This window comes from Pseudoalteromonas maris, from assembly GCF_049257235.1.
Lineage (GTDB): Bacteria > Pseudomonadota > Gammaproteobacteria > Enterobacterales > Alteromonadaceae > Pseudoalteromonas.
Window position 1 is genome coordinate 230,516 of record NZ_JBMMUF010000005.1, and the last position, 57,547, is coordinate 288,062.

Here is a 57,547-nt window from a genome sequence, read left to right on the forward strand (position 1 = left end):
TGTGCTTGTAACTTAAAGGACAATTGTCCCAGCAGGGTTTGACAATGTTTCAGTATCATTTTTCCACCGACTTGGTTGAGCAACTTCTCCAGTTCGCTGGTAGCGATTACCAACAACAAAGAAAAGAAGTGCTTTTGCACCAAGATCAGCCACTACAAAAACTTGTGCTCGTACGCAGTGGAACAGTGTCTTTCAGTTACGATGTTGGTAATGGCCGCAGACTATTGCTTGGCCAACTCGATTGTAATAACACCCTAATAGGCGAAATTGAGGCACTGAACAACCAGCCTTGTATTTATACAGTGACCTGTTTCAGCGATGTAAGTTACAACCTCATTGAACTTAAACATTGGCGTCAGGTGCTGCTGGAGAACCCTCAATTGAGCTTGTACACAGCGCAAACAATTGCGGCCAAGTTCCAAGAAAATCAAAAGGTCAATTTGGATAAACTGCTACTACCGCTTAGTTACAACATCGCCAAAGACTGTTTAATGCGCGCCCAAAATACGAATCCTACTCTACTTCGCGCTTACCCGACTGTCAGTGCTGAGGCTGAGCGCTTTGCTACCACTGAGCGCGCCTATCGCAGAGTCGTCACAGAATTAGTCGATAAAGGGTTTATCGTGCGCTCCAAAGATGGTTTGCAAACCGTTAATGAAGATGCATTGAGCGAGTTTGTTGAAAGTTTCACATAAAAAAAGCAGCTTACGCTGCTTTTTTTGCTTTTAAGACCGGTTATACCAACAAGTCTTTAATGTTTGCTAAGTCTGATTTGCCTTCATGCAACTCTTGCGGTGTTAAACCCGACAGTTCATGCGGGAATACCAACCACTCATCCGAATTGTGAATATAATAGTCAGGTTCCATAGGCACCTTCTTATTGGCGGGCTTGTAATAAGGGCACGCCACACGGATATCTTTTGGCAGATTCAAACGCATTAGCTCACCTAGTTTTTCTTTGAGCGCATAAATACTGCGACCTGAATCAAAAACATCATCCACAATCAATAATGAATCGCCAGCATTGGCGTTTTCAACGATGTAATGCAAACCATGTACTTTGATTTCTTTTGATTGCTTACCGATGCCGTAATAAGACGATGTACGCACTGCAATATGGTCTGTATCAATGCCTTTGAAGTCATAATACTCTTGCACCGCGATACCTATCGGTGCTCCACCACGCCAAATACCGATAATAAAGTCTGGACGAAAACCATCGTCGTATACTTGCGCTGCTAAACGAAATGAGTCTTCAAGTAGCTGTTGCGCGGTAATAAAACGCTTATCTGACATAGGATTACCCCTAATATTAAACTTGGCTGATGGGCCTGTATGATCAATGCCGCCATCAACAGGGTCGAAAGGCGGCAGATCTTACCTTATTTATGAACTAAATACTCTACTGCTTTACACTTAGCTCTGAGTTTCTTGCTCAGGTTGCGGCAGAATTAGATTAAGCAAAATACCAAAAATAGCACAAAGACTGACGCCTTGAAGCGCAAACTCATTGCCACCGATTTGCATGCCACCGATACCCAACACCAAAATCAATGCGATGATTACAAGGTTTCTAGGCTCACTGACATCAAGGTGCGCTTTAAGCAAGGTTTTTAATCCCACAACAGCGATAGAACCAAACAACAATATCATGATACCACCCATAACAGGCACAGGGATTGTCTGCAGCACGGCGCCCATTTTACCCACAAATGCCAGTACAATTGCGATAATCGCTGTCCACATCATCACTTTTGGATTAAAGTTTTTGGTGAGCATCACGGCTCCCGTTACCTCTGAATAAGTAGTATTAGGAGGCCCGCCCACACTCGCTGCCAATGTGGTTGCCACACCATCACCCATCAAGGTGCGATGTAAGCCAGGTTTTTTCAAGAAGTCTTTACCTGTTACTTGGCTAATAGCCATCATGTCGCCGATATGTTCAATCGCAGGAGCAACCGCTACGGGGATCATAAATGCCACAGCCTGCCATTTGAACTCTGGACTGATAAATGATGGCGCAGCGACCCAAGATGCTTGCTGCACGGCACCAAACTCAACGACACCCAGCACAAGAGCCGTCACATAACCGACAAATACGCCTGCTAGAATAGGTACTAAGCGCCACACTCCTTTACCGAACACTGCCGTTAATAAAGTTGCACCTAAGGCCAGCATTGAGATCCACAGAGCTTTGTCATAAGCAACTAATTGCGCGCTACCATCACCACTTTTACCCATCGCCATGTTCACTGCAACAGGTGCTAACGCCAAACCTATTACCATGATCACAGGGCCTACAACTACAGGTGGCAGTACACGATGTAACATGTCTGTGCCTTTTAGGCGCACCAGAATGCTCAGAAGCATATATGCGCCACCTGCAGCCATTAACGCCCCCATTGTGGCATTAACACCATAGAGCTGGTTACAGGCGATAATAGGAGCGATAAAGGCAAACGAAGATGCTAAAAAGACGGGTACTTGGCCGCGAGTAATTAATTGGAATGCTAACGTCCCAGCGCCCGCCGTAAATAAAGCTACATTCGCATCTAAACCAGTCAGCAATGGCACAAGAACGAGTGCGCCAAACGCTACAAACAGCATTTGCGCACCGGTTAAAATGGTTTTAGGAGAAAAAGTAGCGCTCATTATACGGTACCAAATATTTTATCGCCCGCATCGCCTAGTCCTGGCACTATGTATCCTTTTTCATTGAGGTGGCTGTCTAAAGAGGCTGTGTAAATATCAATATCTGGATGTGCAGCAAGTGTTTTCTCAACACCTTCAGGAGCGGCTACCAGCACAATCACTTTAATTTTCTTACAGCCTGCTTTTTTAAGCATATCCAAGGTTGCGATCATTGAACCGCCAGTCGCTAGCATAGGGTCAATAACCAGACCTAAACGCTCGTCGATATTGCCTACTAATTTTTCAAAATAAGGCACTGGCTCAAGAGTTTCTTCATTACGCTCTAAGCCAACAACGCTCACTTTAGCTCCAGGAATAAGGTGCATAACACCATCAAGCATTCCTAAGCCTGCACGTAAAATAGGCACTACCGTAATTTTCTTCCCTTTGATACTTTTTACCGTCAGCTCATCTCCTTGCCAGCCAGTGATTGTAGTGTCTGCGAGTTCAAGGTTTTTAGTTGCTTCATAAGTAAGTAAAGTGCCTACCTCGGAAGCTAGTTCACGAAAACTTTTCGTGCTAATACCGTGCTCACGCATCAAACCTAGTTTGTGTTGTACTAAAGGGTGATCAATTACATGAATTGCCATAGAAAGACCTAGTTAAAAAATTTGCGCTATTTTAACTAGTATAGGGCGGGAACTGAATTACAAATAACAAAAAACCACGGTAAATAACCGTGGTTTTTCATCAAAATCGGTGATTAAAGGCCTGCGCGGTCTTTAATAACAGCAATCAAAGGTGAGCCGCCAAAGCCGTTGCTGTTAGCCCACTCTAAGTCAGCACCATCTTCAAGGGCGCTTTTTGGTAAGCTTTTAATGATGTATTCACCAGTATCAACAGCGTTACTCGCTAGTGCATGACGCACTAGGTTGTTACCGTCACATTGGATTCTATCAGCGATATCACGTAATTTAACGCGTGCATCTTTTACTGTCTTACGTAGACGGGTTTTGTTGTCTGCGGCAATATATTCACAGATACTTACTATAAGACGGTCATCAGCGCTCGCTGGAGCTGAGTAAAATAAGCCGCCAGCTAACACTGCGCCAACGGTTGCCATGGTTAATACTTTCATTTGTTGCACCCTTTAATACTTTTTCATTACAAAGTAGATAAATAGTTTACCAATAAGAGCACCAATTAGCAATTAGGTCACACTATTTTACGAAGCGTAACGAATTCGTAATCATGAGGATTTTTTTCATCCTTTTCATGACTCTCCCGACTTATACACTCCCATGGCCCCATGGATTCATAATCGGGAAACCGAGTATCGCCACCGACATCCAGGTCAATAAATGTTAAGTATAAAGTATTAGAAATTGGCAAGCACTGCTCGTAAATATTGCCGCCGCCAATGATCATCACTTCCTCTTCAGCACTCACCAAGTCAAGCGCTTGTTGCACAGAGGAAACGGTATGCGCACCTTCAAACGTATAGTCAATATTTCGGCTAATCACAATGTTTTTACGTCCAGGTAATGCTCTGCCAATAGACTCAAGGGTTTTACGTCCCATAATAACTGGCTTGCCTAATGTTACTTCTTTAAAGTGTTTTAAGTCGGCAGGAAGATGCCAAGGCATGTCGTTGTCTTTACCAATAACACGGTCATGCGCCATCGCGGCAATCATTGAAATTTTCACTACAGAGTTCCTTTTATTAGCTAATTTGAGGCGGGCGCAACCAGTACCTAAAAAAAGCCATTATTTATAAGATTATTAAGGCAAATTTAACACAGATATCTATATATGTGGGAATCGCTTAACGACATTTGTGTAATCGAGTTTGAGGCATTAAAAAAGGGCGCTAGCGCCCTTTTTGTCTACGATTTATCGCTCGTAGATGATTTCGACATCGTAATCGTCATCATCCCAATCGTCCCAGTCATCATCACTGTCAGTGTCTTTTGTGGCATTACGATGATACGTATCCCACTTAAATTCAACTTCTTCTTTTTCTTGATGCTGTTCAAACTTGTCTTTTGGCATCGACTCCAGCAGTTGCATGATGTCCTGACAAAGCTCTTGGGTATTGAGCTTACTTGCCGCACTGATCTTGTAGATATCCTGCTCGACACCCAACTCTTGTGCGATACGCGCGCAAATCTCTTCTACTTCATCTTGTGGAAGAAGATCAATTTTATTGAACACTAACCAACGCGGTTTATCAGCAAGCTTCGGACTGTATTGATGCAGTTCGTTAATAATCGCAAAAGCGTTATCAACCGGATCTGAACCATCAACTGGCAATACGTCAATAATGTGCAGCAATACACGACAGCGCTCTAAGTGCTTCAAGAAGCGAATACCTAGACCGGCACCATCAGAAGCGCCTTCAATCAATCCTGGAATGTCAGCAATAACAAATGACTGACCTGACGCTGGGCGCACTACACCTAGGTTTGGCACCAAGGTAGTAAATGGATAGTCAGCTACTTTAGGCTTTGCCGCAGATACGCTGCGAATAAAGGTCGACTTACCTGCATTTGGCAAACCCAGTAAGCCCACATCAGCAAGCAACATGAGCTCTAGTTTTAAATTACGGACTTCACCCGGTGTACCCAATGTCTTTTGACGTGGTGCGCGGTTAGTACTTGATTTAAAACGGGTGTTCCCTAAGCCGTGGAAACCACCTTTTGCAACAATAAGTTTCTGCCCATGCTTAGTTAAATCACCTAAGCTCTCTTGGGTGTCAACATCTGTTACGCGGGTACCCACAGGCACTTTGAGAACTAAGTCCGTACCTTTTTTACCTGTACAGTTGCGGCTTTGACCATTGGTTCCTCGCTCTGCGCGATGGAAACGTTCAAATTGATAGTCAATTAGGGTATTAAGGTTTTCGTCTGCCTCAAGGTAGACACTGCCGCCGTCACCGCCGTCGCCGCCATCCGGGCCGCCGTCGGGTACGTATTTTTCGCGTCGGAAAGAGACAACACCACTGCCACCGTCACCGGCTTCTGCGCGGATTTCGACTTCATCAACAAATTTCATGATTATTCACTTAGCGGATCTGCGATTGAATGTTTCTATTATATCAATTGCTTTGCATTAATGCTCAGGAACTATGTACTTCGTGTACATTATGCAATTGAAAACAAAAAACCCCGCATGTGCGGGGTTTTTCAGTAAGTCTGTTAACTGATTACTCAGCTACGATGCTCACGTATTTACGGTTTAAAGGACCTTTCTGTTCAAACTGAACTTTACCATTTGCAGTAGCAAATAGAGTGTGGTCTTTACCCATACCTACGTTTGAGCCAGCGTGGAACTTAGTACCACGTTGACGTACAATGATGTTACCCGCTAGAACAGATTCACCGCCAAAACGCTTAACACCTAGGCGTTTGCTTTCTGAATCACGACCGTTACGAGTACTACCAGCTGCCTTCTTATGTGCCATCTTTCTGTACCTCTAAATTAAGCGCTAATGCCAGTGATTTTAACTTCAGTGAACCACTGACGGTGGCCCATCTGCTTACGAGAATGCTTACGACGTCTGAATTTAACAATCTTCACTTTCTCGCCACGACCGTGAGAAACAACCTCAGCTGTAACTTTACCACCGTTTACGAACGGCGTACCGATCTCGATTTTCTCACCATTAGCAACTAAAAGTACTGTGTCAAATTCAACTGCTGCACCAGTTTCAACGTCTAGTTTCTCTAGACGAATCGTTTGACCTTCAGTCACACGGTGCTGTTTACCACCACTTTGGAAAACCGCGTACATAATTAACTCCGTCTGTGCGCCCTCAAATCGACGCAACTAAATATTCTTCAATAGGGCGCGAAGTCTACGCTAAAACACCCGTCTTGACAAGCGTATTTTTCAATTATTTATTTGAAAAACTGGCGCCGATGAGGACATAAAAAAATTTTCCTTATTTTATCTTTTTTTACTCGCTTGCCAAGCGCATTACGTACTTTTTAGGCAATTAATTTGGCCTTAACGCTTTTTTTTCATCCAAACCATTAAAAACACAGCTTTGTAAGGATTAGAGTCGAGCAAAACATAAAAATCATGTACAATTCTCGGCGCATTCCCCCGAACAATCGACGTGGCACGGAGTTACATGGATATAAAAGCTATCCAGACGCTTATCGCTGATGATATGAACAGCGTCAACAAGTTAATATACGCACAAATGCAATCAGACGTTGCACTAGTCAACCAGCTTGGCCTCTATATAGTCAATAGCGGTGGTAAACGCGTGCGTCCGATGTTAGCTCTGTTAGCAGCCAGGGCGCTTGGCTACCAAGGTGACAAACATATTACCTTGGCGACGATTGTTGAGTTTATTCACACCGCAACCTTACTACATGACGATGTTGTCGATGAATCAGCCCTGCGCAGAGGTGAACCCACTGCTAACGCCGAGTTTGGTAATGCGGCCAGTGTACTTGTTGGCGATTTCATCTATACCCGCTCATTCCAGTTGATGGTTGGCCTTGGGCAAATGCGCATTATGGATATCCTTGCGGATGCCACGAATGTTATTGCTGAAGGTGAAGTATTACAGTTAATGAACTGTAATGACCCGGATACCACTGAGCGAAGCTATATGCAGGTAATTTATTCGAAAACAGCTAAGCTGTTTGAGGCTGCTACGCAATTGGCAGCGGTGATCACTGAGCAAGACGATACAGTTGAAGAAGCCATGCGCTTGTATGGCATGCATTTAGGCACGGCTTTTCAGCTCGTGGATGATGTACTCGATTACAGCGCCGATGCGCAAACGCTAGGGAAAAACATCGGTGATGATCTCGCCGAAGGTAAACCCACTCTGCCGCTGATTTATGCTATGCAAAAAGCGCAGCCAGAACAAGCAATGCAAATTCGCACAGCCATTGAAAAAGGTAATGGTCTAGAGTATATCGATGACATTCTAGCTACGCTAAAAGATACACAAGCACTTGAGTTTACTATGGACAGAGCACAGCAAGAGGCGGACAAAGCCATTGCGGCACTGTCATTTTTAGCCCCAAGCGATGAAAAAGAAGCGTTAATCGCCCTTGCGAATATCGCAGTTAAACGCGACCACTAATAAAAACACGTTCAAGCGTTAAAAATAGAAAAGGCCAGCAGATGCTGGCCTTTTTTAATTCGTTGAAAAGCAGCTTACGCCATTGCGTTTTGCAGCTTTTTCATTGCGCTTTTCTCTAGCTGGCGTACACGCTCTGCTGATACATCGTATTTTTGTGCTAGCTCTTGTAAGGTCGCTTTTTCATCCGCCAACCAACGCGAGGTAACGATGTCCTGCGAGCGTTCATCCAAGGTTTTTAATGCCGAGAATAAACGAGCGTGAGACTGTTCTTGCCACTGCTCTTGCTCAACCGACTCAGCTAAATCTGAGCTGTTATCTGTAAGATACTGAACGGGTGAGTAAGTTTGACCCACGCTGCTATCATCTTCATCGTTAGTCAAGTCAAAGCCCATATCCTGGCCGCTCATGCGCGATTCCATCTCACGAACTTCTTTTTCACTCACACCTAGCTCATTAGCTACTGTGGTTACTTCCTCTTGGTTAAACCAACCAAGACGCTTTTTATTCTTGCGCAGATTGAAGAATAATTTGCGCTGCGCTTTAGTCGTCGCCACTTTAACAATACGCCAGTTTTTCAGAACGTATTCGTGGATTTCAGCTTTAATCCAATGCACAGCAAACGACACTAGACGTACACCGACACTTGGGTCGAAACGCTTTACCGCTTTCATCAAACCAATGTTACCTTCTTGGATTAAGTCAGCTTGCGGCAGACCATATCCACTGTAACTTTTAGCGATGTGTGCAACAAAACGTAAGTGCGACATGATTAACTGCTTAGCAGCATCTAAGTCACCTTCTTGTTGAAGCCTAGTAGCTAATTGGCGCTCTTCCTCGGCCTCGAGCATGGGAATGGTGCTAACCGCTTGCAAGTACCCTTCGATGCTCGCGCTTTGTTGGCCAACCGGCAATGCTAGTGCATTAAAATTTGTGCTCATTATTTACCTCGGATGATTTACTCTTCATCAAATTTAGCACTCTTTAAGTGAGAGTGCTAAAGCATTGTAACCTTTGACTGCACGCATATCAAGAAGTTCTACGCACTGCAAAATAAAGAAATAACTCACTGAAAATAAACAAATAAAAACCCAAATTCGTGTTATTGAAATATAAATTTAAAAATTATTTTGTATCCAATAAGGGTTCTTCACGTTTATTTTCGTCATACCAATGGGTATCAATATGTGGTCAGATATCGCACCGAATAGACGACATGAGCACGATATTAACCCGCTAGAACAATTAGCTATTTAAATTGATTGGTATCATTGTGGTTAAGTAAAATTAGCAGCCGACAAATAGCTTAGCAGCTCACCCTGCCCGCTGCGTAATTATTACACTTTGTCAGGTTCAATCTCTTTGATATAGCGGCGCACTGATAAATACGAACCACTAAACCCAAGGATCACAGCCAAAGCAATAAGAGTAAGAAACTCTTGCGCGTTTAAGCCCTGAAGGATGAAGTTTGATTGATATATGCCTGTAACTTTCTCGACCGCGGACTCAAGCCACCACATCATCAATAGGTTGCAGATAAGCGCGACTAATCCACCGATAACACCATACCAAATACCAGTCCATAAAAAGGGTGACTGAATAAAACCATTGGTTGCACCTACGAGTTTCATCACTTGGATTTCATTGCGCTTATCCATAATAGACAAACGAATCGTGTTGCCGATGATAAGAATCACTGAACTCAACAGTAAAAAAGCAATAGTGATAACGCTCTCTTTGAGCAAGTTAAGAATGGCATTGAGCCGTTCTAGCCACTCTATGTCGAGTTTGCCAAAATCTACTTCGCGTTCTTGTTGCAACTTATTGAGCAGCGCTTTGGCTGAACTAGGGCTGCGATGGCGCTCTGTTGGAGTAACGAGCACCACATCTGGTAGCGGGTTTTCATCCAAATAATCAAGGGCGTTAGCAAAACCAGAAACCTGTTTAAACTCTTCTAAGGCATCGCTTTTACTAATAAAGCGCACTTCTTCTACTTCAGAAAACAGCGCCAGCCTTTTAACCAAAGTCTGAGTCTGTTGCTCATTCATCCCCTGCTTCACAAATAGCGATATCTCTGCGGCATTCTCAAAGCCACTACTGACTTTTTGCACATTCTTTACCACCAGATAGAGCGTCGACGGCAAGGTTAGGCTCAGTCCTAGCACTAAGATGGTCATCAACGATGCGCCGGGAGTACGCCACATTTCCCCCAAACTTTGCACACCTTGGCGGATAAAATTGAAAATACCAAAATACATGCGGGTGAAAAATGAATGGCCTTTACGCTGATATTCTGTTTCACGGCCTTTAAATAGCAAACTCATAACTTTGCCTCCTCTGCGAGAGGATCGTTTAACAACCGGCCATTTTTAAGAGTGAGGCTGCGATATTTCATACGAGCGATCAGCCCCAAATCATGAGTCGCAATGAGTACAGAAGTGCCATGCTTATTAAAATCTTCAAACAGGCTCAATATTTCCATTGATAACTCAGGGTCAAGGTTACCAGTTGGCTCATCAGCTAATAGTAGCGGGGGTGAGTTAACTATCGCTCTGGCGATGCCGACACGTTGCTGCTCACCGCCAGAAAGGGTATGGGGGCTACAACGCGCTTTATCGGCTAAGCCCACTTTTTCTAAGGCAGCACTGACGCGTTTCTCAATTTTTTTACGGTGGGCACCTTCAATAATCAAGGGCAATGCCACGTTATCAAATACCGAGTAACGATCCAGCAAGCGATGATTTTGAAAGATTATGCCGATGTCTCTACGCACATAAGGGATTTGGTCTTGTTTAATCGCGCCTAAATCAACGCCATTAATTGCTACACTCCCTGCTGATGGGCGCTCCATCAAACTAATTAGTTTGAGTAACGTACTTTTACCTGCACCACTGTGACCAGTGAGAAAAGCGAGCTCTCCTTTTTCAATGTGGAAGCTCACCTTTTCTAACGCTCTATGGCCACCTGGATAGGTCTTACTCACCTCTTGGAATTTTATCATTATTATTGTTTTCCCAATGTGAAGTGCGCGTTATTGTTCACCGCTAAATAATGCGTCAATAAAGTCGTCACTGTTAAATGTTCGCAAATCGTCTATGCCTTCACCCACACCGATGTAGCGAATAGGTGTTTTGAACTGATCAGCGATTGCGAAGATCACACCACCTTTAGCCGTTCCATCAAGCTTTGTGAGGGTGATACCGGTAAGCCCCACTGCTTTATCAAACAACTTCACCTGACTAATGGCATTTTGACCTGTTCCTGCGTCAATGGTCAACATTACTTCATGTGGTGCATCTGCGTCTATCTTCTTCATAACTCGAGCAATTTTCTCTAACTCTTGCATCAGGTTATCTTTATTTTGCAAACGTCCTGCGGTATCAGCAATAAGCACATCTACGTTTCGTGCTTTTGCAGCCTGTAGAGCATCAAAAACCACTGATGCGCTATCTGCACCTGTATGCTGAGCAATCACTGGAATGTTGTTACGCTCACCCCAAACTTGTAACTGCTCCACCGCCGCGGCCCTAAACGTGTCACCGGCTGCCAACATGACTGACTTGCCTTGCTGCTGATATTGCTTGGCCAATTTACCTATGGTGGTCGTTTTACCTACCCCATTGACCCCGACCATGAGAATGACAAATGGGCCATCTTTTTTGTCAATCTCCAAAGGCTGCTCAGCACTTTTGAGCATGTCACCCATTTCTTGCTTCATAAGCTCAAAAAGGGCATCACCATCTTTTAGCTGCTTTCTATCTGCTGCGTCGGTGAGGTTATCAATTAACTTCACCGTTGTATCAACACCGACATCCGCAGTAAGCAATTGCGTTTCAAGCTCTTCAAAAAGATCATCGTCAATTTTTTTACCGACAAAAAGAGACGCGAATCCAGAGCCGATATTGGACTTAGTCTTCAGTAGCCCTTGCTTTAAGCGTGAGAAAAAACCTTTCTTTTGAGGAGGTTGTTCTTGTTGTATCGCCTCTTCTTTTACTTGCTCAGCTAGGCTTTCTTGCTCTGCACGCTCAGCTTCTAAACGCGCTTGCTCCGCTTGGCGCTCTTGCTCTACACGCTCAGCTTCTAAACGCACTTGCTCCGCTTGACGCTCTTGCTCTGCACGCTCAGCTTCTAAACGCGTCTCTTCCGCTTGGCGCTCTTGCTCTGCACGCTCAGCTTCTAAACGCGCCTCTTCCGCTTGGCGTTCTTGTTCTGCACGCTCGGCTTCTAAAGGCGCTTGCTCAGCTTGGCGCTCTTGCTCTGCACGCTCAGCTTCAAAACGCGCTTGTTCCGCTTGGCGCTCTTGCTCTGCACGCTCGGCTTCTAAACGCGCTTGCTCCGCTTGGCGCTCTTGCTCTGCACGCTCAGCTTCTAAACGCGCTTGCTCTGCTTGGTGCTCTTGCTCTGCACGCTCGGCTTCTAAACGCGCTTGCTCCGCTTGACGTTCTTGCTCTGCACGCTCTGCCTCTACACGCGCTTGCTCGGCTTGGCGCTCTTGCTCTGCACGCTCGGCTTCTAAACGCGCTTGCTCAGCTTGGCGTTCTTGTTCTGCACGATCAGCCTCTAAACGCGCTTGCTCTGCTTGGCGCTCTTGTTCTGCGCGCTCGGCTTCTAAACGCGCTTCTTGTGCTTGACGCACTTGCTCAGCCTGGAGCTCTTGCTCTTTAGCTGTTGTATGTTCTTGTGTTTGTGCTTGTTGTTCTTGAGGGGTTGCTTGCTCTTCTTTTTTCCCTAAACCGAACCAAGATAAAAACTTACTTTTTTTAGCCATAATTTGAAACCGTAAAACTCACACTCTATGCGCACAAAAGAATAAAAACGAACGAATAATTCCCCAAGCAATTAATGCAATTGGCATTACACCCATTCGATGGTTGCTGTTGCTGGGCACAAATATTATTTATAATTGCGCGTTATATTATCATTTTCCCAGCAGATGGAAAAAGCATAAGTGAGTAAATCCATGCGCGGCAGAAAAAAAACACCTCAAAAAAGCCATCACAGTAAGGCTCCTAGTGGGCAGATCCGAATCATAGGCGGACAACATCGAGGGAGAAAGCTCCCTGTGCATGACGTTACCGGCCTTCGCCCAACCACAGATCGCGTCAAAGAAACTGTTTTTAACTGGCTAATGATGGATGTACGAGATGCGAATGTACTGGACTGCTTTGCCGGTGCAGGAAGTTTAGGATTTGAAGCTCTCTCACGATTTGCGGCTAAAGCGACACTCATTGAGCTGGACAACACGGCGGCCAAACAATTAGAAGAGAATGCGCAGTTACTCAAACTCAGTAATGTTGACATCATCAATACAAATGCAATTACATTTGTTCAGCAAATGGCACAACAAAGCTTCGATTTGGTGTTTGTTGACCCCCCGTTCAATCAAAATCTCAGCACGCCTTGCTGTGAAGCTTTAGAAGAGAATAACTGGTTAAGTGAACAGGCGCTGGTTTACGTTGAAGTTGAAAGTGATAACCAAGACTTTAGCGCGCCTGCTAATTGGCAGCTCTTTAAGGAAAAGGTAGCGGGTCAAGTTTGGTGTCGACTGTATCGCCGCAACTAGGGCACCTTGCTCTTTGAGGAATGAATGTTCTGAAAATCAAAGGCTGAGAGCTTTTGTCATAGTGTGCAAAAGATACTCTCAGCGATTTTGATAACAATTACGCGATTTCTACGCCGATATTAGTTTGTCCATCAGCAATAGCCAATTTACGTAGCTCTTTGGCATTGTCTTTATCCACTCGTCCCATTTGCTCTACAAAATCAATCAACTCGCTGAGCACTTCAATTTCATATTCCATCAATGGGTGCTGATTAACATCTTTGGCGGTGTAATTTTGCTCTTGTACTTCAAATTGATATTCGATTACGCGTGCAACTGTCCCCTGAGCGATTTTGCACACACTCACATAATCCTGATCGTCTTTGCTTTGAATACCATGTAGCAAGGTGAGTAAAGCAGTTGCTGCGTCAATCGCTGGGTAAACACCAAACACATCAAAATCATTGACTTCTGGCACATTAGGCTCAATTTTCTCTACCAGCTTTTCAATGCTGATTTTGCTTTTTGGGAGGAGTATTTTTTCCCAGCATAATGCCAATGCATTTTGTAGTACTTCAGGCTCACCAAATTCAAGCGCTTCACTGAACAACGTGTAGTTTGGCAACATTCGCTCAAGTAAGGCTGCTGCTAAAGACGCCTTTTGCACTGTGTTTAATTCGCGAATACGTTGAAAATTATTAGGCTTGTTCATCATGCTCTTTCATACAAGACCAACACAAATCGAAGCTTTCTGGATTCCATTGCTTACAGGAATCACACTGCCACTTTTGTGTTGATGTTTTCGATTGGCGGTATTCTAGCAAGATTTCGCGGGCTGCGGGCAGTTTTATCTCATAAACCCATACGCTAACAGACGCTTCGGTAAACGGGATTTCACCGAGCGCGCCCTGTAGGGCTTCGCCTCTGAGGTGGCAGTGGATCCCTGCATGCTCAAGCATGCCTTTTACAATGTTGGCCTCGACGCTATGCTCAGCGTCAAAGGCCTTCACCCACTCAAAACTCATTTACGAACCGCTTTGCAGCTGCTTTTGGGCATAATCAAATTTGAGTTTGTATTCCATCATCTTCTCTTGAGCTTGTTCTAACTCGCTCTTAAGCTCAAGATGCTCTGAACGCAAAGAGTCGAACGCTTGGCGCGCTTGCTTCGAATCACTATCAAAGCGTGAACGTAAACTTTCATTACGCTGTTGTTCATCGCTGTGGCGAGCTCGCAGCTCTTCAACTTGCGCACTAAGACGCTCAATATCACTCGCTTCTTTAGCGCTACGCTGCTGTATTTGCTCTAACTCTGAACTAAGAGACGCTTTTTCGCTATCAAGCTGCTGGTTTTGATTCTCAAGTTCACTAAGACGCTGCGTCAACTCGTCATGTTGTTGCTGCCACGCTTCTTGCTCTTTTTTGAATAACCCTAGCTGTTGCTTGGCTTGTTCTTTTAGCGCTTGCTGGTGTTCATCAGCTTGCTGATCAAGCTGTTGTTTGAGCTCGTCAATTTTCGCTAAACGCTCATTGAGTGAGGTCACTTCCTGCTGCGACTGCTGATACTGCTGCGCGATATTCTGCTGTTCAGACTCAACACTAGATAATTGCGCGCTAAGCGTTTCGTTAGCTTGCTCTTGCTGAGCGCGCTGCGCTTGCTCCGCAGTTAATTGTTCACGTAACTCTTCACATAAGTTTTTAAGACGCTGAACCATCATTTGCTGGTTTTCACCTTCTTCAGAAGATTCATTTAACCGCTCAGATAGCTCAGATAACTGCTGGTTCTGTCGACTAACGAGTTGCTCGTAATGAGCAAGTTGCTCAGAGATAGCTTCATTTTCACCTTTGAGCTCTTCAAGTTGCTCGGCGGCTTGTGCGCTATATTGCTGCTGCTCTGTAATGTCCTTTAACTTTTCCTGCCATGCAGCATTACTTTGCCTTTGGCCTTCGAGTGCTTCTTTGAGTGCTTTGTTTTCTTTTTCAAGCGCTACTTTTTGCTCACGCAACTCACTCATGACATCATGCAGTTCATCACGCTCGCCTTGAGAATTAAAATGGTCGCTCTCAAGCTCTGTTAGTCGGTGCTTTAACGCTGCAAGCTCGTGTTGCTTTTGCTTTAGTTGCACATGCTCATCGGCATATTGGGCGTTTTCTTGTTGTGCTTCAAGAAGTTGCTTGTTTTGCTTTGCGTATCTTTCTTTTAACGCAGCTAACTCCGCTTGTAATTCTTGAGCTTGAGCACTAGGCGCATCGCTTTGATGACTAAGCTGGGCGGCAACCAAGGCCACGTTCAACTGTTGGCTCAGCTGTGACACTAACTGGTTCATTTGCGAATCGCGAGATGACTCAACCAAGGCTTTGGTTAACTGCTCTGGCTCAACGTTTAATAAACTTGCGCACTGGTGCGCGAACTCATGCGCCAATTTATCTGGTGCCTCATCATGGTGAGGTTTACCATTATTGATAGCCATTGTTCCCCCTATTGCATAGCCTTTTTTATTACTTTTATCAGCTAATTCTAAGCGACTACTTGCACCTACAGATGCTTGATTAATCTCGCCTTTTACCTTACTTTCAGGTCGACGAGCAAAATTGTTAATATTAAGCCTGCAAATTGTAAAAATGTCTAGCTTATAGTTAACATTCTCTAATTATATACCTAAATGATGGAAATAAGATGACATTAACCACTCCAGCTCTATTATTCCCTGCTATATCTCTACTACTTTTAGCGTATACCAACCGCTTTTTAGTATTGGCGCAATTAATTAGAGAGCTAAATGCACGTGAGGGCGATCAGGTGCGCCCCTTTGTCACCAAACAGATAGATAACCTAGGGAAACGCATACGTTTGATACGTACAATGCAAGGCTGGGGGGTCGCTTCATTTTTGTTTTGCACTCTGGCTATGTTCGCCTTATTTGTTGAAATTCCCCTTGTTGGAACAGGATTATTTGGTGCCAGTTTAGTCGCATTAATTATCTCTTTGCTAACGTCGTTATATGAAATACGTATCTCTTGTGATGCCATTGAAATTGAGCTTGAGTCCATAGGTCAAAAGAAGTAATTAAACTGACCTAAAAATTACTTATAATAGGTACAAGATAAAATATAATCGTCACCGTAAAATTGGAGAAAAAAGCCATAAACATAAATTAATCTTCTTTGGTGATTATTCACGAATCAAAAAGACGCAATGACATGGTTCGTCCATGTCTTTAACTTATCTATGCAATACCAATGGAATGTACGTTGAATCTATACTGTGTGATGTAGTATTATTGGGAACAGCAAAACTTCACCACGAAGCACATATAATTAAAAGGACTTAAAAGTGCGATTTGAACAGTTAAAGCAATTTTTAGCGTTGGGTTCGCTGCGCCACTTTCGTCAAACAGCGGAGCAGACAAACATCAGTACATCAGCTCTGACTCGTAGCATTCAAACACTTGAAGAAGAAGTCGGCCACCAGTTAGTAAGCCGCTCTACTCGTTCTGTAGTGCTTACTCGAGAAGGTGAACGTTTCTTGAAGTTTTGTCAGAATACTCTTGAGAGTTATCACGATACCCGCAAACATTTAGACAACCTCCAATTAAACGATAGTCAAAACGTGACTATCGGCTACACATTTGCAGCAGTTGAACAAGTGTCATTATGTGCACAATTTATGGCTCGTCATCCGGATGTAAAAGTGAACATGCGCTTGTACTCTAAAGATGTGCTGGACACCCTGCTACAAAACGCCGATATCGACCTATACATAAATAAAAACACCGCAACAGATGGCGCAATGAGAGCACACTTTACTCACGGTTTAGTGATATTTGTGCACAATAGCCACCCTCTTGCTGCGACCCAAAGTGTCAGCACTATAACCTTGCAACACTGCCCTTTACTTGGGTGCTTTTCTCAAACTCTTAGCTTGCAGGCGCGACTAGAAGAAGCGGTAAAGGAAATGCACAAATCGAACGACATTCGTCTGGGCAGTATTAACGAAATTATTAATTATGTACGCCAAGGCAATGCCATAGCCATTGCAACACCTGAGCACTTAGAAAGAATCGAGCTCCACGACGAGCTTGTGCAAATAACATTTGAGCAAGCACCTCAAGTCAGTAATGACCTCATAATTAAAACAGGTGAACACACAGCAGATAATGTGCATGTGAACAACCTAGTGTCATTATTCACGGGCACGACCTTGTCCGCTTAAAAATAATACCGATACAGTGAATTTTTGTTCACGGGTTTTACTATTAGGGCGTATACTTGGCCACCCTAAATTTCAGACCTACCTATGTGAACACAGAATTGCTATTTGAACGTATCTTGGAGGATGTTTATAACCAAGGATACGCGATTATTGAACAGGCGATGGAACCTGGGCTTACTCAGCAACTTTACACAACCGCACGCACGCAGCTAAGTAAATTTTCCCCTGCGGCAATAGGCCGAGATAGTGAATTACAACTCAACAATGACATTCGCAAAGACAAGACTTTGTGGTTCAGTGGCGAGTGTCAATCGGAGCGCGATTACTTGTGTGTGATGGAGAGCTTGCGACAACTAATAAATAGACAATTCTTTCTTGGCTTATTTGATTACGAATGCCACTTTGCCTATTACAAAGTAGGTGATTTCTACAAGAAGCACTACGATGCATTTAAAGGGCGCTCAAACCGAGTGATAACCACTGTTTATTACTTAAATACGCCCAGTGAAGGTGGGGAATTAATTATCTACAAACCAAGATCGAAAGAAGTGCTGCAGCGAGTGTCACCACGCGCTGGTACTTTAGTGGTCTTTGAAAGTGAACGCTTCATCCATGAGGTGTTACCTGCCAAAGAAGAGCGCTTTTCCATTGCCGGATGGTTCAGAAAGAATGCATCAATCGGCGGCATTATAGATCCACCCAAATGACGATGGGCGCCGAGCTAAATCGGCGCTCAATTTACAGCGCTACAGTAAACTAATCGCCAGTCCAAAAAAGATAACCATGCCCACGTAGTGATTGTTCAAAAATGCTTTAAAGCATGCTTCTTTGTCACGCGTACGACAGTGAAATACTTGTTTTATTAACAGCAAAGAAGCGGTGCCTAGCCCCAGCCAATATGGCCAAAACGCCGCAGTGCTCACACCAATGTACGCCAAAATAGCAACAAACAATACATACAAGATGCTCACTATTAGTAGATCGTATCGGCCAAACAAAATAGCTGTGGATTTAATTCCCACTTTCACATCGTCATCTCTATCGACCATTGCATAGAGGGTATCGTAGGCCACCGTCCACAGTATGTTTGCAATGAATATAAGCCACGCCTGCAATGGTAAAGTCTCAATAGTAGCCATATAAGCCATTGGAATGGCCCAACTAAAGGCTGCGCCTAACACCACTTGAGGAAAATGAGTGTAGCGCTTCATAAACGGATAACACGCAGCTAAAGCAAGCGCAGCAAACGAAAACAAGATGGTTTGCCAATTCAGCAATAGCACTAATGCAAAGGCGATAACAATAAGCAAGGCAAACAAACTCAGTGCCTCGCCCGCAACCACCTTACCCGCAGCCAAAGGGCGCCCTTTAGTACGCGCCACGGCGCCATCGACTTTTCGATCAGCAAAATCATTAATCACACAGCCAGCGCTGCGCATGACAAATACCCCAGCCGTAAAAATCGCGACAAGATCGATGGGCGGCCAATCAGCACCTGCCAGCCACAAAGCCCAGAGTGTTGGCCACAATAATAAGAATGTACCAATGGGCTTATCTGTACGCATTAATTGCTTGTAATAAGGCCAGTTACACCACTGCAAAGGGGCTAATTTCATAAGTAGGGGTACGCTCCGGGCAAGAAAACTTCACATACCATAATATGTTGCTCCGTTAAATTGAAGCGACTGCGTCTGCCCCACATGGGCTGAGTAGGCAAATTAAAGCTTTTACATAACCTTGTGAGATCGTCATTAGCCGTGAAATCTGCCACTTCTAATTGCTCTCGACACAACTGAGGGTCCTGAAATATCACCTCACCCAAAGGCCTATCACCTAAGTGACTTAAATCGACACTTGGGTGGGTCCCCCTTTGTTCGGGGATCCAGCTTTGGGCATACACCATAGGTTGGTTATCGCAAAATAAAATAACTTCACGAACCAGCACGTGCGCCGACTGCGGGTCAAATAATTCACTGCGGTATTGTTTGGCATCAAGCACTTGCTCGCTGATAACCTCTACAGCAAAATGCTGGCATTGAGATTTGAGCCTTTTAGTCAAAGAGTGTGGCTCTTTGAGCCAATCGGCTAATGATGCAGCCAAGGTGACGTTCTCTGCGTCTTGCCAATTAGCCTCAAGCGACAACGGATATGTGGACAAAAGAACTACTCAATTGATGATTAAACACGCCGCGATCATACCACTGCTAACGTTTAGGCTAAAGATGTGTTGTAAAAGTTGCAGTACCGGTATGTCGTGCCGTGCGCATCACTTTTCAACACGCACATATCAGCAATTCATTACATGATAAACCTAGACGATAATTCACTAAGCAAGCTAAGATAGAGATATCTCTGTTTATATAGATACTTACGTCCTTATGTCTTTTGCATTAAAAACAACAATCGCCGTACTTCTTTTTATCATTACTTTTGCCCCCACCCATGCCCGCGCCGAGGTTGGTTACTATGGTTTTGAGCCTGATATTGTTGCCAACTATATCAGTCAATCCAGTAAAAAATTAGGGTATGTACGTGTCACTGTCGATTTGATGCTAGAGGACGTCAACAACATTACAGTTGTTGAGCACCACATGCCATTACTAAGAGATGCCATTGTCGAGATCCTCTCCCAAGAGCCTGAAGAAAAGATCAAAAGCCTGACGGGCCGAGAAGAAATACGCCAAAAATGTAATGAGCGTCTGAAAAGCTTATTGCAGCAAGAGACGGGCAACAACATAGTACGCGACGTGCTCTTTACCAAGTACCTCTATCATTAATGATAGAATCACATTAAAAAAGCGACGATTAAGTCGCTTTTTTTGTCCCACCAAGGGCCATAACTACCGCAATTATCATCCCGCTTGCTAAACCTCCAAGGTGAGCCCAATTGGCCATAGGTATGAGCATGTCGGTAAAGCCAAACGCGAGCCACAGTAATAAAAAGCCAATCATGCTTTTACTCAGCATCATCGGTGTTTTAGCAAGGTATGGGTAAATCCAGCAAAAGCCTACAAGCGCATAGACGACACCAGACAAGCCGCCAAAGTTTGGCCCCACCATTAAAAACTGTGCCCAACTACTGACTACGGAGCCAATAATAAACACGCTCAACAAGGTTACTTTTGACGTTTGCTGTTCAATAGCAGGGCCCAATGTGAGCCACCACAGAACATTAAAAATCAGGTGAATGGCTGAAAAATGCACAATAGAAGGTGTTAACCAAGAGAGTGGCTGATGCGCTTTGAATTGTAATATAGGGAAAATATCACTGAACTGCCCCAGTAAAAACAGCGCATAAATAATGATACTAGCAATACTAATGCTTTTAACCAGTAAGCTTAACTTATTGAAACGTGATACTAAATTTAGCTTTTGCCCACCATATACTAAGCCCGAATCAGTTCGCCCAGTTTCCCACGCTGCATCAAGGTATCGAGGGTGTTCAGGCTGATTCTGAAACTCTTGCCATAATGGCTGCACTTGATGGAAGTGCTCTGGTGCAACACCAATAATCACATGGCCATTTTCACCCGCTTTTAATGCGCCACGAAAACCATGAGTACCAATGTAATCAACAAACCCCTGTGCCGCTCGCACATTGTTGGTGCTGCCAAGCTCAATCATTTCTCTACCATGTCCGGGAATTGTCTCGCCCATGCATCAAATCCTCCATCCATTGAGTACACATCATCAAAGCCCTGCTCAGCTAAGTAGCCAGCAGCTCCTTGCGAACTTATACCGTGATAGCACACCACGATAATGGGCTGATCATATTCTTTGTGCAGCATAAATTCACCGATATTACTGTTACTTAAATGCTCAGCAGTAGGAATGTGACCCGCGGCGAAAGAGTTTGGGTCGCGAATATCTGCAATCACAACGTTTTCATTGTTTAACAGCTCTTTGGTTTGCGCCACCGAAATATGTTTGTAAGCCATAATGCCCCGTGTTAACTACGATTAAATACAACAAAGGCGGCCAAAGCCGCCTTAATAAAGCTCAGCTTTTAAGATTATGCCCAGTCTAGGATCACTTTACCAGATTGACCGCTCAGCATCGTATCGAAGCCTTCTTGGAAGTCATCAATCTTAAATTCATGAGTAATAATGGGTGAAATATCTAAACCCGATTGAATCAAGCTCGCCATTTTATACCAGGTTTCAAACATTTCACGGCCATAAATCCCTTTGATAACCAGACCTTTAAAAATAACCTGATTCCAATCAACCGCCATGTCCGAAGGTGGAATACCGAGCATGGCAATTTTGCCACCGTGATTCATGTTATTGAGCATTGAATTGAACGCAACGGGTACACCTGACATTTCTAGGCCCACATCGAAGCCTTCTGTCATACCCAGCTCTTTCATTACATCTTCAAGCTTTTCATTGGCAACATTCACAGCACGCGTTGCGCCCATTTTTGATGCCAGTTCAAGTCGGTATTCATTAATATCAGTGATCACAACATTACGTGCACCAACATGCTTGGCCACAGCCGCCGCCATAATACCAATTGGGCCCGCACCTGTGATCAGCACATCTTCACCCACTAAATCGAAAGACAATGCTGTGTGTACCGCGTTGCCGAACGGGTCGAAGATTGACGCCAATTCATCTGGAATATTGTCTGGGATCTTAAAGGCATTAAATGCAGGGATCACTAGGTACTCGGCGAAACTCCCTTCACGGTTTACACCCACACCGATGGTGTTACGGCATAAGTGTACACGCCCTGCACGACAGTTACGGCAATGACCACAGGTAATATGACCTTCACCTGAAACACGGTCGCCAATCTCAAAACCACGCACTTCTTGGCCCATATCAACCACTTCACCCACGTATTCATGGCCAACAACCATCGGCACAGGAATTGTGTTTTGCGCCCACTCATCCCATTTGTAGATGTGCACATCGGTGCCGCATATAGCGGTTTTACGGATCTTTATAAGCAGATCGTTATGACCCACTTCAGGTTTTGGGGCATCGGTCATCCAGATGCCCGTTTCGGCTTTAAGTTTTGATAATGCTTTCATCAATGCGCTCCTTAAATAACGCCCAGCTCTTTACCAATACGAGTAAAGGCTGCAATTGCTTTATCAAGCTGCTCTTTAGTGTGGGCAGCAGAAATTTGTGTACGAATACGTGCTTGGCCTTTAGGTACCACAGGGAATGAGAAACCTGTCACATAGATACCTTCTGCAAGAAGCTTATCAGCCATTTGTCCTGCAAGTTTAGCATCACCAAGCATTACAGGGATGATTGCATGATCTTTACCTGCACAGGTGAAGCCTGCTGCCTCCATTTGTTCACGGAAATACGCCGCATTCGACCACAGTGTATCGCGCAACTCTTTGCCATCAGCTAGCATGTCTAGCACTTTAATAGAGGCTGTCACGATTGATGGTGCTAATGAGTTTGAGAACAAATAAGGACGAGAACGTTGACGTAACCACTCAACAATTTCTTTTTTACCTGATGTATAACCGCCTGATGCGCCACCTAGCGCTTTACCTAAAGTACCAGTGATAATGTCTACACGGTCCATTACGCCACAGTATTCAGCGGTACCACGGCCATTTTCACCAACAAAGCCCACTGCGTGTGAATCATCAACCATCACTAGCGCATCGTACTTGTCTGCCAAGTCGCATACGGCTTTAAGATTACAAATCACGCCGTCCATTGAGAACACGCCGTCAGTTGCGATCAATTTAGTTTTAGCACCCGCTTCATCCGCCGCGATCAATTGTTTTTCTAGATCAGCCATGTCGTTATTTGCATAACGGAAACGCTTTGCTTTACACAGACGCACGCCATCAATGATAGAAGCGTGGTTGAGAGAGTCTGAGATAATTGCATCATCTGCGCCTAGGATTGTTTCGAACAAACCCGCGTTGGCGTCAAAACATGACGAGTACAAAATGGTGTCTTCTGTTTTTAGGAAGTCACTAATTTTAGCTTCAAGAGTTTTATGGATGTCTTGCGTACCACAGATGAAGCGCACAGACGCCACACCAAAACCGTGATCAGCTAAACCTTGCTGCGCTGCTTTGATAAGCTCAGGATGATTCGCTAGGCCCAAGTAGTTATTAGCACAAAAGTTAATTACTTTATCACCACTGGACACTTCGATTTCAGCTTGTTGCTGTGAGGTAATAATGCGCTCGCTCTTATAAAGACCGTCCGCCTTTACTTGCTCGATTTGCGCCTGCAACTGGGTATAAAACGCAGAGGCTCTCATAAATTTCTCCGATACTTGAACAGGTATTTGGAGCAACACGCACGGCCATTGCTCCATGAATCTTAAAATTTAGCGCTATTGTAAAAGGTTCGCGCAACAATTGCATTGTTTGTGGGATGGGTTTGACCAGATAAAAATGCCGACACTGAGCATAGATATTTACGAATTGATAATTTGTGGTACTTCGGCTAGTGAATCGCAAACGAAATCAGCATCTTGTAAAGCATCTTCAGAAAAAGTCTGACCACTGCGCACCAACACTTTCGTGCCGATTTCACAGCGCTTCGCAGCAATCATATCGCCGTGCTTGTCTCCGACCATCACGCATTGGCTCGGGTCTAGGGAAAATGCCTCTATACCCTGTTGCAACATACCTGGCTCAGGTTTGCGACAATCACACTGAGTTAAATAGATACCTTGGCCCTTTTCGGGGTGGTGCGGACAATAATAAATTGCATCAATCGTCACGCCGTGCTCGGCAAACTGAGCCTTCATCCATTGACTTAGCTGCGCAAATTGCTCTTGCGTGTAATAACCACGAGCAATTCCCGATTGGTTGGTGACCACAATCAAACGATATCCCATCGCAGAAAATGCTGCGCAGGCTTCGAACACACCGTCGATAAACTCAAAATCTTCTGGCTTGTGGACATAAGCGTGATCGACATTGATCACCCCATCTCTATCAAGGAAAACCGCTTTATTACTCATAATCTATGTTCTCTTACTACTTTATCGAACATGGCTATAACGTCATCAACTTGAATGCGATCCATTAATTGCCCCTTAGCACGTACACCCCATGGCAACGCGTGTGCAGGTTTACCATGTTGTTCAAGTACCGCCTGATTGTACACTTCAACCACATAATCTTGATAAGGATAAGGGCCCGTACGCTTGGGGTTAGAATGGGCGTATAAACCAATAACCGGCGTACCTTGCGTCACAGCCATATGTGCAGGCCCCGTGTCAGGAGCAACCACCACGGTAGCTAAGCCAAGTACGCATGTAAGTTCTTTCAAGCTTGTTTTGCCAACAAGATTCATTACCTCGCCTTGGCAATGACTTAAAATGGCTGCACTAAGGTCCCGCTCCATGTCTGTTGGACCGCCCGTTATCGCCACCTTAAAACCTTTGGCAAGAGCATGATTTGCCACTGCCGCATAGCGCTCTGGCAACCAGTTACGCTCAGCTTTACTCGCTGCAGGACTAATAATTAACAAAGGCTCAGCGTCATCACCAACAAGTTCAGCCGCTTTTTGATGGTCACTGTCACTCAACGGAAGTTGCCAGTGCGGCGTGAAGTCACTAACACCCAATTGCTGTGCAAATTGCATAAAACCTTCGAGCACATGCGGCTGCGATTTAGGCTCAATGCGCTTGTTAATGAACAAGCTATGCAATTCTTTCGAACGAGCTTTATCAAAACCTAATTTAACCTTGGCGTTGATAGCCCGACTTGCCCACCCGGCACGAAATGCAACTTGCATATTTAGTAGCACATCAAACTGCTGCCCTTTGAGTGCTTCACGCAGGGCTTTAAACGCTTTTTTGCCCTGTTTTTTGTCAAATACAACAAACTCAACACCCGGTAAGCCGTTCAGTAACATGGCTTCCACTTTACCTATAATCCAGGTGATTTTAGCGTTGGGGTGAATCCGTTGGATCGCTTGCACGGCTGCAACCGCATGACACACATCACCAATAGCAGAGAGGCGAAGTACACAAATAGACTGGACTGAGCAAAGTTGCACGGGGGAGTTCCTAAAGCAAAAAACTGCAGCAAATGTTAAAGCAACGCCAGCGCATTGCAAGTTATGTGTTTAACGAGTTTATCGTCGTTATGAAAAACGTTACACTGAGCCTATTGTGCACCCATTGCTATTATTCATGCAGCTCACTCCCCTTAGTTCAACGCAAACGCTTTTCACCCGAGACGGTAACCCTCTGGCGGTTGATGCCAATTGGTTTAATCCAGAGTTTTGGCTTGACCAAAATAAAGTATTCGCACAAAAAACCGGACGTGCAACAGCCTATTTCTTTGCACATAAAGAGTTAAAAGCGGTGCTGCGTCACTACTGGCGCGGTGGTTTAGTGGGTAAGGTATTGCGGGATGAGTATCTTTATACATCAATGAGAAATACCCGTGTTTATCAAGAGTTTTCATTGATGTGCACTTTGTATCAACAAGGCCTACCTGTGGTTGAACCTATTGCTGCAATGGTACAAAAGTCGGGGCTTATTTACCGCGGGGACATCATCACTCGTGCTTTAGAGGGAGCTGTGAGCTTGTGCGAGCGACTCGTAGCAGAGCAACTGGACGAAACCACCATCACCGAGATTGGTGTGACGATTGCTCAGTTCCACAAATCGGGTGTCTATCATGCTGATTTAAATATCAATAACATTTTATTTGATAAGCAAAACAAGGTGCATGTTATCGATTTTGATCGTGGTGAAATTCGCCCGGCGAACACCCAATGGCAACAACAAAACATGGCGCGATTACAACGCAGTTTTGTCAAAGAGGCTACGCGACAACCTCACTTTCATTGGTCAACGCAAGACTGGCAAACACTAGAGAAAGCCTATCAGCGAGCAATGGCTGACTGATAGGCCAGAAGTGAAATTTAAGAGCGGATTTTACTGATCACATTCGATGTTGAGCAGCCGTTGAGAAATTCCAAGACTTCTACTTTGCCACCATGGCGCAGTACATGGTCAGCGCCTGCGATATCTTCCACCTTATAATCCCCCCCTTTAACAAGAATGTCAGGGCTAATTTGTTCAATCAGCTTCGCAGGCGTGTCATTCTCTTCTTCTTTACCAAATGGGATAACCCAATCTACTGACGCCAATGCACTGAGCACCATTGCACGCTCATCTAGCGGGTTAATTGGGCGCTCAGGGCCTTTTAAACGGGCAATTGAATCATCGGTGTTAAGACCTACAACCAGCCTGTCTCCCATCGCCTTTGCTTGTGCAAGGTAACGAACGTGACCGGCGTGTAAAATATCAAAACAGCCATTGGTAAACACGATTGTTTCACCATTATGCTTAGCAAATTCAATGTGTTGTAACACAGAATCAAATGGGGTTTGATAGTGCTCGCCGTTTTCGCGAAGGTATTGCCCAAGCTTGCGGCTTAGCTCTTCTGGGGATACGGTAGCAGCGCCAAGTTTGCTTACAGCGATGCCCGCAGCAATATTTGCAAGCTCCACAGCATCTGCTGGTGTCATGCCCGCACCAAGCATCACAGTGAGCGTAGCAATCACTGTATCACCAGCACCTGTAACATCACTTACCTCACGCACCTGAGCTGCAAAGTCATGCTTTTGTGTGGCACTGATCAATGACATGCCCTGCTCTGAGCGTGTAAGTAGCATATTGCCGATGCCCGCCTCTTTAATAAGCCCACGGGCACTTTCGGTAAGTGCTTGCTCTGAGCTTACATCCCCGCCCGCTAATTTGAATTCATTCAAGTTAGGAGTGATGTAATCAGCGCCACGATACAAACTTAAATGTGGTGACTTAGGGTCAACCAACACGGTTTTCCCAGCATCTTTGGCCACACGGATCATCGCTTCAATCAGAGTCAATGAACCTTTGTTGTAATCAGAGAAAAGAATAAAGTCGTATTCATCTACCACGCGCTCTAAGCGATTAAGTAGGAGTTGTGAGTGTTCTTTAGAAAATTGTTCTTCTTGATCTAGGCGTACCACTTGTTGGTGGCGACTGATCACGCGCATTTTTGCGATGGTAGGCAGCTCAACAACATTTACTAGTTGTGAGTCTATTTTCTCTTCGGCCAATATGCGCTCAAGCGTTTGCCCACTCTCATCTTCACCAATGAGGCCCAACAAGCCAACTTGCCCGTCTAAACGGGCAATATTTTTAGCCACGTTTGCAGCACCACCGGCTTTATCTTCCAGTTGATTTACTTTTACAACAGGCACCGGTGCTTCAGGTGAAATACGACCTGAGTCGCCATGCCAATAGCGGTCAAGCATAACATCGCCAACCACCAATACTTTGGCTTTGTTTAAATGTTTTAGTAAGCCTAAATCCATGAATTACTCCGCAACTAGGAAATCAAGCGCTTCACAGAGCCAATGACCGATAAACATATGCGCCTCTTGAATACGCGCAGTTTCATCATTAGCAATGATAATCGGCAGTTTAGCTATGTCTTTTACCGTACCACCCTCACGACCTGTCAATGCAACTGTGTAGGCACCAATCTCATTAGCAGCAGCCAATGCTAAATTGATGTTTGCACTGGTACCCGAAGTGGTTAGGCCAATGACTAAGTCTTGTGGCTTACACAGAGCCTGAACTTGGCGCTCAAATACAGTATCAAAGTGGTAGTCATTAGAGTGTGCGGTAAGAATCGACGTATCCGTAGTCAGCGCGATTGATGCCAATGGCCCTCGCTCTGCTTTATAGCGCACTACAAACTCCGCCGCTAAATGCTGAGCATCCGCCGCACTGCCACCATTACCAAACCAAATAACTTTGCCACCCGCTTGTAGCGTTTTGTGGCATTGATTTAGCAGCGCTGCTGCTTCATCTTGATAGTTGTCCATAGTTTCAAAAAGAGCGCGGTGGCGAGCTAGGCTCTCAAAGTAAGTAGCTGCTGCATTGTCAGTATTGACCATTGTTTTTCCTCATTCGCGAGTTTTAACGGCATTATTCCAAAGAGTTTTTATAATTGCACGTTTTTGTCCTGATGTTACCGCCATCACAGAACACGCTCCTTAAAAAACACCGTAACAAGCAAAAAGTGTTTGTTTAGTGTTCAATTCTAGCAATAACCAGAAGATGATAACGTTTTTATCACACTGTTGCGCTGCCAATAGACTTGGCTCTTTGCTATCATTGCTAAGTTCGTCAATCATCTAATTAGGCCTTGATAAGTGTCAATGCATGGAAGTAGCCCCTTAATCAGCGCAGCGAAGCTCAACAATGCAAAACGTGTGCTTTATATGAGCCACTTAGCGTTAGGTGACTATATTTATCAAGGAGTGTTTCTCAAGCAGCTTGCTAACACCTACCCTCATTTACGCATTGATATATGGTTTGATGATTGTCGTGACCATCACAAAACGTGGCATTCTGGACGTAATCAAATTCTTAGCCAATGGCTTGAAAGCGAGCCAAATGTGGGCACTGTGTATGCGAACCCTAGCTCACCTCAGCAACGCCAGGCTCAGTTAGAACAGGCCAAATCAGCCAATTATGACATCGTCTTTTTCATTGCCACGCAACGCAGTGAACGCTTCTGCCAGTTTGCTCGTGACATTGCCGGTGCAAATCTCGCTTGCGGAGCTCATGGTGTGCGCGGATTGAAGCGTATTTTCCATAAAGGCAAAATCAACGCTTTGAACGCGAGCCTTGCTATCACCCCGAGTAATCAATTTGATCACATTAGTGATTTTTACCAACATCATTTTAGCGCCTTGATTGAAATACCTGCGCCAAGCTCGCCTTTTCAGCACTTATCGGTGCCTCAGCATTATTTGGATGATGCAAAAGCGTCTGCAAACTCAGATAACTTGGTATTTATTAACCATTTATCGACAACCCAAAAACGCGATTGGCAATTTTCGCAAGTGTTGGAATGCATTCGTGCAATGCATGTAAAAGACCCGCAACTGCAATTTGTGATCAATGCCCCCTCAGAGCAGCTTGCTTTGCTTGAAGAGCAAATACAACGCGCTGATTTGCAGGACATCACCATAGTGACTTTCAGCGCTCAACAGCATTTTTATCAGTTGCCTGCCATGATGAGTCAGGCTCGGCTGGTGATCAGTGTCGAGACGGCAATCATGCATCTGGCGGCTAGTTTAGGTGTGCCTGCTGTGGCACTGATACGTGAAAAAGCCAGACAATGGCGTCCTCTTGGACCCGGAGAGGTGCTTGTTGGCGGTAAACGCGTGGACTCAATAAACGCTCAAGATGTAGCAGATAAGGCATTAGCTCTGCTAGCTAATGCCTAAGTAGCGCTGCCCGTTACCAATACAGTGATAGCGATGCATGACCATAACTTTCGTCAAAAACATCTTTACCATAGGTGATTTGCGTTTCCACTCGATAGCCGTCGATAACCTGACTATTAAGCAGTTGCAGCTCTTGCGAGCCGGTGTAAAGCGCTGACTCATTATCTTGCATGGTCAGTTTTACCTGCCACAGTGAGTCCATATCTTGTTGATAATCAACAACAAGGGCATGCACCTGGGCTGGCACACCATCACCAAACACCCGTCTATCAGCAGCATAATGACCGAAGACAAAACCGTCATTGGTGTTACCAAAGCGGTATAAACTATTGGTATACCATGCTGTTTTCCACTTGTTGTATTCATAACGCGCACTAATGCTCGAGGTGAGTTCCGGCAAATAGACCCCAAACGAGGTGACTTGATTACCTAAACTGGTATTTGTACCACCTTGCGTATCTTCACCACCGTATTCAAAATACAACTCGGTAGGCATACCCCAATCGAAGTAAAAACTTGACGTTACAGAAGCTAGCTGGTCGCCCAGCTCAGTATCTCGCTCTTGCTCTGAGTAACTATTATCACTGCCAGCTGGGTCGAAAAAGGCATCGACTACATCACTAAATCCGACTTCACGCGGGCCACCACCGAATTGCATGATGCGATTAAGACCCACCTTCCACCCCTCTAGCGGTTCGAAACTAATATGGGTGCCTGCCACGCGAGGGCTGCCATCGTACCACTGTCCTTGATACAGAATACCTTCTTTAACCGACTCAAGTTCAAGGTAGTACAGTTCAAAATCAAAGTTCCACCAGTTGTGAGCCGGCGCCACCATGCCCAGTGAAATTGAAGGTGATGTTTTAGCGTTGGTCGAGACCATTTGCCCAGCTGTTTTAAACGGCGAGAACCAATGCTCTTTGTAACCCAGGTTGAGCTGCAAGTCTTCACCAGCAATAGCAACAAAGGTGTTATAAGGTACGACATCGCCCGCCTCGGCACGATATTCCAAGCCCACCTGCATTAGCATGGCATTATTTGGACGCCAAATGCCCTCAAACATCACTTGCCCCCACTCATCTGTGGTTAAACCACGTTGGTTAGCAAGCGCAGTGGTTTTGTCATGCTCGTAGCGCAAGGTTGCGCCCACACGTGTTACGGCATCATTACTGCGATAACGCGCGATTTTGTTTGAAATAGAATGATATAGCGCGGGATCCTGTGTTTTGAGCTTACCAAGTGCTTTATTGATTTCAGAAAATCGGTATGGCTTGGCCATTGGCGTGCCCGTAGTTTTTACAAACATACGGTCAATTTGCTGCTCAAGATTAACGTCATAACCAATTGGCAGATAAGCCGTTGGTTTTGCTAAAGCGTGTGACGTTGCAGCACACAGTAAAACGCCTGCAACCAATGTGCTGGCGAGCTTATATCCTTTCATTTGCATTCCTAGCGCCTTGTTGTAATGGCATAAATAGTAACAAATTCATATTCATTCCTCAGCTTTTAAATTGTAATACTGGTGCAAAGCTTTGGCTTCAAGCATGACTCAGGTTACACTTAGACTTTGCTAACAACTCGTGGATTTGCTTTGATTTCACGCTTTTTTTATTCCCTCATTCTCACATTATTAATGCCACTTGTGTGGCTATATTTGTATGGCTTACGTGGACGCAAGAACCCCGGTTACCGCCGCTACTTTAAAGAACGATTTGGCTTTTCCCATGCAACAGGCGACATCATTTTGCACTGCGCCTCAGTAGGAGAGGTGCTTGCTACCGCGCCGTTAATTAAAGCCTTACTCATCGATACAAGCGAATACCGTCTTGTGGTGACAACAAACACGCCAACAGGCCGCGAGCAAATTGACACCTTATTTAATAAAGAAATTGCATCCGGGCGCGTAAACGTATGCTACATGCCGTTTGATTTACCGCTATCGCAAAGGCGCTTTGTTCGTCGCAGCCAAGCTAAAACCCTTGCCATTATTGAAACCGAGTTGTGGCCCAATTTATTACATCAAGCAAAGTGCGCCCGATTAAATACGCTAGTGATTAATGCTCGATTGTCAGCCAAATCCGCACAGGGCTATGCCCGAGTCGCGCCACTCACTCGTGCTATTTTGACCGATATCGATGTACTGGCTTGTCATCATCATGACGATGGCCAGCGTTTTATTGATCTTGGCCTTGCGCCGCACAAACTACAGGTAACTGGCTCAATTAAATTCGATATTCAGGTGACTGACGCACAACAAGCACAGGCAAAGTCAGTAAAAGAGAGCCTCAATCAAAGCCCTATCTGGATTGCAGGGTCAACTCACCCGGGTGAGCCAGAGTTATTAGTCGCAGCGCACCAGCAACTGCGTGAAACCTTGCCTGATGCTGTGCTTATTATCGCCCCCCGCCACCCAGAGCAGTTTGATAAAGTCGCGCAGTTACTCACCCAGATGAAGGTATCATTTAGCCGCAGAAGTGAGGGCGCACACCAAGGTGAGGCGGTATTGTTAGCCGACACCTTGGGTGAGCTGACCATGCTGTACGGCGCAGCAGATGTTGCCTTTATTGGTGGCAGCTTAGTTACCCGCGGTGGACACAACCCCCTCGAAGCGTGCGCCCATGGGGTGGCGGTATTGAGCGGTGAGCACACCTTCAATTTTGATCATGTTTACCCTGCACTTATCCAACATGGCGGTGCGCGCTATGTAAATAAACACTCACTCACAAACGAATTATTCACGTTATTACAAGATCAGGAGGCTCGTCAGAATATGGGCCAAAAAGGCTTGGAAGTGGTTAAGCAAAACCAAGGTGCGATTGCCCGTACACTGTCTTTATTCAAAGGAGCATCTTGATGACTCAATGTGAACAAGCAATGCGTGAATGGGTACGTTCAGTCATTGTGAAATACAATTTTTGTCCCTTTGCACGCAAAGAAATGGAAAATAACACCATCAAATACCACATCAGTTCTGCAAGCAAGACCGAAGATGCGGTAATGGACACGTTAGAGCAGTGCCAAGCACTTAATCAGCATCCGGAAATTGAAACCACCTTAGTGTGCTTCGATAAGGGCTTTACTGATTTTGATGACTTTCTCGGCTTAATTGATTTAGCCAACGCACTTTTAGTAGCGCAAGGCTTTGAAGGCACATACCAACTTGCCCATTTCCACCCTGATTATGTGTTCGCTGATAGCACCGATGACGATGCAGCAAATTATACCAACCGGGCGCCCTACCCAACTTTGCATATTATCCGTGAAGAGAGTATGGAACACGCGCTTGAGAGTTATGATGAACCAGAAAGTATTCCCGAAAACAACATGCGCCTAGCGAGGCGAAAAGGTGCTGATTTTTGGCATGAATTACTCAGCAAGTGTGCGGCTAAAATTGAACGATAATGCACTCTTGCTACTAAAGTGAAAACGATGAAGGTACTGGTCACAGGTTCAGCGGGCAGAGTTGGCCGCGCAATTTATATCAAGCTCATGCGCTCATTCACCGTGGTCGGCATCGACAAAACCCCTTGCTCCACGGCCGATTATGTTGGCGACATCCGCGATGAACGCCTCATAAAGCGCGCTCTCAAAGATGTTGATGTGGTCGTGCATACTGCCGCACTGCACGCCCCTCATGTAGAGTTATTTAGCAACAAGACTTTTCACAGCATCAATGTCGATAGCACAGAGCAGCTTGCCTTGCGATGTATTGAATTGGGTGTAAAACACTTCATTTTTACAAGTACCACAGCGCTATACGGCTATGCTTCAACTCCCCAAGGCATTGCCGGGTGGGTGGATGAAGAGGTGACCCCACAACCCAGAAGCATTTACCATCACACCAAGCGAGCCGCTGAGCACACGCTTGAGGCTTTGGCTTTACGCTACAACATGCCCGTCACCGTGCTGCAAATGTCGCGTTGTTTTCCTGAGTCTGCAGATTTAATGGCTGTTTACCGACTCAACCGTGGCATCGATGCACGCGATGCTGCCAGCGCACACCAAGCCGCGATTGAAAAGCGACTAAGTGGTTTCCAGCGTTTCATTATCTCAGCCAAGACACCTTTTTCGCGCCATGATGTAGCGCGCTTATATCATGAAGCCGACGTATTACTGGCCGAAAAGTGCCCTGCCCTTGCAGATGCTTTCGCGCAAAGAGGTTGGCAACTCCCCTCGCAACTCGACCGTGTATACGACTCCAGCAAAGCTCAAAAGCTGCTCGAATGGACCCCATGCTATGGTTTTGAGAGTGTGTTAGCAATGTTGGACGATGAATCATCAGAAGTCTTGCCAGTGCTCTCATCTTCCAGTTTAAAGTGACTAGCGCTTTAGGGTAAATCCTGACCTTGGATGTTTGTTTCGTGTAGGCAAGGCCTCAGCCTTGCACTTTGGCGCGGTGCGTCGTCATGCTAAACCCCGACCTACAAAATAACCTTGTGCATCCAGCAACAGCGTGTAGGTAAGGCTTCAGCCTTGCACTTTGACGCGGGGCATCGTCAGGCTAAAGCCCGACCTACAAAATAACTGTGCGCAAGAGGTCACAACAATCACGCCACCAACAGCGTGTAGGCAAGGCTTCAGCCTTGCACTTTGACGCGGGGCATCGTCAGGCTAAAGCCCGACCTACAAAATAACCGTGCGCAAGAGGTCACAACAATCACGCCACCAACAGCGTGTAGGCAAGGCTTCAGCCTTGCGCTTTGGCGCGGTGCGTCGTCAGACTAAAGCCCAACCTACAAAATAACCGTGCGCATCCACCAACAGCGTGTAGGCAAGGCTTCAGCCTTGCGCTTTGGCGCGATGCGTCGTCAGACTAAAGCCCAACCTACAAAATAACCGTGCGCATCCACCAACAGCATGGTGGCAAGGCCTCAGCCTTGCGCTTTGGCGCGGTGCGGTGCGGTGCGGTGCGTCGTCAGGCTAAAGCCCAACCTACAAAAAAGGCCAATGTTTTCACATTGATCTTTTAGCATCTATCAACGCCCGGATACGTGCATTATCGGCGCACCGACAGTCCAACTTATGCCGATTTTAATAACGCTTTTTTGTCGTTGTAGCCGCTGATAAGCGCATCAACTGTGTCTTGGCAGTACTCACGAATGCCCGATACCAGCATGTGCTTTTCACCACGGCCAATCACTTCGCCATTTTCAAGCAAATCAAAGCGCAAGATGATTTTCCCGCGTTTACCTTCGAAGGTAAATTCATGCTCTGCTTCACGCAACTCAGGGGCTTGCACGTCAATTTTATCTAAATGGATACTCATTGATTCATAGATGATCATCGGGCGTGCAGGGTTAATCATAACTCCTTGTTTGCTCATCAATGGAATAACCACGTGCGGAAATGCTTTACCTGAGAACTCCACGTAGTTTCTTATTAACGCGTTAGTCAGGGTTTTACACTTACTGTTTAAACCGTCGCGCTCAACGCTAAGGTAACACTTGTCACCGTCTTTAATGTCGAATTGGGCTGCGCCCTCGGGCATGCCTAGCTTTACGCCTTCATCTACCATGCTGGCGAAAGTGAAGCGCATCTCTTGGTTAATGCCGTACTTATCAAGTACTACAGAAAAGAGAAGATCACCTGGCACGCAGAATTTCTTCGCGTCCACATCGTGCAATGGATTGAAATCATCCGCCACGGCTTTGGCAAAACGACTGCCCTGCTCGCGGGTGATGCATACGTGGCTGCCAAAATCTTGATAATACTGCTCTAACATACTTGCTCTACTTGAGTACAAAAAAACCGCGGCAGTGTAACAAATATTAAGCACAGAGAGGTCTAATCTGTTGGCTTTAGCGACAATTTGGCACAAAAAAAGCCGTCTTGAGTACAAGACGGCTCATATTCAACACTATTGTATTAGTTAAAGTCGCGGTAGGCTTTCTCTAACTTCTTCGCTTGCTTCTTAGAAACACCAATGTGCTCAAGAGCAACACGCAAACGTGCACGAGACATATCAGAGCCTAAGATTTCCATCGCATCAATAACCGATGTTGATGATTTTTTACCTGTGATGGCCACAAAAATTGGCTCAAGGAAGTCTTTGATCTTCAACTCGTGGAAGGTCGCTACTTTTTTCGCGATTGCAAAGATTTCTGACTTTTCCCACGTGCGCAATACTTCAAGTTCCCAAATAAAGAATTGCAGAGCTTGGCGCACAACATCTTCGTCAGCTTTACCGTCGGTAAGTAGTGCTGGGTCATAGTGCGGCATACCCGCAACAAAGTGACCAGCAAGGTCAACCAAATCAGAAAGAGTATCGATACGTGTTTTTGCTTCAGGCAAGATGCGCTGTAGCATTGCACCATTGTACTTCCACTCTACAAAACGCTGGATCAGCTGCTCATCAGAGAAATCTTCACGTAACCACGTACCGTTTAACCACTTCAGCTTTTCAATGTCGAACACCGGACCACCCAAAGAAACGCGCTTCATGTCGAAGTGTGCAATCATCTCCTCAAGGGTAAACTTCTCTCGCTCATCAGGCATTGACCAGCCCATACGACCAAGGTAGTTCAACACCGCTTCTGGCAAGAAACCCATTTCTTTGTAGTAATTGATAGACGTTGGGTTCTTACGCTTTGATAGCTTTGATTTATCTGGGTTACGAAGCAGTGGTAAGTGGCCAAGCACCGGCGCTTGCCAGCCAAAGTCTTCGTATAGCTTTAACAGCTTAGGGGCGGAGTTAATCCACTCTTCACCACGGAAAATGTGGCTAATTTGCATGTGATGATCATCAACCACGTTCGCTAAGAAGTATGTTGGGAAGCCATCTTGCTTAAGCAATACTTGCATATCCACGTTTTCCCACGGGATCTCAATCTCACCGCGTAGGTAGTCATTAAACTTGAACGTGCCCTGTGCTGGGATCTTCATGCGAATGACATAAGGCTTACCCGCTTCTAGGTTTGCTTTTACTTCTTCTTCGCTCAGGTTTAAACCACGACCATCATATTTAGGACGCAGACCCTCTGCCATTTGCTGTTCACGCATTTCATCTAGTTCTTCGGCTGTTGCGAAGCAATAAAAGGCTTTACCCTCTTCCACTAGTTGGTGTGCATATTTTTTATATAGGTCAGAGCGCTCAGACTGACGGTATGGGCCAAATTCGCCACCTACATCAGGACCATGGTCCCACTGCAGACCTAGCCACTTCAAACTATCCATGATTGCTTGTTCTGACTCTGGCGTGCTGCGCACCTGATCCGTATCTTCGATACGTAATACAAATTCACCGCCCTGCTGCTTAGCAAAGCAATAGTTAAATAGGGCAATGTAGGCTGTGCCTAGGTGCGGATCACCCGTTGGTGACGGGGCAACACGGGTACGAACAATCTTGTTCTCAGTCATGCTAGCTTCTCTTTCATATAGCAACTAAAAATTTGCTGCAAATGCTAGCACAAAGACGGGGAGTTTCGTAGAGGAAAACACCGCAATACGGCGACTAACTGCGGATAATCAGCAGCCCTCGGCATTGCGGTAAAAAATTGACTGTTACGCTGCTAACTTATCAAGATAAGCGACGATATCAGATGATTCATACAGCCATTGCACTTGGCCTTGTTGTTCAATACGCAAACAAGGTACTTTGACTTTGCCACCTTGCTCAGCTAATTCTTGGCGGTAATTGTCATCGTTTTTAGCATCACGGGTTTCAATGTTTAAACCGTTGCGCTTAATGGAGCGACGTACTTTTACACAAAATGGACACGCGTGAAATTGATACAGCGCCATATTCGCGGTTTGCGAATCTAATTGCTGCTGCGCTTGAGGATCACGCTTTTTACTGCGTGGTGAGAAAATGAAATTAAAAAACAAGATGATACGGCCTAAAAACCAACGTACAAACTTCATAAACACTCTAATCGCTAACTATTTTGGGGCGCAGAGTGTACCACGACGGTTAAAATAGCGACAAGTGCATGCTATAAACACTGCAAACGCTCAGGGCATGCACCGTATCACTAGCGCAAATTAATCAAGAAAGCTTACAAAGTCATCACGATGAATGAGCATAGCGCCATTGTCATAACCCAACACTCGCTCTTTAGGTTCATTCGGGTGTGCCAAAACCAAGGCTAATTCTTCACTGTGATAGCGCGCCACGCCTTTGCCGATACTGTTACCCTCGGTATCAAACACTTGCACTAACTCTCCGCGTCGAAATTCGCCATCAAAAGCAGTGATCCCCACCAGCAGCAAACTTGCGCCATTTTTACGAATTGCATTTGCAGCGCCCGCATCAATATGAATATGCGCCTTGCTCACAGGACCCGCCAAAAGCCAGCGCTTATGAGTATTTTTAGGTGCTTTAAGGCTGACAAAACGCGTACCCAGTTGCTGCTCTAGGCAATTGATTATCACGTTATCACCATGACCGGCACTTATCACCACATCAACACCTGCATGACGGGCAATACTGGCTGCTTCAATTTTTGTGGCCATACCGCCGGTGCCCACAGCCGTGCCACTGCCACCAGCAAGCGCCTTGACCGTGTCATCAATATCACGAATTTCAGGGATCAACTGCGCATCTGGGTTAGAGCGCGGATCGGCACTGAACAACCCAGGTTGGTCAGTCAATAACAGCAATTTATCAGCATCTGCAAGCACCGCAACGCGTGCAGAAAGGTTATCGTTATCACCAACCTTAATTTGCGCGGTGGCGACCGCATCATTTTCATTAATGATGGGCACAGCACCTTCTTTGAGCAACGCAAGTAAGGTATCTCGCGCGTTGAGATAACGTTCACGGTCATCCAAGTCGGCGCGAGTCAGCAGCATTTGCCCAACAGGCACACCGTATAAGGCAAACAAACTTTGCCATGTGTGCAATAATTGGCTTTGACCGATGGCCGCCAGCATCTGTTTTTGTGACAAAGTTTCATTATTGGGAGTGCGTCCAAGTAGCTCTCGTCCTGCCGCCACTGCACCGCTGGAAACCAGCACAATACGGTGTCCTGCCTTTTGCAATTGCACGCATTGGCGAACCAACTCAACCATGTGCGCTCTATCTAGGCCTTGGCCATTATTGGTCAGCACACTGGTGCCTAATTTAATGACGATAGTTTGCGTTTGCACTCGTCGCCTTCCTCACGTCCCAAAAACCCCATTATTACCTTAATGTAGAGCGATTAAACAAGTTAATTTAATTCAAGTGTGCTAGCATCCGCTCACATTGTTATCAGCTAATTTTATACCTATGCCTGCAAGTTTGTGCTTAATCATTGCAACCTTCCTGTGGGGAAGTTCATTTATTTCTTTGAAATACGCCATCGGTGCGTATGACCCAGCAATTGTTATTTTCTTGCGTATGCTCACCACGCTCGCAGTGTGCTTGTGTTTGTGGCGCTTCGTAAAGCGCTTCACCTACCAAAGTGGCGACTGGAAGTACTTGTTTGGTATGAGTTTAGCTGAGCCTTGCTTGTACTTTTTATTCGAAGGTCATGCCATGGAGTACACATCGGCATCACAAGCCGGAGTGATCGTGTCATGCTTGCCGTTAATCGTTGCCGTGCTGGCTTTTTTCATGCTTAAAGAGCACATTAGCCGCGCTATCATCGTTGGTTTTACCCTCTGTATTGGCGGAAGTATTTTATTAACTATGGTATCGCCAAGCTCTGAGCAGGCACCAAACCCGCTGCTTGGCAACACGCTTGAATTTATGGCCATGGTTTGCGCGGCGTTTTATACCGTCAGCGTTAAACATTTGAGTGCTCGCTACTCACCGCTGACCCTCATCGCCTTGCAAGGTTTGGCAGGGTCGATATTCTTTGCCCCATTTTTATTCTTTGTTGACGTGCCACAAGAGCATGACCCGATTGCGTTTGCCCATATTCTGTACTTAGGCACCTTTGTGACGCTCGGCGCGTACGGCATGTATAACTACGCTATTAGTAAAGTATCGGTGCTCACAGCCGCCGCCTACTCAAACCTGATCCCTATTTTCACTTTGCTGCTCAGTGCCATCGTCTTGAGTGAAGTATTAACACTATGGCAATGGCTCAGTATTGGCGTGGTCTTTATTGGCGTCATGGTAAGCCAGCGCCATCAGGCTGTGGTAGTCGATTTAGAAGAAGACGACGATAGCTTGGATGCCGATACTAATAAGCGCAGCTCAGTGCCTGACACGGGCGAGTTAAAGGGATAACAGGTCACGAGATGCAATCCATCACGCGAGGCTAACTCGGTCTCGCTTTGATGCACCACCTGTTTACTATCAACACGATAACGCTGAGTTTTACCATTACTTAATGTTAACTCGATTTCATCCCCCACACCTACATGGCGCAAAAACGCAAAGTGGGTATCATTATGAGCCGCAATAACACTCCCTCCATGCTCTGTGAGTGGCGCCGACGCCAAGTCATGTGCTGGTGCAAAGGCTAAATTACGGCCACTACTACCTGATAGCACATAGCGTTCAATAGCCAGTGAGGGCACTGAAAGTTTGGCTACCACATGTGTATCGGCGTAGTACCAAGGCGCAACATGCGCACCTTGATTTTGCACGCTTTGCTGCCACGCTCGCTCAATGAGTTGTTGCGCCAACCATGCCTTACCTTGCATATAGGCGCCATGAGCAAAGAAGCTTGCGCCTAACAGCAATAAACCTATAAAAACAGTTTGATATAAATACATCTGCGCGAACTTAGTCATAGCATCCTCTCCCATATCGTCTGTGCCAAAGCACAGATAACAGCAACAACAGTGCGCCTAACATCATTTGCCATACAGATTGGCCATCTGTTTGCGCAAAGCGCATCACGCTTTGACCTTTAGCAATGCTGTTACTTACTTGCTCATCATGTTGCGCTACGTCAGAAGTCGGCTGTTCTTCAACGGCTATAAAGGCTGTAAATGGACTCAATAGTTGATGCTCTAGAGCCAAATCCAATACCTTTTGCCTGACCTGTTCATGAGGCTGATACAGCAACAAAGAGGCTATTTGCTGCCTTGCCCACAGCCTAGCCACCGCTTCCCCTTGTGGGTAGTTTTTACTGTGCTCATGCATCGGCATATTTAAACGCAATGGACCATATTGAGTGGTGGCATCGACATATATATCTTGGTGTTGCGGCTCAAGCTTGATAGCCACCATCAAGGGTTCATCAAAGTACAAATCGGGCAATGGTTGCGGCCAATATGACAGCGACTGTGCAGCTGAACCACTGAGCACTACGTCACGCATCGCAGGGTTTTGCAAGCGCGTGAATAACCCCTTCATTTGCGTATTTACCTCAGAGCTGTCGCTGATGAAGGTGAATGAGCCACGACCAACATGCGCTGCACGACGCATAAAATAGCCATTAGGAGCACTGCCTATACCCACAGTAAATAGTCGACTACCGCCCAGCTTGCGCTTTACTAAGTCAAATAATGCTTGCTCATTACCCACACTGCCATCGGTTAGAAACACCACTTGGCGTACATAGTCATCGTGGTACTTACCATCAAGGGCTAACTCCAGCGCACCTGCGATTTCGGTGCCGCCATCGGCATCAAGTTGATACACAAAACGCAACGCTTCGGCGCGATTAAACTCGTTCGCTATCACCGCTTGCGAGCGAAACAAGCGTGCGGTGCTATCAAAATCAATGATATTAAAGCTGTCTTCACTGTCGAGGTTGTCTAGCGCGTAAAACAGAGCTTGTTTGGCCGCATCCATCGAGCTTCCATGCATTGAACCTGAGCTATCAATCACAAAGATGATCTCTCTGTTTATGCGCTGATTAGCGGCAAATTGCTCACTCGGCGGCATCAGCATTAACAACCCATAGTCCCCCGTTTTTGCACTTTGGCGAAAGAATGCCGCCTGTGCTTTGTTACTCGGCGCGACCGTGGCCTTGAGCACAAAATCATGGTCCATATTGTCATCGGTTAAATGCACTCGATAGCGCCCAAAACTTGGATTACTAATAGTTGCAGGAAATTGCGGGGTTTGAATCTGAGCCAACTCTAAACCAAAGTCGATGTCGATATCCAAGGTCAAACGAGGCGCTCGATGCGGCTCAATGCGGTTTTGCTGCTCGCTGACTCTAGGCGTAAATTTAGGTGCTAACCAGCCAAACTGAGCACGCTCTGGCGACTCCGAAAACACCGACGACATAGACTCAACATCAAATTGCTGTGGATGATAGCGCGGTGTAAAGGTCATGGGTAAACGCACACTCATCTGCGCGCCACGAAAGGCTATCATTTCTTGATACTCGAGGGTGATAGAGACCTGCTCCCCCGGCCCCAAATTAGCCAACTGCGAGCTGAACATATTAGCCCGTTGCTGTTTGACTAGCGCGGCACGTTTTCCAGAGCGTTTTGCAGCCTGATATTGGCGCTCTGCCTGTTGTTTTTCCGCTATTTTGCCGACAATTTTACGCTCCCCGACCGTCATCACCATGGCATGAACGGCACTCTCACTTGGCAAAGGAAACACATAACGGGCATTAACCGCAAAAGGGTGGCGATTAACAAACACTTGAGTGACTTGCACATGATTTATTAGCCCAGTGATGTTCATCTTTGCCTCGGTGCTGAGCAACACCCCAGGGGCAACCTGCGCGCCTTGCACATCTTCAAAGTTCAGTTGGGCTTTGGGCCCCTCATTTGCTTCGCTGGCAACAGACATAAAGAGAGAAAAAAGGCCCACAGCGAACGCTGTGAGCACTTTGCTAGGACGACTCAACATAAAAAGCTCCTCGTCGCGATGGACTAATTAGTTTTTAGCCATTTGACTTTGCACCTGCGGGCGCGCAGTCAAGGTGACTCGACGGTCGAAAAAGTTAGTTTCGTATTCATTGCCATTAGCGACAATGCGGTGTTCACCGTGCCCCTGAGCATAAAGCTGATTGTCTGCAACACCTTGATTTACCAAATAACTTGCTACAGCGTCAGCGCGACGTTGTGACAAACTCAAGTTGGCTTGCTCGTCGCCTTGTACATCGGCATAGCCATTGAGATTCAAACTTAAATCAGGCTTGCGCTTGAGGATCATTGCCACATGATCAAGCTGCTCAGCAAAATGGGGTTCGATAGTCGCGGAGCCTGAACGAAATTGCACAGTCATCGCTAACAAGTTATCGATGCGCGCTTGCTCTAGGCGGTTTTGCTCATCTTCTAAGGCATTGATTTGTGCCATCAGGTGGCGATTTTGCGCCAGTGAATCTTGCAGTTGCTCATCAGTGCCCTGATATTGGCTCAGCATCACCGCTTGCTTATCAATGGTATTGTCTGCGGCTTCTTTTTCGCCGATGAGCGCGCCAACAAAAGCTCCAGCAATGGCCCCTACTGGGCCGCCAACCAGTGCACCAAAGGCCGCGCCGCCGCCCATTCCCCAGGCTGTTTCAGTGGCCATTTCCTTTTGCTCTTTTGCCATTACTGGTGTGCTTAGAATCACAGTTGCAAGTGCTGTTGCTAAAAGTTGCTTTTTCATTGTCTTCACCCTTCATTACTCAGTTGGTTTGGTTGATGGCGAGAGCATGTGGTTGGTATCTCGCCTTGCTTGGAAGTAATTAAAACAAGGCACAGTGGCAACAAGTGGGAGCAAATGAGGATCAATGAAGGGCAATTATGGCGACAATATGGCAACTCTTAGCGCCAGCTTAACAGCTATAAAATCAGGTGGTTATAGATGAATAACAGGTGAACTTAGTAAGTGAAACGACGTAATTGTGTATCGTGTAAAGCAGGCCATAAAGTCCTGACTTGCGCTTTAAATGGTGCAAGACTTCCCGAGGTCATTAACGCAATATTACCTTGCCCGTGTGGTTTTAGCGCGCACTCTCCTAAACGACGCTGCACCTGACGCGCGACCGCGTGCTCTGTGGTAATGATACGAACATGCTTCGGTACGACATTAGCCAATGCCTTTGCCACAAACGCATAGTGCGTACACCCTAAAACGAGGGTATCTACGCCTTGATTGAGCAATGGCTGAGTATATTGCCGTAACATAGACTCAATGTGCTCACCCTCGAGCTTAAGCGCTTCAATGCTTGGCGCTAGTTCAGGGCACGGTTGATACACAATTTCCCCGTGACCTTGCAATTGGCGTTCACACAAGCGCTGAAAACTCGATGATGCAATTGTTGAGGGAGTTGCAAGAACACCAATAATGCCCGTTTGACTATTCGCTAAAGCCGGTTTGACACCTGGCTCCACACCGATAATGGGAATATCAGTGCGTGCTCTGAGGGTTGATATTGCCGCCATCGTCGCAGTATTGCAGGCGACTACAATGGCTTTGCTGCCTTGCTTGCAAAAATGACTCACAATGGTGTCACAGCGCTTGAGTACTTGCTCAGTGCTTTTACTGCCATAGGGCATAAACCCTGTATCAGCAATGTACATAATATCTTCACTTGGAAGCAGTTGATGTACTGCTTGAGCAACAGATATACCGCCTATTCCTGAGTCAAAAATACCAATGGGAAGATGAAGCAAAACAACGTACACACTAAAAACGACTAGGCGCAAATCTTAAGGGGTTTACTGGCAAATGCCAATATGGTGGTGATATTTGCCGGGCTAAAATACACAAGGCGCCGAGCAAACTGCATGCTCAGCGCCTTATCTAATGATTGTTTATTGAGCGAGTTAGAGGTTAATAACGTGTCTCGCTCCTAGTCCTGGACCATAAACTATTGCGTTCAGCAATAGTCTCGCCGTGCCTTTGGTCGCGCCGCGGAAGTTTGGCATATTAGCAAACATGATAATTTGCCCATTACCTTTTGACTCCCGTGTTAGATAAGCAGTATTACTCATACGCTGCGCTGCTTCAGGCCAAAGTAAGCCACTCATACGCACATACAAGTCTTGCCCTTTTGGTACTGTTGCCCACCCAATCATACGCTGCTGTGCTTTATCGTTATCAGCCATCACGCCATAGCGCACAACTGCATCCACGCCTTGTTTGGCCATAAATAATGGCACATCGCCTGCCAAAATCGGTAGTTGCGCATCCACACCATAACTCAGCCAATGTTGCTGATCTGTGCGTCCTGCCAAAATAGCACCTGAGGGCATAAACGTTGCCGTCCAATCATGCCATTGCTCCAACTGCTCTTTACTCATGGGTTTAATGCTTTCTTCTTTATCCCATGGGAAGTCTAAGCTTGCAGACACAGTATGTGCATTTACGAGGTTGTTATTGGCAATCACATCTTGGGTTGCTTGCCATTCACGCATGAGCGCCAGATCGTAATCTTTCGCCTTTTCAAAGCTTTGCTTTAACAACGATACATTCGAAAATTCCTCTTGCGCGGCCAACTGTGCAGCTGAATTACCATTGACGATTAGGGTGCCACCATTTTCCACCCATTTGTTGAGTGCACCGACATTCGCTTTGGACAGCTCTCCATACCAACGACTGGGCACAATGATCACGTTGTATGGGCGTAAATCACTAAACGACAGCAACTCTTGATTTAGATGACTATGACGTATGCCCAATTCAGTATCGAGCAAGTGCCACATTGAGCCTATATCCCCCGGCGCAATGCCATTTTGACTGATAAACGCCACCTTAGGCGTAACCAAGAGTTTAAAGTTTTCACCACCAATATCAGGAAGATCACCCTGCCCAAGTCCGGCAGTTACACCAAGAGCCGTTACTTTGACCTCTTTGGCGGTGGTGTCGAGCACATTAAGAAGCTCGGCATCACTCATTACGTTGTCGTATTTGTTAACCACAACAGAGCCACGATTAAAGTTTCTCTCATCAAACACGCCCGCCTTATCAAGCACACGAACTTTAACCCCAAACTCAAGTAAACGAGCCGCAAACGCGAGTGCAGCATCATTAGCGCCATCAACCATGTATGCGATAGCACCTTGTTTATCCGCCACCCCAAACTCTGCTGGGCGCTCATATTCGCTCATATTATCGGCAATGTGCTCGGCCACCTCCAATGCTGGCAAGCCAAACATCATAGACACGTTCCATGCGGTAGTGTCGTACATGATAGAGCTGCCATCACGCAAGGTTTTTTGTCTTTCCTCGAGTAGTACAGAATCTTTAAGTTCGGCATCAAACTCCATCATTGTAGCCAGCAACGGCGCATCATATTGGCGATTTGGAATAACGATTGAGCCAGCGGGAATAGTTGCTCCTTGCTCCTGCCCTAAATGGTTCTTGGCCTTGCGCACCTTTTGGCTCTTCGTTGTGACGCCATAGTCGATACCCTGTAAATCCAAAACATCAAGCAGTCGATTGAGTCGCGAGGTGTTGTCTGTTGGCAAAATGACAAAACTACGCTGCCCATATCGCCCTTTCGGGTCGATGTGCGCTAGACGGTTTTGTACAAAATCCTTGTACATCGCTTTGCTATATTTTTGCAGCGTGTGCAAGTTGGCAAGGGAGCTCACATATTGGTGGTCAACCGACTCTTTGTAAGTCCGAATATTGCCATTTCTAAGACGAACACCATCTTCAGCAGTACGTGCTTGTTCATACAGAATATGCAAAGAGCCTTTGTATTCCGCATAGTTTGAGTAACCAGGGTAGAGGTTCTCAAACCACTCACCGGTGTAATATGGCCAATTCTTTTTATCGAATTCACCTGCATGCTCCTGTGCAAACACCTCACTCCATTGTCGAGTGCTTGCTGGAATATTCACATTCAAAGGCTCACGAGGTGGCCCCATCAAAAAGGTGTCTAATGCCCCCATTTCATGCGCATCAATCATCAATTGCGGAAACCATTGATTAATCGCTTTAATTCGCCCTTTAGACTCGGGGTTTACGGCAAAGTAAAAGTCCCTATTGAGGTCAAAATAATAGTGATTAGTTCTGCCAAATGGCCATGCACCACTGTGCAATAACGATTGCGTGTCGAAATTGGGTGCTGTACCACGGTTTTCTTGAAGTCGCTTGGTGAAACGCGCGCGCCCATCCGGATTCATGATTGGGTCAACCAAAATCACCAGATCATTGAGCATACTTTCTATTTTCGGGTCTTTAGAAGCGAGCAGTTGATAAATGAGCGCTAATGACGCATCTGAACCTGAGGATTCATTACCATGGATACTGTAGGCCATCCACGCTGTTCCCGGTGTTTGTTCAATCAAGGTGTCAATCTCACCTTTTGATAAAGAGTCCGGTTCGCTTAATTTTTGGATATTTGCTTTGATGTTTTCAAGGTTAGCAAGATTGTCCTTGGAGCTAATGATGAGGTAGTGCAAAGGTCGCCCCTCATAACTGCGCGCATATTCGATAATCTGTGCTTTATCGCTTTGCTCAGCCCATAAATTTACAAGCTCAGATATTTGCTCAGGAGTGGCTGTTCGCTGCCCAACATCAAAACCGAGCACAGCGTTTGCAGGCGTAATACTGGCATCATATTCCCCCTGATGCAGAGGTTGATACTGTGCACTGGGCAGTGCAGTCGGCTTCATCAGCACAGTCGCGTGTACACTTGATACAAGCATGGCGCTGCCCAGTGCAGCGGTAGAAAGCACCCTGTTTAGCTTCATAAAATTTCCTTTGTTATTATAAATTTATGCACATCTAATATAGCAGCTGAATTAGCTGCTGCGCATATTTCAGGCTAAAGTACAGGATAATAACATGGAAAATATACGCACCTTAAAAGCAAGCGAGTACAGCACTGACTTCTATATATCTGGCTATTAGCGTATTGTGAGTAATAAAGAAGGCCTAATGAAGCCTGATAATAACTATTGAGGGAACACATGCATCCAAATCGCCATACCATCGCCCTTGGAGGCTTAATAGCCACCGTCTTATTTTTTGTAATACTGATCATATTAGCGCTGTGGGCGTACCCACAATACAAAGTGTATAAGCTTGAAATGAACGGTATTGCAGCACTTAAAGAAGCCGAATGGAGCAAGCAAATTCTCATTGAAGAAGCGAAAGCTAGAGAACAAGCTGCCCTAATGCAGGCAAAAGCACGTGTCACGTTAGCGCAAGCCGAAGGTGAGGCAAAAATTGTTCAGGCTAAAGCTGAAGGCCAAGCAGATATTGAGCGAGCCAAAGCCGCAGCAGAGGCGAATAAAATCATTGGTGAGTCACTGAAAAACAACGAGCAATACTTGCGTTACATTTGGATAAAAGGCTTGCAAGAAGGTTCTGGTGAGCGCATTTATATCCCAACAGAAGCAGGCTTACCAATACTTGAAGCGGGCAAAGCGGGCAGTTAAATCATAAAGCGTTTTTACTGGCGGTAATATACCGCCTTTTCCCACTGTAGAAACACCTGATTAATATACAAAAAAACCACCAAAAAACATCTATTTTGCTCCTTTACTTACGCTTTGTTGAGCTATAGTTGAATGTACTAACTTCACGCTATCGAAGATACATCAACAGCGCTTTGTGCGCCTAAGAGGTTCACCCATGCTCTTGAACTTGGACAACTATTCTATTCGTATAAAAATAGCGGCTCCCTTATCGTTAGTAACTCTACTACTTCTCTTAATTAGTATGCTGAGCTTTCGCAACGCAAGCTCATTGATAAACGAGTTATCTTTAGTATCAGACAATTATGTGCACTCTATTTCAAAGAGTATTAACGCCGACCGCGACCTTTACCAAGCCCTTGCCGCCACACAAAATCTTATGTTACTCAAAGGCGATGGAAAGCAAAGTCAGTATCAGCAAGATTATGAGGAAAATGCGCAGCAGGCCTACGACCGCATGCAAAGTGTGATGGATATATTTGCAGATGATCCCCGCATTCAAGCTGCAACAAAGAACTTTAAACGCGATTTTAACGCATGGAAAAATGCGAGCTCGGCACTGTTCACATTGGTTGATAACCAAGGCGTTGATGCTGCCATCGCACACAACAATACCAAAGTGATGCCGGCTTTCGATACGCTGCGTGACTACTATGACAATGTCGGCGAAACCCTCTTAACCATGACCGATGAAAACTCCCAAAACGCACAAGCCCATAATAGCTCTCAAAACTCCGTTTTAATCTTCATAACACTCATGACGCTTGCGGTGTGCATAGCAAGTATTGTGTTAGCGCCGAGGCTTATTACCAACCGAATTAAGAAAGTCAGTGACCGTATCAATGATATTTGCGATGGCGATGGCGACTTAACCCACCGCTTAGATACGTCAGGTAAAGATGAGATAACCGCGCTATCAACCTCGTTTAACAAACTCATTGATAATATTCACGCACTCGTGAGCGATATTAGCAAAGAGTCTCAGGCGCTCAATCAGGCTGTTACCACTTTAGGCGGTATATCTCACACCAGCGAGCAAACATCAGATGAGCAAAATCAAAAACTTGATTTGGTTGCTACCGCCATTACACAAATGTCGCATGCTGTTCATGAAATTGCCTCTAACACGCAAACCGCATTATCAGAAACACAACAAGTTCAAACCCATTGTATCAATACCAGTCATGTAGTTGATGAATCCTTGGCAAAAGTGAGTCACTTGTCACAGTCCATGCAAAGTGCCAGTGAAGTGATTAAAACGCTCGCAAATGAGTCCAAAAATATTGCTCAAGTACTTGATGTAATTCGTGAAATAGCAGAGCAAACAAACTTGCTCGCGCTTAATGCGGCAATTGAGGCTGCCCGTGCTGGTGAACAAGGACGAGGCTTTGCGGTTGTTGCCGATGAAGTACGAACCCTTGCTAGTCGTACCCAAAACTCTACACAAGACATTCAGAAAATGGTACAAGATCTGGAACGCGGTGTTATCCAAGCAGTTGAGGCCATTGAAGGCGGTAATGCTGCTGTATTGGGTGTAGAAGAGCTATCAGATAAAACAAAAAGCGTGTTAGAAGAGATGCGAGGCGCGGTTGAAGTCGCTAATGACATGATTTATCAAATTGCCACAGCGACCGAAGAGCAAAGCTCAGTGGTCGATGATGTGACAGCTAACGTAAATGAGTTAAAATCGCTGACCCATACAGCGCTCGAGCAAGTGTCACAAACACGTGATGAAGCCAATGGTATTGAAACCATTTCGTCTGATCTTGTTCGTTGCGTGAATAGTTTTAAATTATGATAGTGCCTGTGTTTTTGATTTACCTAGAGCGACGGTATGACGATGACTGAACCAGCCTTGCCTGATAACGAAGAAGAGCGCATTGCTGCAGTACAACTTCTCAAATTATTGGACACTCCCGCAGAGGAGCGCTTTGACCGTATTACGCGTATTGCCAAACACATGTTTGGCGTTCAGATTTCGGTTATCAGTTTAGTAGACACTAACCGCCAGTGGTTCAAATCCAAGCAAGGATTAGATGTTGAAGAAACCCCTCGCTCTATGTCGTTTTGTGGTCATGCCATCAACCAAGATGACCCATTGGTGATCCCAGATGCCCTCATGGACGCTCGATTTCTTGATAACCCGCTGGTAACGGGTGAACCCTTTATACGATTTTATGCGGGCTGCCCTTTACATGCTCCAGGAGGGTTCCGGGTGGGCACACTGTGTTTAATTGATACGCGCCCGAGGCTGCTCACAGAAAAAGACATTGATATGCTAAAAGAGCTTGCGTTAATGGTGGAACATGAGCTCGAAGCAACAACCAAAATTACATTGGATGCGCTTACAAGCATTAGTAATCGCCGAGGCTTCGAAATGCTCGCACAGCACAGTTTAGCCTATTGCCAAAGGGAGCAGCGCAATGCCTGTTTGCTGTATTTGGATTTAGACAACTTTAAGGTCATTAATGATACCTGTGGCCATCATGTTGGCGACCAAGTACTCAAAGACTTTGCCGTGTTACTTAGCCAGTCATTTCGTGCCTCTGATGTGTTTGCGCGCTTAGGTGGCGATGAGTTCGTTGTACTATTCACCAGTATTGACGAGACCAAGATTGAAGAGCTTGTGGCCCGCTTAGAGCAGGGTGTGAAGAATTACAATGCCAAACACCAAGGTGAATTTGTATTGGAATACAGTATTGGCTATGCCCAATTTACAGGTGAGCAAAGCCTTGAAGAACTCATTCACACTGCAGATACACGCATGTATTCAGATAAAGAGAAAAAAATAAGCTAGCGTCAGAGATGACTGAAAAACGCTAGCCGATTTGCCTAATTATTGGACAGTGACTCAACATTACCTTGCGGTTGCTGATCTGGCTTTGTGCAGTGCTGCGTAATATCAGCGCTGCAATAATGAAACGGCAGATAATAATGCTCTTGGCTCGGAGCAGTCCCATCTTTGAGGTAGGCATACATTAGCTCAGCACTTTTACGCCCCATCTCAAATGGGTCTTGGCCAATGTTGATACTCGATAATCCCTGTGCCAGCGCTTCAAGCTGCACAGCTTCAGTATCAGCTGAGACTACCACTAGCTGTTGGTCAGCAATACGTTGCTTGAATGGCGTCATGGCTTGAATATATCCAAGATTAAACTGCGCAAAGCCCGCCACAGCCAAAAATATCGGCGCTTGCTCATCATTCGCCATCGTCAATAACTGCTCGAGTGCCTTGTCGCGCTGACCCAGTGTATATAAAGGGCATCGAGGATGCTCTACCCAACCTTTTCTGCCATCAAGTTTATCCTCGGCATTGCCAGATAGCGCATAACGTACGCCCTTTATACGCTCGTTCAAATTCGGGGTAGTCGGGTGTCCAGACTGAATGCAAATACTCTGAGTTTCCTCACCCTTATATGCTTTCGCTGCTTCTGCCAACGCTACGCCAAAATCGAAATTGTTCGTGCCCACATACGCTAAGCGGAAATGTGCATGCTGGGGCAGTAAATCCGAATCAAACGTAATCACTGGCACCCCTTGTCTTTGTGCCGTTAGCAACACTCGCGAAGCCAGAAAATCCGAGTCTGTAGTAGAAACCAATAAGCCATCAATGCCTTTGTCGAGTAACTCTTCGATGATGAGGGCTTGTGTGCGCACGTCTTGATAGTCATCTGAGCCATCATAAATACAGGTTACGTCTGGATATTTACTGGCAAAGACCTGACAACCCTCAAATGACTTTTGATAGAAAGTATCATTTTTAGTCTTGCCAACGATCGCCAGAGTCATTTGGGCAACACTTTGCGAGCTAAACATGACACTCGCAACAATGCCCAACAGTAAAACTAAGCGCGATAAAACGAACATGTGATTATGTGTATCCTGATAGCAAGTGAAATACTCACGGGTTGTAGTTTAGTATCCCATTTATGGTAAAAAAATGTAAACAAATTATCTAAAACCACGCCTAAAATAACACTTAAAGCGTACTCCTGCGGCTAAAAACCCGCTATCTTTTAAAGACTCAACAGAAAAACCAATAAAAAAGGATGGGTAACTTTAAACTGTCGGACTACTGCGATAAAAAATAAAAACTATAAAATTTAATAGGTTATGAACCCACAATACATCCAACCACAACCAAAAGTCGCAATATGTCATATCAATGTCGCATAAGGACAAGATTTACCCTGCATTTTGTAACTATTGTGTAAAGTCACAGTTAAAACGTGGTCTCTAGAACACTAGCTGCAACCGTTCAACACACATGGTATGAGAATATGAAAGCACAGGCGATTAGCACACAAAAATTATTATTAGCGAGTCTTGTTTATGCTGCTTTACATCAAGGTCAAGCGTCGGCAGAAGAAACACAAAGAGCTCCAGAGGAACGCACTTTGGAAACCATTACGGTTACCTCTTTGAAACGAACTCAATCTCTCAATGAAGTCCCCATCTCCGTTTCTGCGGTAAACGCAGAGAAACTTGAAAACTCAGGCATTGAACGCCTTGAAGATTTATCTGGATACATTCCGAACTTTAAAATTGCCCGCGACTCTATTGCCGACCGTATTAACATTCGCGGTATGCAATCGGGCAACCTAGCAGGTTTTGAGCAATCGGTAGGTACTTTCGTAAATGGTGTGTATCGCGGACGTGGTGTGCAATCTCGATTCTCATTCCTTGACGTTGAACGCGTGGAGGTAATGCGTGGTCCACAAAGTATCTTATTTGGTAAAAACACCGTGGCTGGAGCGCTCAATATTACCACCGCTCGACCAGATGAAGAATTTAATGGGCGCGTTTCAGCAAGTTATAACCCAACGCATGACCAAACCGAACTAAGCGGCATGATTACCGGTGCCCTCAGCGATGATGTTCGCGCACGTGCCTTTGTGTTATCGCGTGAAATGGAAGAAGGCTGGTTACACAATAACTTCTATGATCAAGGCGGTCCGCTCAGCGACGAATTAATGGGTCGTTTCACCCTAGAGTGGGATGCTGGTGACAACACGCTTGTGACAGTGATGCTCGAATCAAGCGAGTTCGAATTTGACGCCTTCCCACACGGTACACGACAAGCGGGCCCTATTGCCGCTTTTGGTGCGATAGAAAGCTACACCGAAGCGAATATCGGTAATACTCATCCTGTACTCAATTTTGGTTCTTCGCAACGAATGGATGGCGACTCTGACGAGTTCTCAATTACCAGTGAAACCCAGTTCGACCAAGGTACGCTTACGGTAACTGGCGGTTACTCAGCGTATCAATTTGAGCGTAGCTTAGACGCTGATTACTCAGCGCTGGATGGTATCCGTTTTAACGACAGTGAAGATTTCAGCCAAACCAGCTTAGAAGTGCGCTTCGCCTCAAACACCGGCGGTGATTTCGAATACATGACTGGCCTATATTGGCAAACTCAAGACCTGAAGGTAGATGGTTTATCATTATTCAACATTCCTACCCTTCAGCAAGTATTGCTTGGCGGTTGTACTGCTGGCGTGAATGCCTTTGGTGGCGATATCAACTCGGTGTATGTACCAGGTGATGTAGTGAGCACAGGTGTGGGTGTCATTGGCCTCGGCGGTCCAGCATCTTTACTCAACGCCTGCGGCACAGCAGCCGCATTTGCAGGGATCCCTGATGGCGTTGGTCGTTACGCGCAGCTCAACCAAGACGCAGACACCTATGGCATTTTCGCCCAAGGTACATGGAACATGACAGAAGACTTCCGTGCCACAGTCGGTTTACGCTATACCAAAGAAGATAAATCAGCTGACAAGGTAAGCTATGCTACTGATTTCACACCGAATAACAAAACGCAAAGTACCACTCCTTGGGTTATTGCCGTTGCTGAACAGGTGGGTGAATTTAAAACACACAGTTTTACCTCGTCAGATCCGGGCATGAGCCGCAGTGAAAACTCATTAGACTGGTCAGTAAATTTACAGTACGACGTGAACGACGACACGATGAGCTATGCTAATGCGAGCACAGGCTTTAAGTCAGGCGGTTTTAACTCGTTCTACATGCGCAGTCCACAAGGTGCTGACTCAAACGACGTAGCGTTCGAAGAAGAAGACGTGATCGCCTTTGAAATTGGTGCCAAAACCACGCTGTTTGATGGTGTGGCCGATGTGAATATTGCCGCCTTCCACTCAACGTTTGATGACATTCAAGTAGCCGTATTCAGTGGTAACACCACGTTTGAAGTTAAAAACGCCGCAAAAGCGACATCATATGGTTTAGAAGTGGATGGTCGTTGGGCTGCAACTGAGTCATTGACTGTGACCGGTGCGCTAGGTCTTCTTAACTTCGAATACGATGACTTTGCGAACCAAGCGTGTACTAGCAACCAGTTCTTGTCTACTCGTGAAGCCTTGTATGCTGGCACCAATGATATCGGCCAAAAAATTGGCATTGCTATGGGCTACAACAACGCGGCCTGTGCGGCTTCGGGTGTGAACGACCTAAGTGGTAAAACTGCCTCAAATGCACCTGATATGACTGCCTCGTTAGTGTTCAATCACATTGCTGATTTTGATAATTACGAGCTAGTGAGTAATCTTGATTTGAACTACCGCAGCTCGGTATATCGCGTAGATGACTTAGACCCAATCGGTAAAGAGCCATCAGAAACATTCGTCAATGCCAGCATTCGTCTGAACTCGCTTGAAAATGGTTGGTCGTTAACATTGATCGGCAAAAACCTGACAGATGTGGAGCACTTTGACTACATCAACGATGTGCCATTATTCGCAGGTGCGCATAACTTCATGCCACTAGCTGGTCGCAACTTCACCTTACGTTTCGACTACGCCTTCGGCGAATAATCCAATCCCACGCGAATAAGGTATGCAGTACACCATGTGCTGCATACCTATTTTTGTTTTTAAGAGTGAGATTTTATGCACCCTATATTTCGCCAACCCCTGCTTCATTTTTTATGCATAGGCGCGTGTATTCTTGGCGCTTATGTTGCGTTGTCAGACTCACTATCTGGCGAGGATGAAAATACTATTGTCATTAACGACGAGCGCTTGGCTGTGTATCTGCAATTTCGCAACAAACGCTTCTCTCCAAGTCAAGCTAAGCAGCTTTTAGCTGAGCTTGATGAACAGCAGTTACAACTGCTTATAGATGATTACATCACCGAAGAGGTGCTTGTAAAAGAAGCGAATAAACTGGGCTTGGCAGATAATGATTTTGTTATTCGCCAGCGGCTGTTACAAAAAATGCAGTTCCTCAATCAAGGCTTTGTTAGCGACAGCCAAACCTTAAGCGAAGAGCAACTCAATGCCTATTATCAAAGCCATAAATTTGAGTACGCCAAAAGCGCAGTGATGTCATTCAGCCACCTTTTTTGGTCAAAAGAAGGGGATGAAAAAGCCCAAAGGCAAAGCCTTGAAAAATTACGCATATCACTGAATAACGAATCAGCCACAGCGAATGACACCACACAACTCGGTGAACTATTTGTGTTTAACCGCCACTATATTAGCCGTAGTGCCGATCATGTTGCAGGGCATTTTGGCGAGCAGTTTGTTAACACTCTCAAACAGCAACAGCCGTTTACTCATAACTGGATAGGCCCGATTCAATCGGCTCATGGTTGGCACCTTGTGTATGTCACAGACTACCAAGATGCTTATGTACCAAGCCTTGATGAAGTGCGCCCATTAGTCACCCAAGATGCGATGGCTGCGGCGAGTAAAGCACGAGCAGATGCGCTGATTGATGACATTGTGGCAGGATATACAATTGTTGGCCTAGGTCAGAGTAGCGCTGTGGAGGCAACGCAGTGATGCGTATTATCAATGTCGTATTGCTGTTGCTCTTGAGTTTATGCGCCAACGCGCATGATGCGCGACCTATTGTTGTGCAAATTAATGAGCAAGGGCAGCACGTAAGTGTGAATGTTAAAGCGCCAGCATCAATGACCCTTGCAGGATTTCCCGAGGTATTAATAGACGCCGGGTGCCAAATTCAGCATCAAGGTGGTTTACAACGCTATGCTGGAGAGTTTCGCAGCACTTACATCAGCCGCTGCGCACAGCCCATCGCGGGAGCCAAAGTAACCCTGCAATTCCCTGAAGCCAACCCGTCACTGTCGACTCTTATCAAGGTCTCTTTGCAAAGCACTGAGCAATACTCGCAGCTACTGAGCCCTGATGAGCAGAGCTGGACTATCCCCAAGCAAGAGCAAGCATTACATATCGCAACCAGCTACATCCAAATGGGTATGATGCACATTTGGATGGGCTGGGATCACCTGTTGTTTGTGTTATGTCTTTTGCTTATAGCTAACAGTAACAAACGCCTAATTTATACCATCACGGGTTTCACTATTGGTCATTCAATCACACTGATAGCCACCGTCATGCACTGGGTCAGTATGCCCATCGCCATAGCGGAAATACTCATTGCTCTGAGCTTGCTGTTTTTAGCGGTGGAAATCGCCAAGCAACAGCATGACTCGTGGACCTATCGCTACCCGGTGATCATTGCAGCGCTATTTGGTTTGCTCCATGGCTTTGGCTTTGCTTCCGTGTTAAGCGAGATTGGCCTGCCACAATTACACCTTGCCAGCGCCCTTGTAGCCTTCAATATTGGCATTGAGCTTGGGCAAATTGCCTTTGTGCTCGTGGCGTTAGCAATTATCAAAATGGTGCCAAAACACGCACCTTCTTTTGTTCCTCGCAAACAGGGGATCAATCCATTTGTTTACATTATTGGTGGCTTATCTGCATTTTGGTTTTTACAACGCAGCACCGACCTTTTCATTGGGGGACTGACACTATGAGAAAACTATCACTTATCAGCGCCGCAGCCATACTCGCGTTTGGCAGCGCACAGGCAAATGCGCAACAAAGACAACTATTGTGGGGTGACACTCACTTACACACCTCATATTCAATTGACGCCTATTTAATGGGCAACAAAACCGCCACGCCCGACACGGCATATCGCTTTGCTAAGGGCTTGCCCGTTGTGCATCCAGCGTCACAAGTTAAAGTGCGATTAAATGAGCCTTTAGACTTTTTAGTGGTCTCTGATCATGGCGAATACCTTGGTATTATCCAAAAGATCTTTGCCGGTGATCCGCTGCTTATGCAAACTGAAATTGGTCGCCGCTGGAATGAACTAGCCAAACAAGGCAAAGGCCGTGACGCCTACTTTGAAGCCGTAGGCCATGCCAACACAGGTGTGCCTTCTCCAGAATTACAACAAGATAAAATTCGTGCCAGCGTATGGTCAGAAATAGTCAGTGCCGCCCAGCGCCACAATGACCCGGGTCGATTCACTGCGTTCGTAGGATGGGAATGGAGTTCAATTACAGACGGTGCCAACTTACACCGTGTTGTTATCTCAGACGCAGATGCCACAAGCGCACAAACCTTCCTGCCCTACACGCTGTTTGACAGTGATAAGCCCGAAGACTTGTGGAAATGGCTAGATAAAACCGCAGCTGAAACTGGCGTTGACTTTGTTGCCGTGCCGCACAACTCAAACATCAGTAAAGGCTTGATGTTTCCGGTAGTCGATAGCTTTGGCAACCCAATCGACCGCAGCTATGCTCAGTCGCGTATGCGCTGGGAGCCTGTCGTCGA

The 57,547-nt window shown here is 45.7% G+C and carries 56 protein-coding genes (1 of these 56 only partly in view); 20 read left to right on the top strand and 36 right to left on the bottom strand.

The genetic code is table 11. The features are described from left to right. Nucleotides 1-44 precede the first annotated feature (44 nt). A complete protein-coding gene (locus tag AAEU32_RS09460) occupies nt 45-695 on the top strand; it encodes a Crp/Fnr family transcriptional regulator (RefSeq protein ID WP_421970284.1) in 651 nt (216 codons plus the stop codon). A 40-nt stretch (nt 696-735) separates the two neighbouring features. On the opposite strand, the gene AAEU32_RS09465 is transcribed toward AAEU32_RS09460, so the two are convergent. The 8 genes from AAEU32_RS09465 to rplU all read right to left on the bottom strand — a co-directional run bounded on the left by AAEU32_RS09465 (nt 736) and on the right by rplU (nt 6,423). After that, nucleotides 736-1,296 (bottom strand): phosphoribosyltransferase, encoded by a 561-nt coding sequence (locus AAEU32_RS09465; protein ID WP_421970285.1) that lies wholly within the window; start codon nt 1,294-1,296, stop codon nt 736-738. Between the two features lie 120 nt (nt 1,297-1,416). Then, nucleotides 1,417-2,652: a uracil-xanthine permease family protein gene (locus AAEU32_RS09470; RefSeq protein WP_421970286.1), complete on the bottom strand. Its 1,236-nt coding sequence runs from the start codon at nt 2,650-2,652 to the stop codon at nt 1,417-1,419. Beyond that, nucleotides 2,652-3,281: a uracil phosphoribosyltransferase gene (gene upp, locus AAEU32_RS09475; RefSeq protein WP_421970287.1), complete on the bottom strand. Its 630-nt coding sequence runs from the start codon at nt 3,279-3,281 to the stop codon at nt 2,652-2,654. Before upp ends, AAEU32_RS09470 begins: the two co-directional genes overlap by 1 nt. A gap of 113 nt (nt 3,282-3,394) precedes the next feature. Then, nucleotides 3,395-3,769 carry a DUF3718 domain-containing protein gene (locus AAEU32_RS09480; RefSeq protein WP_421970288.1) on the bottom strand — a complete coding sequence of 125 codons (375 nt, stop codon included), beginning with the start codon at nt 3,767-3,769 and terminating at the stop codon, nt 3,395-3,397. Nucleotides 3,770-3,846: 77 nt separating this feature from the next. Continuing rightward, on the bottom strand, nt 3,847-4,326 hold the full coding sequence (folA, locus tag AAEU32_RS09485) for a type 3 dihydrofolate reductase (protein WP_421970355.1): 480 nt from the start codon (nt 4,324-4,326) through the stop codon (nt 3,847-3,849). 198 nt (nt 4,327-4,524) lie between these two features. Then, nucleotides 4,525-5,685, bottom strand: coding sequence for an Obg family GTPase CgtA (cgtA, locus tag AAEU32_RS09490; protein WP_421970289.1), 1,161 nt, complete (start codon nt 5,683-5,685; stop codon nt 4,525-4,527). 151 nt (nt 5,686-5,836) lie between these two features. Then, complete coding sequence (gene rpmA, locus AAEU32_RS09495; protein ID WP_105188290.1) at nt 5,837-6,094, bottom strand: 50S ribosomal protein L27; 258 nt, start codon at nt 6,092-6,094, stop codon at nt 5,837-5,839. Nucleotides 6,095-6,111: 17 nt separating this feature from the next. Continuing rightward, entirely contained in the window at nt 6,112-6,423 is a 312-nt protein-coding gene (gene rplU / locus AAEU32_RS09500) for a 50S ribosomal protein L21 (protein ID WP_105199571.1), read from the bottom strand. A 343-nt stretch (nt 6,424-6,766) separates the two neighbouring features. Here rplU and ispB point away from each other — a divergent pair, with 343 nt between their 5' ends. Then, a complete protein-coding gene (gene ispB / locus AAEU32_RS09505) occupies nt 6,767-7,738 on the top strand; it encodes an octaprenyl diphosphate synthase (RefSeq protein WP_421970290.1) in 972 nt (323 codons plus the stop codon). Between the two features lie 74 nt (nt 7,739-7,812). Here the strand turns inward: ispB and rpoH are convergent, their stop codons facing one another. The 4 genes from rpoH to ftsY all read right to left on the bottom strand — a co-directional run bounded on the left by rpoH (nt 7,813) and on the right by ftsY (nt 12,503). Continuing rightward, a complete protein-coding gene (gene rpoH, locus AAEU32_RS09510) occupies nt 7,813-8,676 on the bottom strand; it encodes an RNA polymerase sigma factor RpoH (RefSeq protein WP_421970291.1) in 864 nt (287 codons plus the stop codon). Nucleotides 8,677-9,072: 396 nt separating this feature from the next. After that, on the bottom strand, nt 9,073-10,059 hold the full coding sequence (ftsX, locus tag AAEU32_RS09515) for a permease-like cell division protein FtsX (protein ID WP_421970292.1): 987 nt from the start codon (nt 10,057-10,059) through the stop codon (nt 9,073-9,075). Continuing rightward, on the bottom strand, nt 10,056-10,736 hold the full coding sequence (gene ftsE, locus AAEU32_RS09520) for a cell division ATP-binding protein FtsE (RefSeq protein WP_421970293.1): 681 nt from the start codon (nt 10,734-10,736) through the stop codon (nt 10,056-10,058). The genes ftsX and ftsE overlap by 4 nt, the downstream gene beginning before the upstream one ends. Before the next feature lie 30 nt (nt 10,737-10,766). After that, on the bottom strand, nt 10,767-12,503 hold the full coding sequence (gene ftsY, locus AAEU32_RS09525) for a signal recognition particle-docking protein FtsY (protein WP_421970294.1): 1,737 nt from the start codon (nt 12,501-12,503) through the stop codon (nt 10,767-10,769). Nucleotides 12,504-12,695: 192 nt separating this feature from the next. On the opposite strand from ftsY, the gene rsmD reads away from it, so the two are divergent. Then, nucleotides 12,696-13,298, top strand: coding sequence for a 16S rRNA (guanine(966)-N(2))-methyltransferase RsmD (gene rsmD, locus AAEU32_RS09530; protein ID WP_421970295.1), 603 nt, complete (start codon nt 12,696-12,698; stop codon nt 13,296-13,298). Between the two features lie 97 nt (nt 13,299-13,395). Here the strand turns inward: rsmD and AAEU32_RS09535 are convergent, their stop codons facing one another. From AAEU32_RS09535 to AAEU32_RS09545, 3 genes are read right to left on the bottom strand one after another with little or no spacing between them, the layout of a single operon-like run. Next, nucleotides 13,396-13,989, bottom strand: coding sequence for a YjaG family protein (locus tag AAEU32_RS09535; protein ID WP_421970356.1), 594 nt, complete (start codon nt 13,987-13,989; stop codon nt 13,396-13,398). Next, nucleotides 13,976-14,302 (bottom strand): putative signal transducing protein, encoded by a 327-nt coding sequence (locus AAEU32_RS09540; protein WP_421970296.1) that lies wholly within the window; start codon nt 14,300-14,302, stop codon nt 13,976-13,978. The genes AAEU32_RS09535 and AAEU32_RS09540 overlap by 14 nt, the downstream gene beginning before the upstream one ends. Further along, nucleotides 14,303-15,745 (bottom strand): hypothetical protein, encoded by a 1,443-nt coding sequence (locus AAEU32_RS09545; RefSeq protein WP_421970297.1) that lies wholly within the window; start codon nt 15,743-15,745, stop codon nt 14,303-14,305. Between the two features lie 206 nt (nt 15,746-15,951). Between AAEU32_RS09545 and AAEU32_RS09550 the strand changes: the two genes are divergently transcribed. The 3 genes from AAEU32_RS09550 to AAEU32_RS09560 all read left to right on the top strand — a co-directional run bounded on the left by AAEU32_RS09550 (nt 15,952) and on the right by AAEU32_RS09560 (nt 18,194). Next, nucleotides 15,952-16,341 carry a DUF2721 domain-containing protein gene (locus AAEU32_RS09550; protein WP_421970298.1) on the top strand — a complete coding sequence of 130 codons (390 nt, stop codon included), beginning with the start codon at nt 15,952-15,954 and terminating at the stop codon, nt 16,339-16,341. A 267-nt stretch (nt 16,342-16,608) separates the two neighbouring features. Next, nucleotides 16,609-17,487 carry a LysR family transcriptional regulator gene (locus AAEU32_RS09555; protein ID WP_421970299.1) on the top strand — a complete coding sequence of 293 codons (879 nt, stop codon included), beginning with the start codon at nt 16,609-16,611 and terminating at the stop codon, nt 17,485-17,487. 86 nt (nt 17,488-17,573) lie between these two features. Further along, a complete protein-coding gene (locus AAEU32_RS09560) occupies nt 17,574-18,194 on the top strand; it encodes a 2OG-Fe(II) oxygenase (protein WP_421970300.1) in 621 nt (206 codons plus the stop codon). Nucleotides 18,195-18,233: 39 nt separating this feature from the next. Here the strand turns inward: AAEU32_RS09560 and ubiA are convergent, their stop codons facing one another. Together ubiA and AAEU32_RS09570 are read right to left on the bottom strand one after the other, a co-directional pair. Further along, on the bottom strand, nt 18,234-19,103 hold the full coding sequence (gene ubiA / locus AAEU32_RS09565) for a 4-hydroxybenzoate octaprenyltransferase (protein WP_421970301.1): 870 nt from the start codon (nt 19,101-19,103) through the stop codon (nt 18,234-18,236). Then, complete coding sequence (locus tag AAEU32_RS09570) at nt 19,100-19,645, bottom strand: chorismate--pyruvate lyase family protein (RefSeq protein WP_421970302.1); 546 nt, start codon at nt 19,643-19,645, stop codon at nt 19,100-19,102. Before AAEU32_RS09570 ends, ubiA begins: the two co-directional genes overlap by 4 nt. A gap of 220 nt (nt 19,646-19,865) precedes the next feature. Here AAEU32_RS09570 and AAEU32_RS09575 point away from each other — a divergent pair, with 220 nt between their 5' ends. Continuing rightward, the gene (locus AAEU32_RS09575) at nt 19,866-20,264 is read left to right on the top strand and encodes a flagellar basal body-associated protein FliL (RefSeq protein ID WP_421970303.1); all 399 of its coding nucleotides are present in this window, start codon (nt 19,866-19,868) and stop codon (nt 20,262-20,264) included. A 28-nt stretch (nt 20,265-20,292) separates the two neighbouring features. On the opposite strand, the gene glpG is transcribed toward AAEU32_RS09575, so the two are convergent. The 6 genes from glpG to AAEU32_RS09605 all read right to left on the bottom strand — a co-directional run bounded on the left by glpG (nt 20,293) and on the right by AAEU32_RS09605 (nt 25,487). Beyond that, nucleotides 20,293-21,111 (bottom strand): rhomboid family intramembrane serine protease GlpG, encoded by an 819-nt coding sequence (gene glpG / locus AAEU32_RS09580; protein WP_421970357.1) that lies wholly within the window; start codon nt 21,109-21,111, stop codon nt 20,293-20,295. Next, nucleotides 21,108-21,425, bottom strand: a complete 318-nt coding sequence (gene glpE / locus AAEU32_RS09585) for a thiosulfate sulfurtransferase GlpE (protein ID WP_421970304.1) — start codon at nt 21,423-21,425, stop codon at nt 21,108-21,110. The genes glpG and glpE overlap by 4 nt, the downstream gene beginning before the upstream one ends. 74 nt (nt 21,426-21,499) lie before the next feature. After that, on the bottom strand, nt 21,500-22,525 hold the full coding sequence (gene tdh, locus AAEU32_RS09590; protein ID WP_421970305.1) for an L-threonine 3-dehydrogenase: 1,026 nt from the start codon (nt 22,523-22,525) through the stop codon (nt 21,500-21,502). 11 nt (nt 22,526-22,536) lie between these two features. Then, nucleotides 22,537-23,733, bottom strand: coding sequence for a glycine C-acetyltransferase (locus AAEU32_RS09595; protein WP_421970306.1), 1,197 nt, complete (start codon nt 23,731-23,733; stop codon nt 22,537-22,539). Between the two features lie 159 nt (nt 23,734-23,892). Next, the gene (gmhB, locus tag AAEU32_RS09600; protein ID WP_421970307.1) at nt 23,893-24,444 is read right to left on the bottom strand and encodes a D-glycero-beta-D-manno-heptose 1,7-bisphosphate 7-phosphatase; all 552 of its coding nucleotides are present in this window, start codon (nt 24,442-24,444) and stop codon (nt 23,893-23,895) included. Next, nucleotides 24,441-25,487: a glycosyltransferase family 9 protein gene (locus tag AAEU32_RS09605; RefSeq protein WP_421970308.1), complete on the bottom strand. Its 1,047-nt coding sequence runs from the start codon at nt 25,485-25,487 to the stop codon at nt 24,441-24,443. The genes gmhB and AAEU32_RS09605 overlap by 4 nt, the downstream gene beginning before the upstream one ends. A 136-nt stretch (nt 25,488-25,623) precedes the next feature. Here AAEU32_RS09605 and AAEU32_RS09610 point away from each other — a divergent pair, with 136 nt between their 5' ends. Further along, complete coding sequence (locus tag AAEU32_RS09610) at nt 25,624-26,346, top strand: 3-deoxy-D-manno-octulosonic acid kinase (RefSeq protein ID WP_421970309.1); 723 nt, start codon at nt 25,624-25,626, stop codon at nt 26,344-26,346. Nucleotides 26,347-26,363: 17 nt separating this feature from the next. On the opposite strand, the gene hldE is transcribed toward AAEU32_RS09610, so the two are convergent. Continuing rightward, nucleotides 26,364-27,803 carry a bifunctional D-glycero-beta-D-manno-heptose-7-phosphate kinase/D-glycero-beta-D-manno-heptose 1-phosphate adenylyltransferase HldE gene (gene hldE, locus AAEU32_RS09615; RefSeq protein WP_421970310.1) on the bottom strand — a complete coding sequence of 480 codons (1,440 nt, stop codon included), beginning with the start codon at nt 27,801-27,803 and terminating at the stop codon, nt 26,364-26,366. 3 nt (nt 27,804-27,806) lie between these two features. Further along, entirely contained in the window at nt 27,807-28,391 is a 585-nt protein-coding gene (locus AAEU32_RS09620) for an SIS domain-containing protein (protein ID WP_421970311.1), read from the bottom strand. A gap of 327 nt (nt 28,392-28,718) precedes the next feature. On the opposite strand from AAEU32_RS09620, the gene AAEU32_RS09625 reads away from it, so the two are divergent. Beyond that, a complete protein-coding gene (locus AAEU32_RS09625) occupies nt 28,719-29,732 on the top strand; it encodes a glycosyltransferase family 9 protein (protein ID WP_421970312.1) in 1,014 nt (337 codons plus the stop codon). A 13-nt stretch (nt 29,733-29,745) separates the two neighbouring features. Here the strand turns inward: AAEU32_RS09625 and AAEU32_RS09630 are convergent, their stop codons facing one another. Continuing rightward, on the bottom strand, nt 29,746-31,173 hold the full coding sequence (locus AAEU32_RS09630) for a capsule assembly Wzi family protein (protein ID WP_421970313.1): 1,428 nt from the start codon (nt 31,171-31,173) through the stop codon (nt 29,746-29,748). A gap of 153 nt (nt 31,174-31,326) precedes the next feature. Between AAEU32_RS09630 and waaA the strand changes: the two genes are divergently transcribed. The 3 genes from waaA to AAEU32_RS09645 are packed head-to-tail and all read left to right on the top strand — an operon-like array spanning nt 31,327 to nt 34,052. Continuing rightward, nucleotides 31,327-32,586 (top strand): lipid IV(A) 3-deoxy-D-manno-octulosonic acid transferase, encoded by a 1,260-nt coding sequence (gene waaA / locus AAEU32_RS09635; RefSeq protein WP_421970358.1) that lies wholly within the window; start codon nt 31,327-31,329, stop codon nt 32,584-32,586. Then, nucleotides 32,586-33,134 (top strand): DUF1415 domain-containing protein, encoded by a 549-nt coding sequence (locus AAEU32_RS09640; protein ID WP_421970314.1) that lies wholly within the window; start codon nt 32,586-32,588, stop codon nt 33,132-33,134. Before waaA ends, AAEU32_RS09640 begins: the two co-directional genes overlap by 1 nt. 27 nt (nt 33,135-33,161) lie before the next feature. Continuing rightward, entirely contained in the window at nt 33,162-34,052 is an 891-nt protein-coding gene (locus AAEU32_RS09645; protein WP_421970315.1) for an NAD-dependent epimerase/dehydratase family protein, read from the top strand. Between the two features lie 700 nt (nt 34,053-34,752). On the opposite strand, the gene AAEU32_RS09650 is transcribed toward AAEU32_RS09645, so the two are convergent. The 4 genes from AAEU32_RS09650 to proB form a co-directional block, all read right to left on the bottom strand. Then, complete coding sequence (locus AAEU32_RS09650; protein WP_421970316.1) at nt 34,753-35,454, bottom strand: DUF3581 family protein; 702 nt, start codon at nt 35,452-35,454, stop codon at nt 34,753-34,755. A 143-nt stretch (nt 35,455-35,597) separates the two neighbouring features. After that, nucleotides 35,598-37,088, bottom strand: a complete 1,491-nt coding sequence (gene gltX, locus AAEU32_RS09655) for a glutamate--tRNA ligase (protein WP_421970317.1) — start codon at nt 37,086-37,088, stop codon at nt 35,598-35,600. Nucleotides 37,089-37,232: 144 nt separating this feature from the next. Then, the gene (locus AAEU32_RS09660; protein ID WP_421970318.1) at nt 37,233-37,592 is read right to left on the bottom strand and encodes a glutaredoxin family protein; all 360 of its coding nucleotides are present in this window, start codon (nt 37,590-37,592) and stop codon (nt 37,233-37,235) included. A gap of 120 nt (nt 37,593-37,712) precedes the next feature. Next, the gene (proB, locus tag AAEU32_RS09665) at nt 37,713-38,819 is read right to left on the bottom strand and encodes a glutamate 5-kinase (RefSeq protein WP_421970319.1); all 1,107 of its coding nucleotides are present in this window, start codon (nt 38,817-38,819) and stop codon (nt 37,713-37,715) included. Nucleotides 38,820-38,940: 121 nt separating this feature from the next. Here proB and AAEU32_RS09670 point away from each other — a divergent pair, with 121 nt between their 5' ends. Further along, a complete protein-coding gene (locus tag AAEU32_RS09670) occupies nt 38,941-39,888 on the top strand; it encodes a DMT family transporter (protein ID WP_421970320.1) in 948 nt (315 codons plus the stop codon). On the opposite strand, the gene AAEU32_RS09675 is transcribed toward AAEU32_RS09670, so the two are convergent. The 5 genes from AAEU32_RS09675 to AAEU32_RS09695 all read right to left on the bottom strand — a co-directional run bounded on the left by AAEU32_RS09675 (nt 39,789) and on the right by AAEU32_RS09695 (nt 47,207). Next, nucleotides 39,789-40,397: a class GN sortase gene (locus AAEU32_RS09675; protein ID WP_421970321.1), complete on the bottom strand. Its 609-nt coding sequence runs from the start codon at nt 40,395-40,397 to the stop codon at nt 39,789-39,791. The two genes, AAEU32_RS09670 and AAEU32_RS09675, sit on opposite strands and share 100 nt — an antisense overlap. Then, complete coding sequence (locus AAEU32_RS09680) at nt 40,390-42,423, bottom strand: marine proteobacterial sortase target protein (RefSeq protein WP_421970322.1); 2,034 nt, start codon at nt 42,421-42,423, stop codon at nt 40,390-40,392. Before AAEU32_RS09680 ends, AAEU32_RS09675 begins: the two co-directional genes overlap by 8 nt. A gap of 27 nt (nt 42,424-42,450) precedes the next feature. After that, a complete protein-coding gene (gene pdsO / locus AAEU32_RS09685) occupies nt 42,451-43,167 on the bottom strand; it encodes a sortase-associated OmpA-like protein PdsO (protein WP_421970323.1) in 717 nt (238 codons plus the stop codon). A gap of 215 nt (nt 43,168-43,382) precedes the next feature. Further along, nucleotides 43,383-44,189, bottom strand: coding sequence for a glutamate racemase (gene murI / locus AAEU32_RS09690; RefSeq protein WP_421970324.1), 807 nt, complete (start codon nt 44,187-44,189; stop codon nt 43,383-43,385). A 141-nt stretch (nt 44,190-44,330) separates the two neighbouring features. Continuing rightward, nucleotides 44,331-47,207 (bottom strand): M14 family metallopeptidase, encoded by a 2,877-nt coding sequence (locus AAEU32_RS09695; protein ID WP_421970325.1) that lies wholly within the window; start codon nt 47,205-47,207, stop codon nt 44,331-44,333. Nucleotides 47,208-47,426: 219 nt separating this feature from the next. Here AAEU32_RS09695 and AAEU32_RS09700 point away from each other — a divergent pair, with 219 nt between their 5' ends. The 3 genes from AAEU32_RS09700 to AAEU32_RS09710 all read left to right on the top strand — a co-directional run bounded on the left by AAEU32_RS09700 (nt 47,427) and on the right by AAEU32_RS09710 (nt 50,733). Next, the gene (locus tag AAEU32_RS09700) at nt 47,427-47,897 is read left to right on the top strand and encodes an SPFH domain-containing protein (RefSeq protein ID WP_421970326.1); all 471 of its coding nucleotides are present in this window, start codon (nt 47,427-47,429) and stop codon (nt 47,895-47,897) included. A 196-nt stretch (nt 47,898-48,093) separates the two neighbouring features. Continuing rightward, nucleotides 48,094-49,734 carry a methyl-accepting chemotaxis protein gene (locus AAEU32_RS09705; RefSeq protein ID WP_421970327.1) on the top strand — a complete coding sequence of 547 codons (1,641 nt, stop codon included), beginning with the start codon at nt 48,094-48,096 and terminating at the stop codon, nt 49,732-49,734. 42 nt (nt 49,735-49,776) lie between these two features. After that, nucleotides 49,777-50,733 (top strand): GGDEF domain-containing protein, encoded by a 957-nt coding sequence (locus AAEU32_RS09710; protein WP_421970328.1) that lies wholly within the window; start codon nt 49,777-49,779, stop codon nt 50,731-50,733. A gap of 35 nt (nt 50,734-50,768) precedes the next feature. Here AAEU32_RS09710 and AAEU32_RS09715 read toward each other — a convergent pair whose 3' ends face one another. After that, nucleotides 50,769-51,803 (bottom strand): substrate-binding domain-containing protein, encoded by a 1,035-nt coding sequence (locus AAEU32_RS09715; RefSeq protein ID WP_421970329.1) that lies wholly within the window; start codon nt 51,801-51,803, stop codon nt 50,769-50,771. Nucleotides 51,804-52,216: 413 nt separating this feature from the next. Between AAEU32_RS09715 and AAEU32_RS09720 the strand changes: the two genes are divergently transcribed. From AAEU32_RS09720 to AAEU32_RS09735, 4 genes are all read left to right on the top strand, one after another. Continuing rightward, nucleotides 52,217-54,769 (top strand): TonB-dependent receptor, encoded by a 2,553-nt coding sequence (locus AAEU32_RS09720; RefSeq protein WP_421970330.1) that lies wholly within the window; start codon nt 52,217-52,219, stop codon nt 54,767-54,769. Nucleotides 54,770-54,844: 75 nt separating this feature from the next. After that, a complete protein-coding gene (locus AAEU32_RS09725) occupies nt 54,845-55,741 on the top strand; it encodes a peptidylprolyl isomerase (RefSeq protein WP_421970331.1) in 897 nt (298 codons plus the stop codon). Further along, a complete protein-coding gene (locus tag AAEU32_RS09730; protein ID WP_421970359.1) occupies nt 55,741-56,739 on the top strand; it encodes a HupE/UreJ family protein in 999 nt (332 codons plus the stop codon). Before AAEU32_RS09725 ends, AAEU32_RS09730 begins: the two co-directional genes overlap by 1 nt. Further along, a protein-coding gene (locus tag AAEU32_RS09735) for a DUF3604 domain-containing protein (RefSeq protein ID WP_421970332.1) crosses the window boundary here: on the top strand, nt 56,736-57,547 show its 5' portion. The gene runs 1,015 nt beyond the window's last position; only the first 812 of its 1,827 coding nucleotides appear in the window; its start codon is at nt 56,736-56,738; its stop codon lies beyond the right edge, outside the window. The genes AAEU32_RS09730 and AAEU32_RS09735 overlap by 4 nt, the downstream gene beginning before the upstream one ends.

Excerpts from the sequence above, each read along its gene's own strand:
- ispB (WP_421970290.1), top strand. The coding sequence starts at position 6,767 with ATGGATATAAAAGCTATCCAGACGCTTATCGCTGATGATATGAACAGC.
- hldE (WP_421970310.1), bottom strand. The coding sequence starts at position 27,803 with ATGGATTTAGGCTTACTAAAACATTTAAACAAAGCCAAAGTATTGGTG.
- AAEU32_RS09620 (WP_421970311.1), bottom strand. The coding sequence starts at position 28,391 with ATGGTCAATACTGACAATGCAGCAGCTACTTACTTTGAGAGCCTAGCT.
- rsmD (WP_421970295.1), top strand. The coding sequence starts at position 12,696 with ATGCGCGGCAGAAAAAAAACACCTCAAAAAAGCCATCACAGTAAGGCT.
- ftsX (WP_421970292.1), bottom strand. The coding sequence starts at position 10,059 with ATGAGTTTGCTATTTAAAGGCCGTGAAACAGAATATCAGCGTAAAGGC.
- ubiA (WP_421970301.1), bottom strand. The coding sequence starts at position 19,103 with ATGAAATTAGCCCCTTTGCAGTGGTGTAACTGGCCTTATTACAAGCAA.
- AAEU32_RS09575 (WP_421970303.1), top strand. The coding sequence starts at position 19,866 with ATGTCTTTTGCATTAAAAACAACAATCGCCGTACTTCTTTTTATCATT.
- AAEU32_RS09675 (WP_421970321.1), bottom strand. The coding sequence starts at position 40,397 with ATGACTAAGTTCGCGCAGATGTATTTATATCAAACTGTTTTTATAGGT.
- AAEU32_RS09715 (WP_421970329.1), bottom strand. The coding sequence starts at position 51,803 with ATGTTCGTTTTATCGCGCTTAGTTTTACTGTTGGGCATTGTTGCGAGT.
- AAEU32_RS09670 (WP_421970320.1), top strand. The coding sequence starts at position 38,941 with ATGCCTGCAAGTTTGTGCTTAATCATTGCAACCTTCCTGTGGGGAAGT.
- AAEU32_RS09460 (WP_421970284.1), top strand. The coding sequence starts at position 45 with ATGTTTCAGTATCATTTTTCCACCGACTTGGTTGAGCAACTTCTCCAG.
- AAEU32_RS09695 (WP_421970325.1), bottom strand. The coding sequence starts at position 47,207 with ATGAAGCTAAACAGGGTGCTTTCTACCGCTGCACTGGGCAGCGCCATG.
- gltX (WP_421970317.1), bottom strand. The coding sequence starts at position 37,088 with ATGACTGAGAACAAGATTGTTCGTACCCGTGTTGCCCCGTCACCAACG.
- ftsY (WP_421970294.1), bottom strand. The coding sequence starts at position 12,503 with ATGGCTAAAAAAAGTAAGTTTTTATCTTGGTTCGGTTTAGGGAAAAAA.
- rpoH (WP_421970291.1), bottom strand. The coding sequence starts at position 8,676 with ATGAGCACAAATTTTAATGCACTAGCATTGCCGGTTGGCCAACAAAGC.
- AAEU32_RS09610 (WP_421970309.1), top strand. The coding sequence starts at position 25,624 with ATGCAGCTCACTCCCCTTAGTTCAACGCAAACGCTTTTCACCCGAGAC.
- glpE (WP_421970304.1), bottom strand. The coding sequence starts at position 21,425 with ATGGCTTACAAACATATTTCGGTGGCGCAAACCAAAGAGCTGTTAAAC.
- AAEU32_RS09680 (WP_421970322.1), bottom strand. The coding sequence starts at position 42,423 with ATGTTGAGTCGTCCTAGCAAAGTGCTCACAGCGTTCGCTGTGGGCCTT.
- AAEU32_RS09720 (WP_421970330.1), top strand. The coding sequence starts at position 52,217 with ATGAAAGCACAGGCGATTAGCACACAAAAATTATTATTAGCGAGTCTT.
- AAEU32_RS09700 (WP_421970326.1), top strand. The coding sequence starts at position 47,427 with ATGCATCCAAATCGCCATACCATCGCCCTTGGAGGCTTAATAGCCACC.
- AAEU32_RS09550 (WP_421970298.1), top strand. The coding sequence starts at position 15,952 with ATGACATTAACCACTCCAGCTCTATTATTCCCTGCTATATCTCTACTA.
- AAEU32_RS09645 (WP_421970315.1), top strand. The coding sequence starts at position 33,162 with ATGAAGGTACTGGTCACAGGTTCAGCGGGCAGAGTTGGCCGCGCAATT.
- AAEU32_RS09470 (WP_421970286.1), bottom strand. The coding sequence starts at position 2,652 with ATGAGCGCTACTTTTTCTCCTAAAACCATTTTAACCGGTGCGCAAATG.
- AAEU32_RS09465 (WP_421970285.1), bottom strand. The coding sequence starts at position 1,296 with ATGTCAGATAAGCGTTTTATTACCGCGCAACAGCTACTTGAAGACTCA.
- AAEU32_RS09725 (WP_421970331.1), top strand. The coding sequence starts at position 54,845 with ATGCACCCTATATTTCGCCAACCCCTGCTTCATTTTTTATGCATAGGC.
- tdh (WP_421970305.1), bottom strand. The coding sequence starts at position 22,525 with ATGAAAGCATTATCAAAACTTAAAGCCGAAACGGGCATCTGGATGACC.
- AAEU32_RS09640 (WP_421970314.1), top strand. The coding sequence starts at position 32,586 with ATGACTCAATGTGAACAAGCAATGCGTGAATGGGTACGTTCAGTCATT.
- folA (WP_421970355.1), bottom strand. The coding sequence starts at position 4,326 with ATGATTGCCGCGATGGCGCATGACCGTGTTATTGGTAAAGACAACGAC.
- AAEU32_RS09535 (WP_421970356.1), bottom strand. The coding sequence starts at position 13,989 with ATGAACAAGCCTAATAATTTTCAACGTATTCGCGAATTAAACACAGTG.
- AAEU32_RS09540 (WP_421970296.1), bottom strand. The coding sequence starts at position 14,302 with ATGAGTTTTGAGTGGGTGAAGGCCTTTGACGCTGAGCATAGCGTCGAG.
- ftsE (WP_421970293.1), bottom strand. The coding sequence starts at position 10,736 with ATGATAAAATTCCAAGAGGTGAGTAAGACCTATCCAGGTGGCCATAGA.
- AAEU32_RS09480 (WP_421970288.1), bottom strand. The coding sequence starts at position 3,769 with ATGAAAGTATTAACCATGGCAACCGTTGGCGCAGTGTTAGCTGGCGGC.
- AAEU32_RS09660 (WP_421970318.1), bottom strand. The coding sequence starts at position 37,592 with ATGAAGTTTGTACGTTGGTTTTTAGGCCGTATCATCTTGTTTTTTAAT.
- glpG (WP_421970357.1), bottom strand. The coding sequence starts at position 21,111 with ATGATTGAGCTTGGCAGCACCAACAATGTGCGAGCGGCACAGGGGTTT.
- pdsO (WP_421970323.1), bottom strand. The coding sequence starts at position 43,167 with ATGAAAAAGCAACTTTTAGCAACAGCACTTGCAACTGTGATTCTAAGC.
- AAEU32_RS09730 (WP_421970359.1), top strand. The coding sequence starts at position 55,741 with ATGCGTATTATCAATGTCGTATTGCTGTTGCTCTTGAGTTTATGCGCC.
- AAEU32_RS09630 (WP_421970313.1), bottom strand. The coding sequence starts at position 31,173 with ATGAAAGGATATAAGCTCGCCAGCACATTGGTTGCAGGCGTTTTACTG.
- AAEU32_RS09710 (WP_421970328.1), top strand. The coding sequence starts at position 49,777 with ATGACTGAACCAGCCTTGCCTGATAACGAAGAAGAGCGCATTGCTGCA.
- cgtA (WP_421970289.1), bottom strand. The coding sequence starts at position 5,685 with ATGAAATTTGTTGATGAAGTCGAAATCCGCGCAGAAGCCGGTGACGGT.
- AAEU32_RS09595 (WP_421970306.1), bottom strand. The coding sequence starts at position 23,733 with ATGAGAGCCTCTGCGTTTTATACCCAGTTGCAGGCGCAAATCGAGCAA.
- rpmA (WP_105188290.1), bottom strand. The coding sequence starts at position 6,094 with ATGGCACATAAGAAGGCAGCTGGTAGTACTCGTAACGGTCGTGATTCA.
- rplU (WP_105199571.1), bottom strand. The coding sequence starts at position 6,423 with ATGTACGCGGTTTTCCAAAGTGGTGGTAAACAGCACCGTGTGACTGAA.
- AAEU32_RS09545 (WP_421970297.1), bottom strand. The coding sequence starts at position 15,745 with ATGGCTATCAATAATGGTAAACCTCACCATGATGAGGCACCAGATAAA.
- AAEU32_RS09650 (WP_421970316.1), bottom strand. The coding sequence starts at position 35,454 with ATGTTAGAGCAGTATTATCAAGATTTTGGCAGCCACGTATGCATCACC.
- AAEU32_RS09705 (WP_421970327.1), top strand. The coding sequence starts at position 48,094 with ATGCTCTTGAACTTGGACAACTATTCTATTCGTATAAAAATAGCGGCT.
- gmhB (WP_421970307.1), bottom strand. The coding sequence starts at position 24,444 with ATGAGTAATAAAGCGGTTTTCCTTGATAGAGATGGGGTGATCAATGTC.
- upp (WP_421970287.1), bottom strand. The coding sequence starts at position 3,281 with ATGGCAATTCATGTAATTGATCACCCTTTAGTACAACACAAACTAGGT.
- AAEU32_RS09625 (WP_421970312.1), top strand. The coding sequence starts at position 28,719 with ATGAGCCACTTAGCGTTAGGTGACTATATTTATCAAGGAGTGTTTCTC.